A 57,671-nucleotide genomic window follows, 5' to 3' on the forward strand; every position below is an offset into this window, starting at 1 on the left:
GTCAGTTCTTCGATGGAGGAGCTGGCTAAGTCGCACAGCTACCGGGCACTGGCGCGTGCTGCGATCGACCATCTGAAACAGCAAATTGAGCGGCATGATATCGATTGCGACTGGCGGCAGGACGGAAAGTTTCACGCTGCTGTTTCCGATCAGGGTGTGCGTGAGGTTCTTGAACCAACAGTCAAAGAGCTCGAACGTCTCAAAGAGCCCTTCGACTGGCTTGAAGGCGATGCTCTGGCCAAAAGGCTTGGCACAAGCCATTTCAAGGCTGCTGTCTTCACCTATGGCACATCGCTGTTAAACCCGGCTGCACTTGTCCGCGGCCTTGCCGACAACCTGCCCGATAATGTCACGCTGTATGAAAACTCTGCCGTTATCAAAGTCGATTATGGCGACCGCATTCTCATCACCACGCCGAAGGGCAGCATTCAGGCACCTACCATGATCCTGACGGTCAACGGCTTTGGCGAACAGTTCGGTTTTTTCAGACGAAAGCTCCTGAACTTTGCGGCTCATGCAAGCCTTAGCCGTCAGCTGACCGACGATGAATACAAGGCAATTGGTGAAGTTGCACCATGGGGGCTTACGCCCGCAAACTCCTTTGCCGGGATTACGATGCGCTTGACGTCGGATCGGCGCATTCTGGTGAGGCAGAACGTGCATTTCTGCCCATCGCTCCGCCAGTCGGATGAGCAGCGCCAAACCGTCAAGTGCCAGCATAAGCAGCTGTTCGACGAGCGTTTCCCGATGTTACCCAATGTTGAGATGCAGCACACATGGACGGGCTTTATCTGCCTCTCGCGCAATGGCGCACCAGGCTTTGGCCAGATCGCCAGGAATGTTTTCACCTCGCTTTGCCAGAACGGTGTCGGCATAACCAAAGGAACCATCGGCGGTATTCTCGCGGCCGATATGGCCTGCGACATTGATAATCCGCTGATCGACGACATGCTGAAACTGGGCAGTCCGACTGAGCTTCCGCCACGCCCCTTCCTCGATATCGGCGTTCGCGCACGGTTTGCGTGGGAGCTGTGGCGTGCACGCGCTGAAGTCTGATCGGGAACAAGCAGACTGAATGTTGTAACAGGCGCACAGAATGGCGCTTTTTGGCGCATTTGCAGCGATAATGCTTGCGTGTTACCGCTTTTTGAGTTGTATCCCGAAAACGATATAGCCAGAACAACCGCAATCAATGCGGAAATGCATAATTCAATTGTCAGAGCGTGCATCGCGCAACCAGTCGGAAGCAACCCGCTCTGAGCATCAAACCGGGGAAATGTTTCAGGTGACGGAGATCACCGGAAGCCAACTCAGAACAAAACCGGTCGTGATTGAAGCAAGGTCTTTTGGATATGGAAGGACGGATTGTCCACATATCGCAAAAGCCAATGACTGATGTGTGTCGGAAAAAGACCCATCTTCATTTTCAGCCACGGCAAAGAACAAGGAATCTCAATGTGAGTCAGATCGCCTTCTGGGGTGCGGTCGAATTGGGCCTCGTCTTCTCTTTCGTCGCCATCGGCGTCTATCTGGCTTTCCGCGTGCTCGATTTCCCCGATCTGACCGTGGATGGCTCGTTTCCGCTTGGTGCAGCCGTAACCGGCGTTCTGATCATTGCTGGCTGGAATGCCTGGCTCGCAGCAGGTGTTGCCATGATAGCCGGTTCGCTTGCCGGTCTGGTGACAGCGACGCTGAATGTGCGCTTCAAGATTCTCAATCTTCTTGCATCCATTCTCACGATGATCGCGCTGTTTTCTGTCAATCTGCGCGTCATGGGCCGTCCGAATATCGCGCTGATCAATCAGGATACGATGCTGAGCCCGTTCTTCGGCCATGGCATTCCCGAATACTACGTGCGTCCGGCCTTTCTTTTCGTGCTCGTTGCTGTCACCGTTTTTCTCGTATGGCGTTTCCTTGAAAGCGACATGGGCCTTGCCATGCGCGCAACCGGCGCCAATCCGAAAATGGCCCGTGCGCAGGGCGTACGCACCGACCGCCAGATTTATCTGGGCATGGCCCTCTCCAACGCGCTCGTGGCGCTTGGCGGATCGTTATTTGCCCAGACAAACGGCTTTGCCGACGTAACCTCGGGCGTTGGCACCATCGTTGTCGGTCTGGCCGCTGTGATCATTGGTGAAACACTGCTGCGCACGCGTCTCATTCTGGTCATTCTCATTGGCTGTGTACTGGGTTCGATAATCTATCGTATCGCCATCCAGCTTGCGCTTTCCAATGGCAGTATCGTCGGACTTCAGGCTTCCGACCTCAATATCGCAACAGCGCTTCTCGTCACCTTCGCACTGATCTTGCCGCGCCTGCGCCGTGGAGGAGCGTCATCATGATCGAAGTTTCCAATCTCGAAGTCATTTTCGGTCGTGGAACACCGCTTGAAAAGCAGGTGCTCAACAAGATCAATCTGACCATGGAACGAGGCTCATTTGTCACTGTGATCGGCTCCAATGGAGCTGGTAAATCGACCATGCTTGGCGTTCTGGCAGGTGATGTCATACCAACTGCTGGCAAGGTTGAAATCAGTGGTCAGGATGTAACGCGCAAATCCACAGCGGAGCGCGCCGGTCTTGTGGCCCGCGTGTTTCAGGACCCGCTCGCAGGCAGTTGCGGCACGCTGACGATTGAGGAAAACCTCGCGCTGGCTGCTTCGCGTGGAACACGTCGGGGCCTCACCCATGCGCTCAATTCCAAGCGCCGCGAATGGTTCCGCGAACGTGTGGCAAGCCTCAATCTCGGTCTTGAAAGCCGTATGCAGGATCGTATGGAGCTTCTGTCCGGCGGCCAGCGTCAGGCGCTCTCGCTGATCATGGCGACACTCGCCGGTTCCGAAGTTCTGCTGCTCGATGAACATACCGCTGCCCTTGATCCGGGCATGGCTGAGTTCGTCATGGAACTCACCCGCACGCTGATCTCGGAGAACAAGCTCACAGCACTCATGGTCACCCATTCCATGCGTCAGGCGCTGGATTATGGCGACCGCACGATCATGCTGCATGGTGGCAAAATCCTGCTTGATGTTACCGGCGACAAGCGCAAGACGCTGGGCGTCGAAGACCTCATCGAAATGTTCCGCAAAGTGCGTGGTCAGACGCTCGATGATGATGCTTTGCTGATCGAATAACATTGCAAACAGCTTTGTTTCACAGCCGCCGTTCAGTTTGACCGGCGGCTGTTTTGTTTGAAAGCGAATTGCGCTACTTAATCCGGTATGGCGCAGAAAAAAGCACACGAAGTAGATCAGTTCATTGGCAGGCCGAGCAGCTCGTTTCCGGTTGTGCTACTTTATGGCCCCGACAAGGGCCTGGTAAGCGAACGCGCGCGCCGTTATGCAAAGGCAACCAAGCTGCCGCTGGACGATCCCTTTGCCGTGATCCGCATGGAAGCTGATGAGATTGATGCAGATCCCGCTAAGCTAGCCGATGAAGCACGCACAATCTCCATGTTCGGTGGCGAACGGCTTATCTGGATCAAGAACGCAGCCGGGCAGAAGAAGCTGGCCGACGCTGTGAAACTTTTGGCAAATGAGCCGCCGCATGAAACATATATTCTGGTCGAAGCTGGCGACCTCAAGAAAGGCGCAGGCCTGCGCAGCGCCGTCGAGAACGCGACCGCTGGCATGGCACTCCCTTGCTACAGCGACGACGCGCGCGGCATTGACGGCGTTATTGATGACGTGCTGGCCGAATGGAAGATGCAGATCACCATGGACGGGCGTCAGCTACTGCGTGCGAGCCTTGGCGGCGATCGGCTTGCTACACGCGGCGAACTCGAAAAGCTATGCCTCTATGCCCGCGGCAAAGAACGCATCGATATTGATGATGTGCGTGAAGCTGTCGGCGATGTAGCCAGCCTGTCTACTGACGAGGTGATTGATGCGGTGCTGACAGCCGATCTGCCTCGCTTTGAAATATCATTTGACCGGGTTGTGAAATCCGGCACAGCACCATTTCTCCTGCTCAACACTGCCATGAGACAGTTCCAGCAGATACAGACCTTGCGCCATATCGCGGATACTGAGCGCAAAAGTGCTTCCGTGGTCGTCGCTTCTGCTCGTCCGCCAATCTTTTTCAATCGCAAGAAGCTGATCGAGAACGCCGTTGACCGCTGGAAGGCGGAGAACCTCGTGCGCGTGCTTGAGCGCCTGCAACGCGCCGTGCTGGAAAGCCGTCAGAATGCGGCACTCTCCGTGCCTGTTATCCGCCAGTGCCTGCTTGCTATCGCTGTTGAAGCAGCCAAGCTGTCACGCAGGTAAGCTTGGTCTTTTAGCGACCAAAGCTTAGCGCAGGGCTGTCCCTATACTTCTGCCACAGTGACACGAGCCAGCCCGCGAAATAGCCCGCTGATGCGCCTGATACCACGCCCGTAATCAGCGTGAGTGTCGATTGGTCTTCCGGATAAATTGCGTTCAGAACAGCCAGAGCATACTGGGCGCTGAAGAAAATCAGATTGCGGATCAGCGGCAGTATCGACCCGGCCCGCTCAACGGTTTTGTTCTGACGATCAACTGCGAGAACACGCGGGTCTGTGAGATAACCAACAGGTGCCAGCACAAACAGCCCTGCAAACCACGCAATCAGAAACGAACTGAACTGCGTTGAACTGCTGTCAAAGTGCATGAAACTGACAGCAATGAAGATCACCGGGACGAATAGCATTCTCCAGAGTGAAACTGTGTTTGTTTCACTCCCTTTCACCCCCTGTATGACGAGATAAGCGAGCAGCCCCCAAACATAGATCGGCGTGTGAATTATGATTTGAGTGACCATTTCCATAAAGCAGTATCTCCCCAGCCTCGCGTTCCAAAAGCAATATCTCAATAATATAAGACTTATCGAAAGTCCGGCAGAAATATCGCTTAGCGTGAAACAGGCTAATAATTCAGCGATTGATCAATAGCGCTTGAATACCCTGGTGGATGGAATTTGACGTTTGAATCTCGACCAACACAAATGCTGTTTCAAACATCAAATTTGAAAAATCCACTCGATTCATAAAATTGCTAGTGGTCGTTTTGATTTCGACATTTGTCCAACGCCTGTAACCGGGGATGCAAATGTCGGAGTCAGACCATCAGATCAACCTTGAGCTTCTTGGCGCATTCAGTAATATTCCGTAGTGTTCAATTTCATAACTGAAATGAGAACCCCAGGTTTTCATAATCTCATTCTGCGTTAAATCATTGGAACTAAAGAATGATCGGCTGCATCCCCCCAATTCTTCTGCTCATGCTTGGTGCCTTTCTTGGTTGGCTGATCGGCGGCAATTACGGCGCTTTCTGGGGAAGCACGGTCGGCGTTGGCGTCGGCATCATTCTAATGATAATTATCGTCTTTTCGCTGATAAAAGCGCGCGGTCGATAAAACGAAAAAGCCGTGAAACAAATGTTCCACGGCTTCAAGTTCAGATTTATAAACAGATTTCGTTAGCTCTGGAGACGACGGCAGATTTCGTCGAGTTGCTCAAGCGAACTATAACGAACCTTAACCTCACCACCGCGCTCGCGGTGATTGATTTCCACTTTCATGCCGGTGACATCGGAAAGCAGCTTCTCAAGTGCCTTAGTATCGGCATCTTTCTCGATCGGCGCGCTCTTGCCTGGCTTTGGCTCAGCGCCATTGCGCGCTTGTGACAGCGCTTCAACCTGACGAACAGACAGACCTTCTTTAACCACGCGTTCAGCAAGCGCAGTTGGATCGTCCATAGTGATCAGGCTACGCGCATGACCGGCAGACAAAGCGCCATCCGAAATGAAATCCTGCACGCGCTGCGGCAGTTTCAACAGGCGCAGCGTATTCGCAACATGGCTTCGGCTTTTGCCGATCACCTGTGCCAGATCGTTCTGTGTATAGTCGTGATTATCGATAAGTTGTTGATATCCCATCGCTTCTTCGACCGAATTAAGGTCGGCGCGCTGAACATTTTCAACAATTGCTATCTCAAGTGCAACACGATCATCCACATCGCGAATGATAACCGGTATCGTATCAACGCCTGCACGCTGCGATGCGCGCCAGCGGCGCTCACCGGCGATCAGCTCGAAACGATCGGGTTCGCCCGGTGCCGGACGCACAACAATTGGCTGAACAACACCGTGTTCTTTGATCGACTGCGCCAGATCTTCCAGTTCAACTTCGGAGAACATGCGACGCGGGTTGCGTGGATTGCGCGTGACGAACTCAATCGGAACGTTACGCTCGCTGCTGATAGGCTGCTTGCGCTCTTCCACCGGGCGGTCGATTTCACCAATCAGAGCGGCCAGGCCGCGGCCAAGCCGCTTTTTTGAAGGATCATCGTTCATCGTCGGCAGTCCCTGCAATTGTTACGTAGTCGAATCGATAAAAGTATCGCAGATGCGATACTCGCTAATTATGCGGCTTTAAGCTGCCGCTCCCGCTGGATGACTTCCGATGCGAGCTGCAAATAAGCCTGACTCCCAGCGCACTTCAAATCATAAAGAATAGCTGGCTTGCCATGGGACGGTGCTTCCGACACCCGCACATTGCGCGGAATGACTGTACGATAGACCTTTTCGCCCATGAAGGCACGTACATCGTCCACCACCTGCGACGCCAGATTGTTACGGCTGTCGAACATGGTCAAAACAATACCCTGTATCGTCAGATCGGGATTGATGGTCGAACGCACCTGATCAACCGTCTGCAGAAGCTGGCTCAGTCCTTCCAGTGCGAAGAACTCGCACTGCAGGGGAACCATGACAGAATCTGCTGCTGCCATCGCGTTCAGGGTCAGCAAGTTCAATGACGGTGGGCAATCAACCAGTATATAGGAAAACTTGTCTGCAACAGCAGAATCAAAGCGCAGCGCATCCCGTAAGCGACGCGTCCGATCAGGCGCTTGCGCTATTTCCATCTCAATACCGAGAAGATCCAGCGTCGAAGGCACGATATAAAGGTTTGGAACATCGCTCTGCATGGCGGCATCATTGGCGGATGCTGCCTGTGTCAGCACGTCGTAAGACGAAAGCGGACGGTTGAGTCGATCAATTCCAAGGCCAGTACTGGCATTTCCCTGCGGGTCGAGGTCAACGATCAGCACAGTTTCACCAATAGCTGCGAGTGCTGTCGCAAGGTTGATGGCTGTCGTTGTCTTACCAACGCCACCCTTCTGATTTGCAATGGTTATGATCCTGGATCTTTTGCTCATTACCGTCGCCCTGCTGCTTTCTGTCATATCGATTCCGGAATAACTGGGCCGGCTTAACCGGAGATGCGTCGCAGATTGCTGATCTCAAGTATCACCGAACTATTATCGATAGCACTTTTGTGTTGTACCAGATCGAAACGCCAGCCGACACGGCTTTCATCAATTTCCCTCTGGTAATCCCGACCTTTTTGAAAAAGCGCCTTTGAACCACTGGTTAGCCAGGGTTCGGCCAGCTCAAAAAGGACGTTCAGCGAAGCAAGCGCGCGGGCTGTAATGACCTGCGGTGTCTCAATTTTATCCCACATCGCCTCAATGCGCGCCGCATGAACGCGCGCCGGCACACCAACATGACCTGCGGCAGTGCGCAGGAAAGCAGCTTTTTTTCCGGCACTTTCAACGAGATCAATAGAGGAGCCCGGAAGTTCTTTCAGAAAACAGGCTGTTACAATGCCAGGGAAACCACCACCCGATCCCAGATCGAGCCAGCGCGTGGCCTCCGGTGCAAGTGGAAATATCTGGGCACTGTCGAGAATGTGGCGATTCCAAAGATCAGCAAGTGTCGATGGGGAAGCGAGATTAATGGCCGATGACCACTTGCGAAACAGTTCTTCAAACGCAATCAGACGGTCCGTTGTTTCACGTGAAACATTAGGAACGATAGTTTTCAAGCTCGAATAACGTCTATCCACAGTCATGCTACGCCCTTCTCGGCGCCTAGTTCAACAGCCGCACGTTCGCGCGCGCCATGTTTCTTGATATGCGTAATAAGCAATGCAAGTGCCGCAGGTGTAATACCTTCAACGCGTTGCGCCTCTGCAATTGTTTCCGGCTTGCGTTGCTTAAGCTTAGCTTTCAGCTCGTTCGAGAGACCAGAAATTGCATCAAAATTCAATGTTACCGGAATGAAAAGTCGCTCCTCACGCTCCATCACAGCAATATCGCTCTGCTGACGGTCCATATAAACCGAATATTGTGCTTCAATTTCCAGCGCTTCTCTGGTGAATGAATCAACAGAATTTAGTTCTGGCCAGATGGCTTGAAGCTTCTGCAGATCAATATCCGGATAGGACAACAGATCATAGGCCGAACGACGGACGCCGTCCTGATTGAGATGAAGACCATATCGGCTGGCCTGATTTGGGGTAATGGTCAGCTCCCTGGCCATCGTGCGTGCAGCCGATAATGCGTCCTGACGCGCTGTAAACTTTGCGCGACGCTCACTGCCAAGGATGCCCAGCTGATCCGCCAAAGGCGTCAAGCGCTGATCGGCATTGTCAGCACGCAATGACAGACGGAACTCTGCCCGCGATGTAAACATGCGATAAGGTTCGCTGACACCGCGAGAAGTCAGATCATCGACCATCACGCCAATATAGGCTTCGGTACGCTGTATGATAATTGGATCGCTGCCCCCTGCCCGCTTGGCCGCATTGAGGCCCGCGAGAAGTCCTTGCGCTCCGGCTTCTTCATAACCGGTGGTGCCATTAATCTGGCCGGCAAGGAAAAGCCCGGCAACCCGTCGCGTCTCGAGGCTGCGCTTCAACTCGCGCGGATCAATGAAGTCGTATTCGATAGCGTATCCCGGCTGAAGCATGATAGCCTTCTCCAGACCTGGAATGGTCGCAAGATAAGCGAGCTGCACCTCTTCGGGCAATGAAGTGGAGATACCGTTTGGATAAACGGTGTGATCGTCCAGCCCTTCAGGCTCCAGAAAAATCTGATGTCCGTCACGGTCACCAAACTTGACGATCTTGTCTTCAACAGACGGGCAATAACGTGGACCTATTCCTTCGATCGAACCTGAATACATCGCCGAGCGATGAAGGTTGGCACGAATGATATCATGAGTTTCGGGTGTTGTGCGGGTAATGCCGCAATCAATCTGAGGCGTCGTGATCTTATCCGTCATCAGGGAAAACGGGATTGGGTCCTCGTCAGCAGACTGCATATCCAGGCTCTGCCAGTCGATCGTTCGGCCATCAAGACGTGGCGGAGTTCCAGTCTTCAGCCGACCAACAGCAAAGCCGAGACCGCGCAAAGTATCAGAAAGGCCGAGTGCTGGCTTCTCGCCCATGCGTCCGGCAGGGATTTTCTTCTCACCTATATGGATAAGACCGTTCAGGAAAGTACCAGTGGTCAGGACAACTGCGGCACAGGCAAGCTCACGCCCATCGCCAAGGGCCACACCGGAAATAGTTCCGTCGGTTATGCGGATGTCGGATGCGCCGCCTTCAACAACCGTGAGGTTCTCCTGTGCAGATATCAGTTCCTGCATAGCAAGCCGGTAGAGTTTTCGATCTGCCTGTGTACGAGGCCCGCGTACTGCCGGTCCCTTGCGGCGATTAAGCAGACGAAACTGAATGCCAGCCTTATCTGCGACACGCCCCATCAGTCCATCAAGTGCATCTATCTCGCGGACAAGATGACCTTTCCCCATACCACCAATCGCCGGGTTACAGGACATAACTCCAATCGTATCAAAACGATGTGTAACAAGCGCCGTGCGAGCACCCGCACGCGCAGAAGCAGCAGCCGCTTCGCACCCGGCATGTCCGCCGCCAATGACAATCACGTCATAGTCTGTTGCGTCTGCAGAAGTTGAAATGTCCATTCTGATGCATCCAAATCCGTCTGAAGCATATCCGGAAAAAGAGCGTGAGCCTTTTGCATCGGACAATGCGTAAATCACAAGCAGAGTGGCTCTGGTGATTCAGTTCCAATCCGAACCACTCTGGAAAGCAATCTCTTTGACATGTTTATGGTATCAACGAAAGGGATAAGTGGGGCAACTGCCGATCAACTCTTTGATAAAGCCGATACGAAACTCGACTCACGGATGAATCGGGGAGTCAATATGAACCTGCGGATTCCACAGATGTTTCACGTGAAACAATTTCCAGTTACTGGTTGTTTGAGTATGTCTCGATCCAACTAAGCATCCGTAGCGCTGTTTCACGTGAATCACTTATTTTCCGATGCAAAACTGCGAGAAAATAACGTCTAATATCTCTTCCACATCCACATCACCGGTAATGCGCCCGAGATACTGCGAAGCGCGGCGCATGTTCTCTGCGCGTAGTTCCAGTGGGAGATCATCCCGATCGGCAGCAACTTCGATTTCTGAAATTGTGGATCGAAGAAGATTGATGTGCCTCTGTCGGGTCGGAACCGCATCATTAATCTGCCCGATGCGGTCTTCTGCGAATGCTTGAAGCGCTGAGATCAGTTGATCGAGACCTGTATTGGTCCTGGTCGAAATGCGATACTGCCATTCATTCAACTTGGCTACATCGAGATCGGCTTTGGTGCCAACTTTCCAGATATCAGCGTTGCTCTCGTCAAGCGAAACAGCAATGGGGTTCTGCATATCCTCCAGCAATAAGACCAGATCGGCTTCCGCAGCGCGTTCGCGTGCGCGCGCTATACCAATTTTCTCGACCTGGCTGGTAGCTTCCCGCAAGCCGGCAGTATCAGTCACATAAACCGGAATACCACCAAGGTTGAGTTTGACTTCCAGAAGATCGCGCGTTGTGCCCGCCTCCTCCGAGATAATTGCAATCTCACGTCCTGCGAGAAAATTGAGAAGACTGGATTTTCCTGCATTGGGTGCGCCTGCGATTACAACATGTAATCCGTCACGCAACATAGCCGCGCGCTTGCCACTTTCGATATGCAGCACTATCTCGCTTTTAAGTGACTTGAGTTGTTCCCATACCTGCCCCGAAACGGAGCCCGGAACATCGCTTTCGTCTGCAAAGTCAAGTTCGGCTTCAATCAATGCACGGGCACGGACAAGCTGTTGCCGCCATTGCGTATAGAGTTCGCGCTGCGCACCTGATGCGACTTGCAACGCAAGACGACGCTGACCTTCAGTTTCTGCGGCGATCAGATCGGCCAACCCCTCAGCAATGGTGAGATCCATCTTGCCATTGGTGAAAGCCCGACGCGTAAACTCTCCGGCTTCAGCGATACGGCAATTTGGAAAGCTAGCCAGTTCTTCCAGAAGCTTTTCTACAACGGCAATGCCCCCATGAAGATGAAACTCAGCACAATCTTCACCGGTAAAACTACTTGGGTCTGGGAAAAATAGCACCAATCCACGATCAATCGCGTCACCATTACGCGCACGGAACGTCTTATAAGTGGCGTAACGCGGCTCAATCATCATTCCAATAATCGTTTCGATTACGAATCGAACTTGCGGACCGGATATCCTGACAACCGCAACACCTGATGGAAGCCGTCCACTGGACAGGGCAAAGATCGTGTCCTGAAGATGTTGTCGCTCGCTCATTTGATTTCCCGTTCTATATAGATAGGCGAGAGCGCCTTACCCATTTGTCTTAACGCGTGGCTTCGTCAGAACGAGGCACAATAAGAGTTTATTACAGTGAACTGATTTCTCTGTCGGAGCAGTTCCCACCTTCTGGGAGACATGTCCTGGTTGACTGAATCTGACGTTTGAATCCCGATCGACACAAATGCTGTTTCAAACGTCAGATTCGAAAAATCAACTGGATTCATAACCTTGCTGATGGTCGGAATCTGACCACTAGTGCATATTCATTCGCGTCAGGAAAGAAAAGGCTTATGACTGATATCAGCAGCAACAGGCTTAGCAATGCACCAAGTGCCTATCTGCGTCAGCACGCCGACAACCCGGTTCACTGGCAGCCATGGGGCAGAGAAGCGCTCGAAGCCGCTCAGAAGTTGGACCGTCCTATTCTGTTATCGGTCGGATATGCCGCTTGCCACTGGTGTCATGTCATGGCGCATGAGTCTTTTGAGGACGCCGACGTCGCAAGTGTCATGAATGCGCTTTTCGTCAATGTGAAGGTCGATCGTGAGGAGAGACCGGATATAGACCAGATTTATATGGCCGCTTTGGGCGCCATGGGACAACAAGGCGGGTGGCCGCTTACCATGTTCTTGCGGCCCGATGGAAAGCCATTCTGGGGAGGAACCTATTTTCCGCGCCAGCCACGTCATAACCTGCCTGGATTTATAGATGTACTGAATGCGATCAATAATCTCTGGCAGGGAGATAAAGAAAAAATTAACCATAATGCAGACGCTGTCTTTAGCCATCTGGAGACACGACTTGCAGCGCAGAGCGAAGCGAGCGTGAACGAGATCGCGCGCTTTGACGATGTAGCAGATCGTATACACGCTATGTTCGATCCTGTGCGCGGTGGCATAAATGGTGCACCAAAATTTCCAAACACGCCCTTCATGGATGCGCTGTGGTTATCCTGGCTCTATAATCGTGACACGGCCCATCGTGACATGTTCCTGCTTTCCCTGAAGACCATGCTCCAGGGCGGCATCTATGATCATCTGGCGGGTGGTCTTTGCCGCTACAGCGTCGATGCAGACTGGCTCGTGCCACACTTCGAGAAGATGCTTTACGACAATGCGCAAGTCATTAGACACGCCACCTATGCCTATGCGGAAACAAAAGACGAATTGTTCCGTATCCGAATCGAAGAGATAATCGATTGGCTGGTCCGGGAAATGCGTTTGCCGGACGGAAGCTTCGCATCCAGTCTCGACGCTGACAGTGAAGGCGAAGAAGGTAAGTTCTATACATTCTCAGATGCTGAAATTGACATTGTTCTGGGCGGGCAGTCCGATAGCTTCAAAAGCTATTATGGCGTGAAACCTCAGGGCAATTTTGAGGGCATGAACATTCTCAATCGTCTCCATGCCGTCAATGAAACTGATCACATGCCGTCTGATATAGCGGCAGCCAGGGACAAGCTGCTCCAGTATCGCAGTAACCGCATTCGGCCAGGCCGTGATGAGAAAGCTTTGACAGACTGGAACGCTCTTGTGATCCGAGCGCTGGCAGAAGCCGGGCGTAGCTTCAGGCGACCAGAATGGATTGAATATGCTGTCTCGGCCTATCGCTCGATAGGATCATCGTTTCAGGATGGGCGCATGGCACATTGTCGAATGGAGGATGTGCTGCTCTACCCTGCTCTCTCCACCGATTACGCAGCAATGATGAATGCAGCTCTTTCCCTGTCTGAAGCGACAGGAGATAACACTTTTATTCGCGATGCCATTGCGCTCAAAGAAGCGCTTGATGCAAACAATCGCGATGCGTCTGGCAATTACCGGCTTTCCGCACTCGATGCGGAAGATGTCATTCTTCACAGCTATGGTGATTATGACGAAGCGATCCCCAGCGCCACGAGCCAAATCCTTGAAGCGTTCACGCGGCTGTTTCTCGCAACAGGTGATATGCATCTTTATGTTCTGAATGAACGTCTGGTTGAACAGGCTATGGGGCGCGCTCTGGCTCAGCAATATGGACAGATCGGCATATTGAATGCGAGCCGTTCTGCCGCCGAACCACTGTCTCTGGTAATTGCGGATGAAAGTGCTGATGGCGAACTAGTTGCCATGGCGGAAAGCATTCCCGATCCACGGCGGCTTGATAAATTTGTTCAATTTGTAGCAGACAAAGAAATTGAACTTCCTACAGGCGGCATTGCACATGCCAATAAACCGTCAGCCTGGCTCTGCAAGGGGCAGGTCTGCCTTGCGCCTGTCGAGACATCTGCCGCACTCGAAATCCTGCTCAAGGGCCATTCCTGAACATAAAAAGCCGCGCTGATTGCTCAACGCGGCTTTTTGTTTGAATACGGATAAACCGGATTACGTGTTCATCGAATCGAAGAACTCGCCATTGCTCTTGGTCTGCTTGAGCTTGTCGATAAGGAACTCGATCGCATCGGTGGTTCCCATCGGCGCAAGAATACGACGAAGAACGAAAATCTTCTGAAGATCAGCGCGCGGTACCAGCAGGTCTTCCTTACGCGTACCGGACTTGAGAATGTCCATCGCAGGGAAGATACGCTTATCAGCAACCTTGCGGTCGAGAACGATTTCCGAATTACCTGTGCCCTTGAATTCTTCAAAGATCACTTCGTCCATACGCGAACCAGTATCGATCAGCGCGGTAGCGATGATGGTGAGCGAGCCACCTTCTTCGATATTACGGGCTGCACCGAAGAAGCGCTTTGGACGCTGGAGCGCGTTAGCATCAACACCACCGGTCAGAACCTTACCGGATGAAGGAACAACAGTGTTGTAAGCGCGTCCAAGGCGGGTGATGGAGTCCAAAAGGATCACAACGTCACGGCCATGTTCGACAAGACGCTTGGCCTTTTCAATGACCATTTCCGCAACCTGAACGTGACGCGATGCTGGTTCATCGAAGGTCGAAGAAACAACTTCGCCCTTTACCGAACGCTGCATGTCGGTCACTTCTTCCGGACGCTCGTCAATCAGAAGAACGATCAGATAGCATTCCGGATGGTTGGCGGTGATCGAATGCGCGATGTTCTGCAAGAGAACAGTCTTACCCGTACGCGGCGGAGCAACGATCAGACCGCGCTGGCCCTTACCGAGTGGAGCAACCAGATCGATAACGCGGGACGAAAGATCCTTCGAAGTTGGAAGTTCGAGTTCCATCTTGAAACGCTCATTTGGATAGAGCGGGGTCAGATTGTCAAAATGGACTTTGTGACGGATCTTTTCCGGATCTTCGAAATTGATCGTATTGACCTTGAGAAGTGCGAAATAACGTTCGCCTTCCTTAGGACCACGGATCGGACCTTCAACCGTGTCGCCGGTCTTCAACGAGAAGCGGCGAAGCTGGGAAGGAGAAATATAAATATCGTCCGGGCCGGGCAGATAATTGGCGTCGGCTGAGCGCAGGAAGCCAAATCCGTCCTGCAGCACTTCAACAACGCCCTCGCCGATAATTTCGACATCCTGAGCAGCAAGGCTCTTGAGAATCGCGAACATCAGTTCCTGCTTGCGCATAGCGCTCGCATTTTCGACCTCAAGCGTTTCGGCAAATGCCAGCAGCTCGACCGGGGTTTTATTCTTAAGTTCTTGTAGTTTCATTTCCTGCATGGGTGAGGAACTCTTTTGAAATATAAGGAGAAAATGCAGTTGTTCGGAAAGGTGGTCACTTGGATTGTGACCGGCATCGAAGGCCTGCTGTCATGGTGGGAAGAGGACTCACTCATACCGGTTTGCGGTATGAAGAGCAAGCCACAGTTAAGGATTGCAAGGAATTAGTTCAATAGGAAAAAAGTAGGAGCCCGAAAAAAAGCAAAAAAATATCGGACTCCTTTGAGAAATATAGAAAATCAGAATGGCTTCACGATCACCAGAATAACGATGAATATCATCAATACAGTCGGAACTTCATTGATGATTTTCCAGTGCTTGGCCGATTTGGTATTGCGATCTTCTGCAAAAAGCCGTGTCGCTTTGGACAAATAACCGTGCAGGCCAGACATCAACACGACGAGTAAGAGCTTTGCATGCAGCCAGCCACCCCGAAAACCGAAAATTTCCCAGGCCATCCACAGACCAGCGATCCATGTCACAACCATAGCGGGATTGATAATGAAGCGAAGCAACCGACGCTCCATTATCTTGAAGGTTTCTGAGGTTTCTGAGCCCGGTGTTGTGGCGCAATGATAGACGAAAAGCCGTGGCAGATAGAGCATTCCCGCCATCCAGGCGATCACGGCAATGACATGGATCGATTTGATCCAAAGATAAGCATCAGCTGGATTCACGTGAAACAATCCCCATAAGCCGAGTACCACAACAGCAAGACCGATGATGGTACGGATCAGAGCGGCCCTGCCGCCATTTACGTTATCAGAGGCGCTCATTTTCAGCCTCTACGAACTCGATCAATCATGCGCTGTACGTTTTCAATCGGTGCCTGTGGTGTAATTCCATGGCCCAGATTGAAGATCAGGGGACCCTGACCCAGATTTTTAAGAATTGCATCAACCCCTTCATCCAGCGCCTCGCCACCAGCGACAACCCGCAATGGATCGAGATTTCCCTGAATAGCGCCTTCCTTCTGCAATTCCTGTGCAAAGGAAAACGGCACTGACCAGTCAAGGCCGAGCACATCGACGCCGGTTTTTTCGCGGTAACCTGCGTAAAGCATTCCAGCCGCTTTCGGGAAACCTATAATCCGGGCATCAGGATAAACCGCCCTTACCTTCTGGACGATGCGAGCAACCGGACGGACACAGAAACGCTCGAAGCAATCTTCATCCAGAACGCCGGACCATGAATCGAAAATCTGAACGGCATCCGCGCCTGCATCGAGCTGTTCGATGAGATATTCCGCTGAAACATCCGCCAGATCATTCAAAAGCTTTTCGAACGCTTCCGGGAAGCGATAAGCAAACAAACGAGCAGGAGCCTGATCAGGTGTACCGTGACCGGCGATCATATAGGTCGCAACGGTCCAGGGAGCGCCACAGAAGCCCAACAGCGTCGTTTCGTCGGGGAGTTGCTCGCGGAGCAGCCGAACCGTCTCATAGACCGGCTCCAGCCGTTTGGCGACACCTTCAGTTTCAAGCCAGAAGATTTCATCCGCATCAATCGGTGTCATCAAAGGCCCCTTGCCTTCTTCAAAGCGAAGGTCTCGTCCAAGGGCGTGAGGGATAACCAGAATATCTGAAAACAGGATGGCTGCATCAAAGCCATAACGGCGGATTGGCTGAAGTGTCACTTCGACTGCCAGATCGGGTGAATAGCAAAGGTCGAGAAAGCTTCCGGCTTTTTTGCGCACTTCCCGATATTCGGGAAGATATCGTCCAGCCTGACGCATCATCCAGATTGGAGGTGGGAAGACTGTCTCACCGTCTATCACTTTCAGGACCTTGCGCTTCATTACATTTCACCCTGTCTGATCTGTTCTTGTGGCTCTGTGTGAAAGTTTTCCCGTCCGGCTCTCAATAAAGAAAGGATGATTCAGGAATCTTTTGATTCTTAGAGTCTGTTGGAATCGGGGATTAAGGTTTGTCCGTCTTTTCCCCACAGTTCCGCTCTGGCCATCTCTGCCTGTGCGATAATTCACCGATCGCTCTGACAAAAGCAATGAAAACTAAAATCTTTCATTGAATAGAAGGGGTTACCAATTGACGCAGTTTCGGTCTCTTTGTGGACAAGCTGGGCATATTGCTGTGATTTCCAAATGTTACGAGTCTTGTCCACAGTGGCTTTTTCAAGCTTCTCACATGTTGGCTCGCTGTGGATGACTTGCCAAGTTTCCCACCGCCTGCCATGGCTTGTGGATGAAGCCTGCGTTTTACGCACACTCGTCAACAGGGGCGGGAGAAAACTGTGACCAGACCGCTTTCTTACTTTCATCTTCATCTGATTTCTGATGCGACGGGAGAGACTCTCCTCGCGGCCGGCCGTGCTGCGGCCGCTCAATATGCCAATGCACGGGCGATTGAGCATATATATCCGCTCATCCGGACCGAGAAGCAGCTGAGAAAAGTGCTCGAGAATATCGACGCTGAACCCGGCATCGTTCTCTATACAATCGTTGATCAGAAGCTCGCTGCGATCATCGATGAATCCTGTGCAGAAATGGGTGTGCCGAGCGTTTCGGTGCTGGAGCCGGTGCTCAACACATTTCAATCCTATCTCGGAGCACCTGCGCATCGCCGCGCCAGCGCGCAACATGTGCTCAATGCCGATTATTTTCGGCGGATCGATGCGCTTAATTTCACCATGGAACATGATGACGGACAATTGCCGCTGGATATAGAAGAAGCGGACGTCATTCTGGTGGGGATTTCCCGTACTTCGAAAACGCCGACGAGCATTTATATGGCGAACCGCGGTATCAAGGCGACGAATGTGCCGATTGTATTGGGCATTCCCGTGCCGGAAGTTCTTTTTACCGCAAAGCGTCCCTTGATTGTCGGGCTTGTGGCGACAGCGGAGCGTATTTCACAGATCAGGCAGAACCGGCCGCTTGGCAATGCACCGTCGCTTGATACCGGACTTTATACAGATCGCGTTTCAATTTCCGAAGAACTGGCTTATGCCCGCAACCTGTGTAACCGGCATGGCTGGCCGCTGATTGATGTGTCGCGCAGATCTATTGAGGAAACTGCAGCCGCTATCATGGCTTTGCTGCGCAGTGGAAAAAAAGAGGACATCCTATGACAACTCCAATTATCCTCGCATCCCGGAGCCCGTTTCGTTCGGCAATTCTGAAGAACGCCGGCGTCGAGTTTTCAACTGAAAGTGCCGATATCGACGAGCGTGCTGTCGAGGCACCGCTTTATAAAAGTGGTGCGACGCCCCAGGATGTGGCGCAGGTTCTGGCCGAAGCGAAGGCGCTTTCGGTTAGTGAAAACAATCCCGATACAGTGGTGATTGGCTGTGATCAGACGCTTTCACTGGGCGATCAGATTTTCCACAAGCCTGTGGATATGGATGCAGCGCGTCGTCAGCTTTTGCTGTTTTCGGGCAAAACCCATCAGCTTAACAGTGCCGTGGTGCTGGTCAAAAATGGCGAGACATTGTGGCGGCATGTTTCGGTTGCCCGCATGACCATGCGCGATCTCGATCCCGGTTTCATCGGGCGCTATCTTGGTCGCGTTGGCGATATTGCCCTTTCAAGTGTTGGCGCTTATCAGGTCGAAGGTCCTGGCATTCAGCTTTTTGAGGAAATCGAAGGCGATTATTTCACCATCGTCGGATTGCCCCTGCTGCCGCTTCTTAATGAACTGAGGAAGGAAAATCTGATCGATGGCTAACAAGGCTTTTGTTACCGGATTTCCGATCAAGCATTCACGTTCGCCGCTTATTCACGGCTTCTGGCTTAAAGAACACGGCATCGAAGGTTCTTATGAAGCCATAGAAGTCACACCTGAAGATTTTGCGGAATTTGCTGGTTCTCTGGCAAAAAACGGCTTTGTCGGGGGGAATGTCACGATCCCGCATAAGGAAGTGGCCTTTGCTGAGGTGGAAACCCGCGACGAAGCGGCCGAGGCCATTGGTGCGGTCAACACGCTCTGGCTTGAAAATGGCAAACTCTGCGGCGGCAATACCGACGCTTATGGTTTTGCTGCCAATCTGGATGCACTCGCACCGGGTTGGGATGACGCGGACACAGCTCTGGTTCTGGGTGCAGGTGGTGCGGGCCGGGCCATTGTCCACGCTTTGCAAACACGCGGGTTTTCCCGCATCGCAATCGTCAACCGCACACTGAGCCGGGCGGAAGAACTGGCAGGCCATTTTGGCCACGGCGTTTCGGCGCATGGATGGGATGCAGCGCAGCGTCTTGTCAAAGAAGCGGGTCTGATCGTCAACACAACTTCACTCGGTATGAGCGGACATGGCGAAGTGGAAGAATTTCCGCTTGATCTCACCGAGGCTCAGAAGTCAGCTGTTGCGACAGATATTGTTTACGTGCCGCTGAAAACGCCGTTTCTGGCAAAGGCGGAAGCGGCTGGTTTGAAGACTGTGGATGGGCTTGGCATGTTGCTGCATCAGGCGGTTCCCGGTTTTGAACGCTGGTTTGGCAAACGCCCGCAAGTGACAGAGGCGCTTCGCGCGCATATTCTGGTGGATTTAATTTGACGTTTGAATTCGGTGTAATGGAAGCGCTGTTTCAAACGTCAAATTTGTAAAATCCACCAGGTAAATAAACTTGCTAGTGGTCTTTATAATTCCGACATTTGCTCAACGGCTATATTATGTGCTGGCAAATGTCGGAATTAGACCACTAGATGATATGAAAAAGGCTGGCGCTTTATGATTATCCTCGGACTGACCGGTTCTATTGGCATGGGAAAAACCACTGCGGCAAACATGTTTGCTGATGTGGGCGTGCCGGTCTATAGCGCCGATGATGCGGTGCACCAGCTTTATTCTGGCCGTGCCGCTCCGCTTATCGAAGCCGCCTTCCCCGGAACGGTTGTGGACGGTACTGTTGACCGGACCAAGCTTTCAGCAGCCGTGCTTGGCAAGCCGGACGCACTCAAAAAGCTTGAATCCATCATTCACCCACTGGTGCATGAAGAAGAAAAAGCCTTTCTCACGAATGCGCGTGCGAATGGTGCTGAGATTGTTCTCATCGATATTCCGTTGCTGTTTGAAACGGGTGGCGAAAGCCGCGTGGATAAAGTGGCTGTCGTCTCAGCCCCTGCGGAAATTCAACGGGAACGCGTTTTGTCCCGTCCCGGCATGACGGCTGAAAAATTCGAGGCCATTCTTGCCCGGCAGATGAAGGATGCGGAAAAGCGCAATCGCGCTGATTTCATCATCGATTCTTCTGGTAGTTTCGAGGAAACGCGCGAGCAGATTGAGGGCATCATTGCCGAATTGCGTGGAAAGCCTGCCGTTCAGTCCTGAGGGCCGGATCAACTGTGTTATAGAAGCATGAAACATTTGAGAGGTTGCCATGCGTGAGATCGTTTTCGATACCGAAACCACTGGCCTTGAAAGGCTTGAGGACCGGGTGATCGAAATCGGCGGTGTGGAAATGATCAACCGCTTTCCCACAGGTCGTACGTTTCACAAATTCATCAACCCACAGGGGCGCAAGGTTCATCCCGAGGCACTCGCAGTCCATGGTATCACTGATGAGCAATTGCTCGACAAGCCGAGCTTTGCGGATATTTTCGATGAATTCATGGAATTTTTCGATGGTGCAAAGCTCGTCGCTCACAATGCCATGTTCGATTTGGGGTTCATCAATGCGGAAATGAACCGTATGGGAAAGCCGGAAATTGCGGTTGACCGTATCGTCGATACACTCGCCCTGGCGCGTCGCCGAAATCCGATGGGCCCGAATTCGCTTGATGCGCTTTGCAAGCGTTATGGCATCGACAATTCGCACCGCACATTGCACGGCGCATTGCTCGATTCCGAAATTCTGGCTGAGGTCTATATTGAACTGATCGGCGGCAAGCAGACGGCGCTTGGCTTAAGCTCATCAGGAAATTCCGATGGCGATGGTCGTTCGGATAACAATAGCGGTGTTGTTATCCGGCAGCGCCCGGTGGCACTTTCACCCCGGATCAGCGCCGAAGAACGCGCCGCTCATGACACATTGGTCGCCAATATGGGTGAGAAGGCAATCTGGAAAAAATACGCACAAAAATAAACGAGAATGCGTCTCTGATCTGGAATAAAAAAACCCCGCAAAAGCGGGGTTTTCTTTTGATATCTACCGAGATTAGCTCTTTACAGCGTTCTTGGCTTCTTCTTCGGCCATACGGCTCTGGAACATCTGCGCAAAATCGATCGGGTCGATCATCAGTGGTGGGTAGCCACCATTGCGCGTTGCATCAGCGATGATCTGACGCGCGAACGGGAACAGCAAACGTGGGCATTCGATGAACAGCAGCGGAAGCATGTGCTCCTGCGCAATACCCTGAATGCGGAAAACGCCGCCATAGGTCAGTTCAGTGTTGAACAGAACATCCTTACCGTCGACAGCCTTGGCTTCAAGCGTCAGAACAACGTCGAAATCCGTTTCGGAAAGCGGATTGGCGTTGACGTTCACATTGATGTTGATCGAAGGAGCCTTTTCGCGTGGGCGCAGCGACAGAGGCGCGCCTGGGCTTTCAAAGGAAAGATCCTTGATATACTGGGCCAGAATGTTGAGGGACGGCTGGGCGGTTGCGCCATTGCCGTTCTTTACTTCGCCCGCAGCGGCCTTATCGCTCATTATAGGTATGCCTTCTCTTTAATGATTTATCTTGTTGCCCAAAAAGCAGTGATGCTTGGCTAGCATGTGTGCGTAGATGAGGCAAGAAACCGTTTTTATGTTAGTATTTGCGCGATTAACGATCCTTGTGATCGGGATTCCACGGCGAATTTTCATCCGGCTTTGCCGTATAATCTTCCGGGTTCAGATCGATCACGTTATTTTCTTTAGGCTCATACGGACGATAGGCTTCCGAATAGCGCGTCGATGCAGTCGCGACCACCAGACGATTGCGTACAAACCTGTTCCAGACGATATCGCGAATAAATGGAACAAAAAGCAGAAGCCCGATGGCGCTTGTGACAAAGCCGGGCACGATCAGCATGATGGCGGCGACAGCGATCATCGCTCCATGCATCATTTCGCGGTCCGGTACGCGTCCTGCGGCACTTTCAGTGCGGATGCGCTGCAACAGTCCAAAACCCTGAACGCGCAGCAGGAAAAAGCCGAGCATGGCGCTGAGGATAATGAGACCAAGCGTTGCAAACACACCGATTTCGCTGCCGACGATAACAAAACCTGCAATCTCGATGAATGGCATTGCCAGTATGGCAAGGGGTGCAAGGGAAGAGGACACGTCTGTTACGACCTTATGTTGATTTGCGTTTGTAATGAAGCAAACTTCATTCGCTTGTTCTATTCATGTCATACATGCAAAAATGCTTCACATTCTTACGAAATTAAAACTCTCTATCATACAATATCAGATAGGTATGCGTGATCGGGATTTGAATGATCAGTGAAGCCGATCTATATGTATATGTAACGAAATTGACGACGTGAGACGGATTCGCAATCCCGAAACGTCCATTGGTGGCAGGCGGTATGGAATTTTTTGATTTTGGCACGATATTTTTCTTCATCGCAGCGGTGGTAATCTTTCTTCAGTTGAGGAATGTTCTTGGCCGCCGTACGGGAAATGAAAAACCGCCAATAGATCCCTATACTTCTGCACGCAATACCGACGCACAGACGGCAGGCAGCGAGGCTGACAATGTCGTTTCCCTGCCACAGCGCCCCGGCGAAAAAGATTTCACGGCGGTTGACAAGATCGCACCCGCGGGAACGCCGGTTAATGACGGGCTTCGCGCAATTCAGGCAGCCGACCCTGCTTTTGATCCTGCAAGCTTCGTTGATGGCGTGAAGATCGCTTATGAAATGATCGTCATGTCTTTTGCCGATGGCGACCGCAAGGTTCTGAAAAACCTGCTGTCCAAGGAAGTCTATGAGGGCTTCGTGTCGGCAATAGATGAACGCGAAGCACGCGGTGAAAGCACACGTTCGACCTTTGTCGGTATTGATAAGGCGGAAATCGCCAATGCCGAAATGAAGGGCTCTGAAGCGCATGTCACGCTCAACATCGTGAGTCAGATGATTTCTTCCACACTCGACAAGGACGGCAATCTCGTCGAAGGCGATCAGGAAAACGTCGTCGAGATCCGCGATCTGTGGACTTTTGCGCGCGATACACGATCGCGCGATCCAAACTGGAAGCTTGTCGCGACCGAGGCAGAAGACTAAGAGAGATTTTAACAGGGCCGCTAAATTAGCGGCCCTTTCAATATTGCATTGTTACGGGTTAGGCTGTGAACGATTTGGCGAAACTATTCCACCCGCTGGGCTATTCCGATTGCCCGGGCTGGGATCAGGACGATCAGGCGCTGGCCTTTTCGGCCTTTCGTCGTTCAGCCGATTATGCGCAAACCAACCGTTATAACAGCGGCGATCTCGGCATCACCTTTGAGATGCTGCAACCGGCTTTTACTGCTGCACGTTCCCTTGAAAAACCTGATACCGCGCAGGCGCGGGCTTTCTTTGAAGAGTATTTTGTCCCCTGCCGCATTGCGGCTGATGGTTTTGTGACAGCCTTTTATGAGCCGGAAATAGAAGCTTCACGCACGCCAGATGCCCATTTCAGTGTGCCATTTCTAAAAAAGCCCGATGATCTGGTGAAAGTTACGGATGAGAACCGCCCTGCCGGGTTAAATGCATCCTTCGCTTTTGCGCGTAAAACGCCGCAAGGCATTGTGGAATATGATGATCGCCGGACAATCGAACAGGGCAGCCTCAACGACCATGGGCTTGAGCTTGCTTATGTGGCTGACCGCGTTGATGCCTTTTTCGCCCATGTGCAGGGGGCTGCGCGGCTGAAACTGACTGATGGCAGTTTTATGCGCATCACCTATGCCGCCAAAACTGGCCATCCTTTTACAGGAATCGGGCGTATTCTGGTGGCTGAAGGCGAGATTTCGGCGGATGAAATCTCCATGCAAACAATCCGACAATGGTTGAGAGATCACCCGGATAAGGCTGATAATCTCATCTGGCAGAACCGGTCCTATATTTTCTTCCGCGAAGCACCAGTGGACGACCCTGATGTTGGGCAGATTGCTGCCGCCAAAGTCCCGTTGACCGCTGGGCGTTCAATTGCTGTAGACAGACTTTTGCACACATTCGGGACGCCGTTTTATGTCGATGCACCAAGCGTTACAGCGTTCGATAATGCCCCCTTCTCCCGCCTCATGATTGCGCAGGATACCGGCACGGCAATTGTCGGTCCGGCGCGTGGCGATCTTTTTGCGGGATCGGGGGATGCGGCGGGTGACATTGCTGGTGGCATCAAGAGCAAGGCCGATTTCTACGTGCTTATTCCGCGCGCTGGCGCATTGGCCCTGAAATCGATTACGATATTAGGAAAGCACGCACGGCGCTCTAAGGTGCGGGACTGATCGATGGCACCGAAGACCGAGAAGCCCGCAAAAGATTATCTGAGGCCAGAAGATCGCATCCTCTGGGAAACCGTTGCCAAAACGGCAAAGCCACTGGCTGGCAAAAAGCCCGCTATAGAGGAACAATTTCCGGATTTCAAAGCCATTATGGCACAGGAGGCTGATAAAAAGCCTTCGCAAAAAGCGCCCTCGCCTTCCAGCGAGCCAGCGACGCCAAAAAAGAAGCTCACCTCTCTCAAGGAAATGCCGATCCATAGCTTTGATCGGCCAACGCACCGCAAAATTTCCAAGGGGCGTGTGGATATTGAAGCACGTATCGATCTGCATGGGCTTACGCAGAACGATGCCTATGAGCTGCTTTATGGCTTTTTGCTGAGCGCACATGCACGCGGGCTTAAGCATGTCATGGTCATTACTGGCAAAGGCCGCTCATTTGGCAGCGAAGGCGTGCTGAAACAGGCAGTACCGCACTGGTTCTCGACGCCGTTGTTCCGGCTTCTGGTGAGTGCTTATGAAGATGCAGCTCATCATCATGGTGGTCACGGCGCACTTTATGTTCGTCTGCGCAAGCAAACGCAAAATGGAGGTCTGATCCGATGACCCCTTTTGGCAAACGTCTGCGCGAATTGCGTGACGAGCGCAATGTGACGCAAAAGGAAATGGCGGCGGCCTTACGCGTTTCGCCTGCCTATCTTTCAGCGCTTGAACATGGACGGCGTGGACAGCCGACCTGGGATTTGCTGCAACGCATCATCACCTATTTCAATATCATTTGGGACGAGGCCGAGGAGCTGCAAAATCTTGCGGCGGTTTCGCATCCCCGCGTGGTGATCGACACGTCAGGTCTTTCCCCACAGGCCACTGAGCTTGCCAATCTGCTCGCCCGCAACATCCGCATCATTGATCGCGAGACGATCAGGCATCTGGCGGAAGAAATTGAAGCCGCCCGCAAACGTCGCCGTGGCTTTAAGCCACCAGCGCATCGGCCCTAAAATAGCGCTTTCAGTTCGTCGAGCTTGGTGTTGACCAGCCAGCCATAATAGTTTTCCTGCGGCATCAATGGTGCCTGACCAGACGCTTTGCGCTGGGCATTTTCATTGGCAAGCGCACGGGCGCGGGCTTCTGCACCGCCGGTATTGTAAAGGGTTGCGGTCAGGCCGGGATTCTTGGAAATGTCGAAATCGGCAATCTGGCGATAAGCGGTGATCGATTGCTTCAGCGTTGCCGCGATGTATGGCAGCGTGAGATCGGGGTCCATGATGGTCTTGTAAACCACATTTCCGTTCTCTGCGTTGAGCTTTGGCAGGCCGGATACACGATTGACCATGTCCGACATCTGCAGTGCAGTCAGCGGATTGATCTGGCCAAGGCCGAATGTCTGACCTGCATAGAAAGGCTGGAAGAAGACCGCACTGAAACGGTTGTTCGGATAGGCTTTGCCAGCCAGGGACTTTCCGCGGAACTGCTTGTTCCAGACCGTCTCACGGCAACCCCACAGCGAATAGCTGTCCTTGTACTTGAGACACTCCGAAAATTCCGGGCGCTTCACGAACTGGCCGATGCTTTCACCATTGTAACCAAAACTCACACCCTGGTTCACATAGGACATGGCCTTGACGTAATAGGTCTGGAGCCTGTCATAGACATCGACATTGTAGGTATGCTCGCCAACGATGGCACCGACGATATGGATAGGATCAATGCCATAGGCGGAAGCGGTCGATTTGATTTTCGAGCGCAGGGAAGCGTCTTTTTTCAGAAGATTATAAATCTTGCGATATTTCGCTTCATAGGTCGTGCTCAGTTCCTTGGTGCGCTTGGCTGATGCGCCAGGAATGGGCGGCTGGTCGGCATTGCGGTTTCCCGGCGGCACGCTAACGGCTGCGAAGGCGCTCTGGCAGGAGAAAGCGATGGCAAGGCAGATGCCTGCAATACGGTTCAATCGGCTGGTCATTGCGCGGAAACGGCCCCAATATGGTAAACGACATGTAAAAGTTGCCGCAAAATAAAAAACCCCCTCGATGAAGTCGAGGGGATTTTTGTGTTTCAGGATTATGGGACCGAAGCGTGGCTTTCTGGTCACGTTGTCTTTTAGAGGATGAAGCGCGACAAGTCCGTATTCTTGGCAAGATCGCCAACTGTTTTGCGGACATAATCGCCGTCCACCTTGAATGCAGAGCCGGATTTATCGGGCGCATTATAGGAAATATCGTCCAGAACCCGTTCCATGACAGTCTGCAAGCGACGCGCACCGATATTCTCGACCGTCGAATTGAGATCGACCGCTATATCAGCCAAAGCCTCAATCGCGTCATCGGTAATATCGAGCTCCACTTCTTCCGTCGCCATCAGGGCAATATACTGCTTGATCAGGCTGACTTCGGTTTCGGTGAGAATCCGGCGGAAATCTTCACGCGTCAGCGCGTTAAGCTCCACACGGATCGGCAAACGACCCTGAAGTTCCGGCAGAAGGTCCGAAGGTTTGGAAACGTGGAAAGCACCCGATGCGATGAACAGAATATGATCGGTTTTCACCGGGCCATACTTGGTCGCAACGGTTGTACCTTCAACGAGTGGCAGCAGATCGCGCTGCACGCCTTCGCGTGAGACGCCTGCTCCCATTCCGCCTTCGCGCGAAGCGATCTTGTCGATTTCGTCCAGGAAAACAATGCCGTCATTCTCAGTCGAGCGCAGGGCTTCCTGAACAAGCTGATCCTGATCGAGCAACTTATCGGACTCGTCATTGATCAGCAGCGCATAGGACTCCTTGACGGTGGTCTTGCGCGTCTTGGTGCGCCCGCCCATGGCCTTGCCGAAAATATCGCCGATATTGATCATGCCGATATTGGCACCTGGCATGCCCGGAATTTCAAAATTCTGGCCTGCACCCGTATCGGCAACCTCGATTTCGATTTCCTTGTCGTCCAGTTCGCCTTCGCGCAGTTTCTTGCGGAAACTGTCACGGGTGGCGGGGCTGGCCGTCTTACCGACAAGACCGTCAAGCACGCGCTCTTCGGCATTGATATGCGCCTTGGCCTTCACTTCCTCGCGCTTCTTTTCACGCACGAGACCGATGGCGGCTTCGACCAGATCACGAATGATCTGCTCAACATCGCGACCGACATAGCCGACTTCGGTAAACTTGGTGGCCTCGACCTTGATGAAAGGAGCGCCTGCAAGCTTGGCCAGACGACGGGAGATTTCCGTCTTGCCAACGCCAGTCGGTCCGATCATCAGGATGTTTTTTGGCATGACCTCTTCGCGCATCTGGCCTTCCAGCTGCTGGCGGCGCCAGCGGTTGCGGAGCGCAATAGCCACGGCGCGCTTGGCGTCGTTCTGGCCGATGATGAAGCGGTCAAGTTCGGAGACGATTTCACGGGGGGAAAAATTGCTCATGATTATAACCCGGTTTGCCACTGCTTGATGAACTCGAACGGATGCAGCAGCATGATCACGTTGAGCGTAAGGTTGTCGCGAATAATAATCAGCGCAAGAACTTCGAAGAACAGCGCTAAAGCGACAGTGATTTTCGTTGGCAGCTTTGCAGCAAGCAGAAAGCCGATCAGGGCAGCAATGGTATCGGAAACCGAATTCACGATGCTGTCGCCAAAATAGTCCACCGAGGACGTATTGGCGCGATAGCGCTCGATGATGAAATTCGAGTTTTCGACCAGTTCCCAGACGGCTTCAACGCCGACTGCCATGGCAAGTCTCAAGCCGAGTGGGGCTTTGGGTGCAATAACGGTCAGAAGCCAATAGAACAGAAAGCCGTGAATGATGTGCGAGAGCGTATACCAGTCGGCTATATGCTGCGAATTCTCAGACATCAGCGAACCGGACCATAATTTTATGGTGCCACATTCGCACATGGGTATCCGTCCATCGATATAGAGCCATGAGGCCTGTATCGTAAGAATGGCAAGGACGATCAGAGCACCTAAGCCCCAACGTTGTGTTTTAGAAGTTGAGGCTTGCACTGCTTCGGTCATTCGGCGTCGAGGCTTTCAACAAGAATGCTATGATTGGTGTAGATGCAGATATCGGCTGCAATCTCCATCGCCTTGCGGGCGATTTCCTCGGCATCCTTGTCTGTGTCGATCAGCGCGCGCGCTGCGGCAAGCGCATAATTACCGCCCGATCCGATGGCCATTACGCCATGTTCTGGTTCAAGCACGTCGCCTGTACCGGTCAAAGCCAGCGTAACCTTGCTGTCGGCAACCAGCATCATGGCTTCCAGCTTGCGCAAGTAGCGGTCGGTGCGCCAGTCCTTGGCAAGCTCGACGGAGGCGCGCATCAGCTGGTCTGGATATTGTTCGAGCTTGGCTTCAAGGCGCTCAAGCAGTGTGAAGGCATCAGCCGTGGCACCGGCGAATCCGGCAATGACATTGCCTTTGCCGATGCGGCGCACTTTGCGCGCATTGCCCTTCATCACCGTATTGCCGAGCGAGACCTGCCCGTCACCGGCGATCACCACCTTGCCGCCCTTGCGAACGGTAACGATGGTCGTGCCGTAAATTGTCGTGGGATTGTGTTCGATCATGGATTACTCCTTTGGCGGCCTATACGTTTCCATCTGGCAAACGCATAAGCCCCTGATATGGGCCCCTGGTATGGGCGAAGCCTCGGTCTGTTGGCCTTACAGCTAACTGAATCGGGTTTCGTTGTGAATATTTAAGAACGGGCTGGCAAAATGCAAATGGGTATCAGCGCATTCCAAAAAGTGTGAAGCGGTTTTTGGACAAAATGCGCGTCGGGGGATTAGGTGCATTCCGAAAAGTGGGAACTGATTTCGGGGAAAAATGCGCGCTGGACACCAAATTCAGAACGATGCGCCGGCTCAGGGAAACCGAAGCGCGCGCTAAAAGCATTGGCAAAAGCAACAAGCTGTTCTAGAACGCAAAAAGATTTCAATTGAGGAAATGCAATGACGGCTGAAAGCGCCCGCAAAGCAAGTATCGAACGTTCAACGAAAGAAACGAGCATTGCCGTTTCAGTCGATCTGGACGGCAACGGCAAGTTCGACATTACAACAGGTGTCGGCTTCTTCGATCATATGCTGGAGCAGCTTTCCCGACACTCGCTCATCGACATGCGTGTGATGGCCAAGGGCGATCTGCATATCGATGATCATCATACGGTGGAAGATACCGGCATTGCGCTCGGTCAGGCCGTGGCCAAGGCTTTGGGCGAACGTCGCGGTATCGTGCGTTATGCTTCGATGGATCTCGCTATGGACGATACGCTGACCGGTGCAGCAGTTGATGTGTCCGGTCGTGCATTTCTGGTCTGGAACGTGAATTTCACGACAGCCAAGATTGGAGCATTCGACACCGAGCTGGTGCGCGAGTTCTTCCAGGCGTTCGCGATTAATGCTGGCATCACGCTGCATATCAACAATCATTATGGTGCCAACAATCACCATATTGCAGAATCGATCTTCAAGGCGGTGGCCCGGGTTCTGCGCGTCGCGCTCGAAACCGATCCGCGCCAGAAGGATGCAATTCCCTCGACCAAGGGGTCGCTGAAGGGATAAGTCTTTCCCGAAAGGACACGTCATGGCGCAATTCGTCGTTCTTGAACCGGATGCAGGTGCTCAAAGCACTGAAAAAACGGTGTTCGTGCGCGACGGATTCCATACCTTGGCGCTTATCCTGCCGGTTGTCTGGCTATTGTTGCAGCGGCTGTGGTTTGAAGCCATTGCGGTTCTCGGTGTAACGATCCTGCTTGGATTTGCTGGCTCCATGCTCGGCATCTCCAATGCGGTCCCCCTGATCACTTTATTGTTTTCGCTCTTCGTGGCGCTGGAAGGCGTCAACTGGAAGATCGCAAAACTCAGGCGTCAGGGCTTTACCGAGAAAGCCGTCATCGACGCGGCTGATCCGGAAGAAGCGGAAATCCGCTATTTCTATGGCCGCGAAGAAGCGGCTCAGCCTGCAACATTCCCTGCCGAAGCACCAGCTCCTGAATGGGCGCAACAGGCCCCTCGTCCCACTTATTCCTCATTTGGCTCGACGATCGGATTTGTCGGTCATCGCGGAGAAAACTGAAAATGCGTGTTGCAATTATCGACTACGGTTCCGGCAATCTTCGCTCGGCCACCAAGGCCTTTGAGCGTGCCGCCCATGAGAGCGGTGTGAATGCGGAGATCGAACTGACAGCTGATGCTGATCGCGTGGCGACAGCCGATCGCATCGTGCTTCCGGGCGTTGGTGCCTATGCCGATTGTCGTCGCGGCCTTCATGCCGTTCCCGGCATGGTGGAAGCGCTGGAAGATGTGGTTCTGAAAAAGGCCCACCCTTTCCTTGGCATCTGCGTGGGTATGCAGCTGATGTCCGAGCGCGGACTTGAGAAGCAAGTGAGCGAAGGTCTCGGCTGGATTGCGGGCGACGTGCGTGAAATGACGCCGTCCGACCCATCGCTCAAGATTCCACAGATTGGCTGGAACAGGATTCACGTGAAACATTCGCATCCGGTCTTTAACGGTATTGCTACCGGTGAGAACGGCTTGCATGCCTATTTCGTGCATTCCTATATGTTTGATGCGAAGAACGAAGCCGAAGTGCTCGCTGTGACCGAATATGGCGGCGATGTCACGGCTACGGTTGGTCGCGATAATATGATCGGTACGCAGTTCCATCCTGAAAAGAGCCAGCTGCTTGGCCTTTCGCTCATTGCCAATTTCCTGAAATGGAAGCCTTGAAGATATGATCCTTTTTCCCGCCATCGATTTGAAAGACGGTCAATGCGTGCGCCTGAAGCTTGGCGACATGGATCAGGCCACCGTTTACAATGAAGACCCCGCAGCTCAGGCCAGGGCTTTTGAGGATCAGGGCTTTGAATGGCTGCATGTGGTTGATCTCAATGGTGCCTTTGCGGGAGAAAGCGTCAACGGCAAGGCTGTTGAAGCGATCCTGAAAGCCACCAAGAATCCGGTTCAGCTTGGCGGCGGTATTCGTACGCTCGCTCATATTGAAAGCTGGCTCTCCAAGGGGCTGCGCCGCGTCATCCTGGGCACAGTTGCCGTGCGTGATCCGGCGCTGGTGATTGAAGCCTGCAAGGAGTTTCCGGGACGGGTTGCGGTCGGCATCGATGCCAAGGGCGGCTATGTCGCTGTTGAAGGCTGGGCCGAAGCATCCGAACTTGGCGTGGTGGAACTTGCGAAAAAATTTGAAGGCGCAGGCGTTGCAGCCATCATCTATACCGATATCGACCGTGACGGTGTTCTGGCTGGCATCAACTGGGATTCAACACTTGGTCTCGCAGATAGCGTTTCCATTCCGGTGATCGCATCGGGCGGTCTTGCCTCGATGGATGACATCAAACGTCTTGCAGCACCTGATGCCCGCAAGCTGGAAGGCGCGATTTCCGGTCGCGCCCTTTACGATGGACGCATCGATCCGGCTGAAGCACTGGCTCTCCTGAGGACCCCCGCATGACTTTAAAAGCACGCGTAATCCCTTGTCTTGACGTCAAAGACGGCCGCGTCGTCAAGGGCGTGAACTTTGTCGATCTGATTGATGCCGGTGATCCGGTAGAGGCTGCCCGGGCTTATGATGCGGCGGGAGCAGACGAATTGTGCTTCCTCGACATCACGGCGTCCTCGGACAATCGTGAGACAATTTTTGACGTGATCGCCCGCACGGCAGAACAGTGCTTCATGCCGCTGACCGTTGGTGGCGGCGTGCGTCAGGTGGCTGACATCCGCAAGCTGCTTCTGGCCGGTGCGGACAAGGTTTCGATCAATACGGCTGCGGTAAAGAACCCCGAATTTGTTGCGGAAGCTGCCGATAAGTTCGGCGATCAGTGCATTGTGGTTGCCATCGATGCCAAGAAGGTTTCGGCCGAAGGCGAAGCCAATCGCTGGGAAATTTTCACCCATGGCGGTCGCCAGACCACTGGCATTGATGCGGTTGAGTTTGCGCAGAAGGTGGTGAGCCTTGGCGCGGGCGAAATCCTGCTGACTTCAATGGATCGTGATGGCACCAAAGCCGGTTACGACGTGGCGTTGACGCGAGCTGTGGCTGACAGCGTACGCGTACCGGTGATCGCATCGGGCGGCGTTGGCAATCTCGATCACATGGTTGCAGGCATCCGCGAAGGTCATGCGACAGCGGTTCTCGCGGCGTCGATTTTCCACTTCGGCACCTATTCGGTTGGCGAAGCCAAGCGCTATATGGCCGAGGCGGGTATTCCTATGCGGCTTGATCCGGTCCGTTGAAAACAAGATTTAAGGAAATTCGATGACTGAGTTCACACTTTCCGACCTTGAACGCATTGTCGCGGAGCGTGCGAGTTCGACGGACGGATCGTCTTATACCGCAAGCCTTGTCGCCAGGGGCCAGACACGGGCGGCAAAAAAGCTCGGTGAGGAAGCCGTGGAAGCGGTGATCGCCGCGGTAGAAGGCAACCGTGCAGAGATTGTCACGGAAAGCGCGGACCTGCTTTATCATTTGCTGGTGGTTCTCAAGATTGCCGACGTGCCGCTCGATGAAGTTCTTCTAGAATTGCAACGCCGCACGGCGCAGACAGGCCTTGAGGAAAAGGCCGGTCGTCCGAAAGCATAAATGCATGTCTCCCAAAAGTGGGTACCGGTTTTGGGGATAAGACATGCTTGGAAACAAATGATGAGAGCATTTTCTCTGCTACAAAAATTGGAAATGCTCTGAATGAAAAGTGAATTGAAAGCTGCTAGTGCAGAATTGGCGTTGAGGGAGAGCAGCGACAATATGTGGGAAAAAGTAGACCAGTTAACGCCGTCGCGTTACTCGCCTTATCGTTTTTTCTCGGCTGAGGAATGGGCAGGTTTTCGCGCCGATACGCCCCTCACCCTCACCTATGAAGAAGTTAAACGGCTGCGCTCGCTGGGCGATCCGATTGATCTGGATGAAGTGCGGCGCATTTATCTGTCGCTGTCCCGCCTGCTCTATGCGCATGTGGAAGCCAGCCAGCTTCTGTTTCGCCAGCGTCAGCAGTTCCTCAATATGGAGGAAAGCTTCAAGACGCCCTTCATTATCGGTGTTGCCGGATCGGTTGCCGTGGGTAAATCCACAACTGCCCGTATTCTGAAAGAGCTGCTCGCGCGCTGGCCTTCAAGCCCGAAGGTTGATCTGGTGACGACGGACGGCTTTCTCTATCCCAATGCGGCTTTGCGCGCCGATAACATGATGGAGCGCAAGGGCTTTCCGGAAAGCTACGATGTGGGCGCAGTCTTACGCTTTCTGTCGGCTATCAAGGCTGGCATGAGCCAGGTGCAGGCACCGCTTTATTCGCATTTGAGCTATGACGTGTTGCCGGGCGAATATCAGATTGTCGATAAGCCCGACATTCTGATCTTTGAAGGCATCAATGTGCTGCAAGTGCGCGATCTGCCCGAAGATGGCAAGATGGTGCCTTTCGTCTCCGACTTCTTCGACTTTTCGATCTATATCGATGCAGAGCCGGAGCTGATCCATAAATGGTATATTGACCGCTTCATGCGCCTGCGTGAGACGGCTTTCGTCAATCCGCAGTCGTTCTTCCATCGCTATTCGCAACTGTCCGAAGATGCGGCCCGTTCCATCGGCGAAGGCCTGTGGAACAACATCAATATGAGAAACCTGCTCGAAAACATTCTGCCCACGCGTCCGCGTGCTGATCTCATATTGCGAAAAGGCAGCGATCATCTGATCGAAGAAGTGGCGCTCAGAAAAATATAAAAGCGGAAGATATGAAAAAGGCCGGTTAAACCGGCCTTTTTGAGATTGGCTGTTAGCCTTCCAGCGGCGGAATGCGCAGGACCTGGCCCGGATAGATTTTGTCCGGATGGGTCAGCATCGGCTTGTTGGCTTCAAAGATAATATCGTTCTTTGCGCCCTTGCCCTTACCATACTGGGCTTCAGCGATTTTCCAGAGATTATCGCCCTTCTTGACCGTATAGAAGACGGGTTCAGCACCGGTTGTTCCAGCGCCTTCCACTTTCAGTTCCGAGGCTTCCACCTTTGAAACACCAAGCGAATTGCCGACTGCAATGATCGCCTTTTCAAAAGCAGACTGATCCTTCACGTTGCCGGTCAGAACAGCCTTGTCGCCCTGAACGCTAACCTGAACGCCATCGGTGCCGAGATTATGCGAATCGAGTTCCTTCTTAAGATCATCGGCTTTGGGCTCATTTTCACCGAAACCAAGCTTGGTTCCAACCGATTTCACGAAATCGAAAATTCCCATGGGGCAAGTCTCCCTGTTGTTGCTAACTTATTGATGCATGCAATCAAATATCAGAACCAGAGATGAGCCAGCGCTTCTTGCGGCCAATCAATGGGGTACAAAGTACAGTCCCTTTCAAAATGGTCAAGGCAGGAAATTCCGGAAATTGCTCAATAAGTTCTGGCACTTAATTAGAGTATCCATAGAAAAAGACCTGTCCTACCGCCCAAGATTGGTGCGGGCGAGATCGACGATTTCATCGCCGCGACCACTGATGATGGCTTTGAGCATGTAGAGACTGAAGCCTTTTGCCTGCTCGGCCTTGATTTTGGGCGGCATGACGAGCTCCTGTTTGGCGGTCACAACATCGACCAGAACCGGGCCGTTATGGGCGAAGGCCTGTTGCAGAGCATTTGGCAGATCAGCAGATTCCTCAACGCGAAAACCTTTAATGCCGATGGCTTCCGCCATGGCCGCGAAGTTCGGATTTTCGAGATCAGTCCCGGAGGTGAGATAACCACCGGCCTTCATCTCCATGGCAACAAAACCGAGAGAGCCGTTGTTATAGACGATGATCTTTGCCGGCAGATTAAGCTGCTTGAGCGAAAGAAAATCACCCATCATCATGGTGAAACCACCATCGCCCGAAAGCGAGACAACCTGTCGGTCAGGCGCTGCAGCCTTCGCCCCAAGCGCCTGAAGCATCGCATTGGCCATCGAACCATGATTGAACGAGCCAAGCAGGCGACGCTTACCATTCATGGTGAGATAGCGTGCGGCCCAGACAGTTGGCGTGCCGACATCGGCGGTGAAGATCGCATTCTCGTCTGCAATCTCGTCGATGAGACGCGTGAGATATTGCGGATGGATCGGCTGGCCAGGCTTTGATGGCGCTGCCAGATCATCCAGCGCCTCGCGCGCCTTGGTATAATGGGTCTTGGCGGCATCAAGAAATTTCGTGCTGCGACCCGATTTAAGCTTGGGCAGAAGGGCTGTGATCGTTTCAGAAACATCGCCCGTCGCGCCAAACGTCAGCGGTGCGCGGCGGCCAAGTTGCGAAGGATCATTATCGATCTGAACGATTTTGGCCTTGTCTGGATAGAAATTGCGATAAGGGAAACTGGTGCCGAGCATCAGCAGCGTGTCGCAGTTGAGCATGGCGTGATAGCCGGACGAAAAGCCGATCAGGCCAGTCATTCCGACATCGAAGGGATTGTCCCATTCGATATGTTCCTTGCCACGCAATGCATGAACGACAGGTGCTTCCAATTTTTCGGCCAATGAGACGACAGCGTCATGTGCGCCTGCACAGCCGCTGCCTGCAAGAATGGTGATTTTTTCTGAGCTATTGAGAATGTCTGCGAGTTTTGCAACATCCTGATCAGCAGGGATGACGCGTGGAAGCGAAACCGGTGTCCAGGTTTGCCTGGCGCCGTCCGGCGCTTGCCTGAGCGCCACATCGCCCGGAATGACGATCACAGCCACGCCACGCTTGCCGATGGCTGCACGCATGGCGCGGTTCAGCACTTCGGGCATCTGCGCAGGATTGGAAACCAGCTCGACGAAATGGCTGCATTCGCGAAACAGTTCCTGCGGATGGGTTTCCTGAAAATAATCGAGGCCGATTTCTGATGAAGGAATATGTGCTGCAATGGCCAGCACCGGCTCGTGATTGCGATGGCAATCAAACAGTCCATTGATAAGGTGAAGATTGCCGGGCCCGCAGCTTCCGGCACAGACAGCCAGTTCGCCGGTGATGGCCGCTTCGGCCCCTGCGGCAAAGGCTGCGGTTTCTTCATGCCGGACATGCATCCAGTCGATTTTACCGAGCCGTCTCAGGCTGTCATTCAATCCATTGAGGCTATCGCCCGTAACGCCCCAGATACGCTTAACACCCGCTTCGGCCAATGTTTGAGCCAGAAGATCCGCAACAGTCATGCCCATGATCAATTCACCCTTTTAGAGCGCATCCCGAAAAGTGGGAACCGGCTTTCGGAGCAAGATGCGCGTAAAAATAAACAGATATTCCAACAATCTCACAGAATTACCTAGGGCGCAGGCGGCAAGTTGGAAGCTTGCATACGGCATCAATTGATGCCGTATGTGTTTAGGCACTTATTTCGTGCAGTCGCTGACAAAGCGCGCGAGACAGGCATCAAATTCGGCAGACGCTTCGCGGAATGGTGCGTGACCTGCATTGTCGATAACGTGGGTTTTACCTTCCCATAGATTGCCGAATTTTACTTTCGACACAAAATCGAGTTCGACAAAGGGCTCATCACGGCCATTCACGACCGCGATGGGGAGTTTTGTATCCGCAACAATATCGCGCTGGTTGCCGCCGGTTCCGGCTGCAAATTTTTCAAACATGATGCGGCGTGCGCGTCCATCGGTCCGCGCAACGATATCGAGCAGTGATGCCTCAAAGGGCTCGCCGCAGGTGCTGCGGGCATAGGATTCCACGTCGCGTTCCGAAAAGATTTCCTGTCCGGCAAGTGCCATATCAGGCCCGCTCTTGAACCCTTGCCCCACTTCTTCACGCGCGACAGGTGGGGTTCCGGTAATCATAAGGCCGCGCATGGCCGGGTAGCGTGCAATCATCTCAATGCCGATATGGCCGCCGAGCGACCAGCCGAAAACCACCGCATCGGCAATTCCCAGTTTCCGCATCACCTCTGTCATCGCGTCCGCATAGCCTTCCATCGAATAGCTGCGGTCGGGGTCGATAGCGTCGGAAGACTTTCCGTGGCCTGGAAGATCGGGTGCGATCACTCGCCACTTTTTGCCGATCTCGCCTTCGAGCTGCGGTGCAAAAATGGCGCCCGAACTTGAATTGCCATGGATCATCAGAAGAGGTGCGCCCTCGCCCTCGCTTTCACGCACTGCAATGCGGCCATGGCTGGTTCAAGCTCGTGATAATTGATTGTCATGTCGTCGTTCCCAAATGCCACTATTCTAATCGTAAGAAACCTTGCCGCGGCCCTTTTTTATGTCCGATCGCCCGGACTTGGCCTTCAGGCGGCGTTCGACCGAGCCTTTGGTTGGCTTTGTCTTCCGGCGTGGTGGAGGCGGTGGTTCAGCCGCCTTGGCGATCAGCTCAATCATCCGCTCACGTGCGTCCTCGCGATTACGTTCCTGCGTACGGAAGCGATTGGCTTCAATCAGGATGTCGCCATCCTTGGTGCCCTTCTGACCGGCAAGTTTGAAAAGACGGGAAAGCACATCTTCCGGCAGGCCGGATTGGCTTGCGTGAAAACGCAGCTGAACGGCAGTTGAAACCTTATTGACGTTCTGACCGCCGGGACCGGATGAGCGAATAAAGCTCTCCTCCAGATCGTCCTCGTGGATCGTCAGGCGGTTCGTGATGCGGATGATGTTGCGGCTTTCTTCCATGATGCGAAGTGATACACCGCTTTTTATCGATTAGACAAAAGAAAAACCCGACCTTTCGGCCGGGCTTCTCCTCCTCCTCAGGATATCGGCATGTCTCCCAAAAGCGGGCACCGCCTTCGAGGGGAAAGACATGCGTAAGAGCGTACTACTCAGCAGCGATCTGGGTTGCCGGTGCTGCATCCCTCACATCGTGATCGACATGGCTTTCGAATTTCTCGAAATTGTTCACGAACATATCGACAAGCTTTTTGGCCTGTGCGTCATAAGCTGCCTTGTCGGCCCATGTCGAACGCGGATCGAGAATGGACGCATCCACGCCCGGCACTTCAACCGGAACGGCAAAGCCGAAATTCGGATCGGTGCGGAACTCCGCATTGTTGAGCGAGCCGTCGAGTGCTGCGGCCAGAAGCGCACGCGTTGCCTTGATCGGCATACGCTTGCCGGTGCCGTAAGCGCCGCCAGTCCAGCCGGTGTTGACCAGCCAGCAATCGACCTTGTGTTCAGCGATCAGCTTGCGCAGGAGATTGCCGTATTCAGATGGATGGCGCGGCATGAATGGCGCACCAAAGCAGGTCGAAAACGTTGCTTCCGGTTCAGTCACGCCTTTTTCCGTACCTGCGACCTTGGCGGTGTAACCCGACAGGAAGTGGTACATGGCCTGCGCAGGTGTCAGCTTGGCAATTGGAGGCATCACGCCGAAAGCGTCGGCGGTCAGCATGATGATGTTTTTAGGCTGGCCACCCTTCCCCGATGAGGAAGCATTGGGAATGAAGTCGAGCGGATAGGCACAACGGGTGTTTTCCGTGAGCGAGCCATCGTCGAAATCCGGCTGGCGGTTTTCGTCCAGCACGACATTTTCCAGAACAGTGCCAAAACGCTGCGTGGTCGCAAAGATTTCGGGTTCAGCTTCTGCCGAAAGACGGATGGTCTTAGCATAACAGCCACCTTCAAAATTGAAGATGCCGTCTTCGCCCCAGCCATGTTCATCGTCACCAATTAACGTGCGGCTTGGATCTGCCGAAAGCGTCGTCTTGCCGGTGCCCGAAAGACCGAAGAACACGGCGGTATCGCTGTTCGGACCTTCGTTGGCCGAGCAATGCATTGGCATAACGCCCTTGGCAGGCAGCAGATAGTTAAGCGCGGTGAAGACCGACTTCTTCATTTCACCGGCATAGGATGTGCCGCCGATCAGTACGATCTTGCGGGTAAGATCGACCGCGATCACCGTTTCGGTGCGCACACCATAGCGTGCCGGATCGGCCTTGAAGGATGGCAGATCGATGATCGTCATTTCAGGCACATAGGATGCAAGCGTTGCTTCTTCCGGGCGGATCAGCAGATTGCGGATGAACAGCGAGTGCCATGCATATTCGGTGACAACGCGCGCATTGATCTTATTGTCTTGGTCCGCGCCGCCGATCAGATCCTGCACGAAGAGCTCTTTGCCCTTCGCATGATCGATGAAATCGGCATAAAGCAGATCGAAAGCTTCCGGCGTCATGGGCTTGTTGTTGTCCCACCAGACCTGATCTTCCGTGCTTGCGTCGCGAACGACGAACTTGTCTTTTGGCGAACGGCCCGTGTGCTGACCGGTGCGCGCAACAAGCGCGCCCTGTGCGGAAAGCTCAGCTTCGCCACGACGAATTGTCTCTTCATAAAGCCGGGCCGGTCCAAAATTATAAAAGACTGCGGACAGTTCCTTCAATCCTGAAGTGGAAATGGAAGCGGCAGTATTGTGAATGCCGATCTCTTTCATGGTCTCTCCGCCATTGGTTCAAAACTTCGTTGGCCCCGGTCTCTTTTAAACGGGATGGCAGTCAGAAGCAGATTAATCAAATCAAATCAAATATTTAATCGATTTAAAAAAATTGAAACTTTTTTAAATCGTTTAATCTTTGCGTTATCATGTGCATTCCTGGTCTGACCTCCTGGGCTGGTCTCCGATATGGCCCACACTGGAACAATTCTTGATTGCATGAACCAGGGCAAAAGGATTCGCCATGGGTCGCTGAAGGCGAGTTGAGCGGCTGCCACATTTTGTACCTAATTTGTACTGCACAAGCGGGACGACTATTATACTATTGATTTGTCAGGACACCTGGGACCAAAGCGTCCCGTGAACTGACAGAGTGGATTTACAGACGAGACGCCAGAAGGCGTTCGGTAATTTCTGCCGCTGATGTGATCGGGGCGGTTTAAAAAGGAGAAGGTCCGCATGAAGGAAGCTTCGGCAACGCAGACAATTGCGCTGGTCGACGATGACCGCAACATTCTGACCTCCGTTTCCATTGCTCTGGAGTCGGAAGGCTATCGCGTGGAGACCTATACTGATGGGGCTTCCGCATTGGATGGTCTGTCGGCGCGCCCACCGAACCTTGCCATCTTCGATATCAAGATGCCGCGCATGGATGGTATGGAACTGCTGCGCCGCCTGCGCCAGAAATCCGATCTCCCGGTGATCTTTCTGACTTCCAAGGATGATGAGATCGACGAATTGTTCGGCCTGAAGATGGGTGCGGATGATTTCATCACCAAGCCGTTCTCCCAGCGCCTTCTTGTCGAGCGGGTGAAGGCTGTTCTGCGCCGCGTGGCAGCGCGCGATGGCACTGCAAAACCGACAGGCCAACAGGCAAAGTCGCTGGAGCGTGGTCAGCTGGTTATGGATCAGGAACGTCATACCTGCACCTGGAAGGGTGAACCGGTAACGCTGACTGTAACCGAATTTCTCATACTGCATTCGCTGGCACAGCGCCCCGGCGTTGTTAAAAGCCGTGACGCATTGATGGATGCGGCCTATGATGAGCAGGTCTATGTGGATGATCGGACGATCGACAGCCACATCAAGCGTCTGCGCAAGAAGTTCAAGTCGGTCGATGACGACTTTGAGATGATCGAAACGCTCTACGGCGTCGGTTATCGCTTCCGCGAAGCATAATATAGAGCTATTACATCGCCGGGCTTTCACAGGCCCGGTGGTATTCCAGAGCATTTCCGGCAAAGTGCGGAGCGGCTTTGGGATTAAGGTATGCGTAAGAACGAAGTAATGGAGCGCCGGTCTGATATGATCAGATCGGATTTTGCTTAAGAACTAAGAAGGCAGGATTGAAGCGACATGGTCGCCGATACCCGGAAAGACAATGCAATTACCATGAGAGAGCGTAGGGCGCGGCGGCAACGCTCGCTTTTCCTGCGCCGGCTTTTTGCGCCTTTCAGTCGATTTCTTGGTCAGTTTCTGTTTTCAAGCCTCACGCGCCGCATTCTGTTTCTTAATCTGGCGGCGCTTGCCGTTCTGGTTTCCGGCATCCTCTATATGAACCAGTTCCGCGAGGGGCTGATTGATGCCAAGATCGAAAGCTTGCTGACACAGGGCAAGATTATTGCTGCGGCAATTTCCTCATCGGCAACTGTCGACACGAATTCGCTGATGATCGATCCGGAAAAGCTTCTGGAGCTTCAGGCGGGGCAGAGCATCACCCCATCACCCGATTCGCCCGATAATTGGGAATTCCCGATCAATCCGGAAAAAGTATCCCCGCTCCTGCGTCAGTTGATTTCGCCAACCAGCACGCGCGCCCGCATTTACGATCATTACGCAAACCTCCTGCTCGATTCCCGCTCGCTTTACGCTCCGGCTTTTGCCTCCGGCGGTCCGGTTTTCCGCTATGATCTGCCGGCAATCGAAGAAGATGCGCCAAGTGCATGGGAGCGTTTCACAGGCTGGTTCTCGCGTCTGTTCTATGGCGGCGGTCTGCCGCTTTATCAGGAGCAGCCCGGCGGCAATGGTTTGGCCTATCAGGAAATCGTTCGCGCACTGACCGGCTCGCCGCAGACAGCGCAGCGGCGTAACCAGCAAGGTGAACTGGTGGTGTCGGTTGCGGTACCAATCCAGCAGTCGCGTGCCATCCTGGGCGTTCTCCTGCTTTCGACTGAAGGCGACGATATCGACAAGATCGTGCAGGGCGAGCGTATGGCCGTGTTCCGCGTGTTCGGTGTTGTTGCTGCTGTTATGGTGATCCTGTCGCTGTTCCTCGCTTCGACGATTGCAAGTCCACTGAGAAAACTGGCTGCTGCTGCCGACCGCGTACGTCTCGGTGTAAAAAGCCGTGAGGAAATCCCGGACTTCTCCGAACGTCAGGACGAAGTTGGCCATTTGTCGACATCTATCCGTGCGATGACCGATGCGCTTTACACTCGCATCGAAGCGATTGAGAGTTTTGCGGCTGACGTGAGTCATGAGCTGAAAAACCCCCTCACCTCGCTGCGCAGCGCGGTCGAAACCCTGCCACTCGCCAAGAATGATGATTCGCGCAAACGTCTTCTCGACGTCATTCAGCACGATGTTCGCCGCCTCGACCGCCTGATTACCGATATTTCGGATGCTTCGCGTCTCGACGCTGAACTTGCGCGCGAACATTCTGACCGTGTTGATATGAAAACGCTGCTGAACAGTCTGGTGGCTGCTGCGCGTGAAGTGCGCCGCAACAAGACAGGTACCGAGATTGTGTTCAACGCTGGCAAGTTGCCATCAGGCAAAAAAGGCTTCTTCGTTGCCGGTCATGACTTGCGTCTTGGACAGGTGATCAGCAATCTTATCGAAAACGCCCGCTCCTTTGTTCCTGACGATACAGGGCGTATCGTTGTCACGCTGAGCGGCGAAGGCGGGCGGTTGCGGGTTCTTGTCGAAGATAATGGACCCGGTATTCCGATTGAAAATATCGAGCGCATCTTTGAGCGTTTCTATACGGATCGCCCAGCTTCTGAGGCATTTGGACAAAATTCCGGCCTTGGCCTTTCGATCAGCCGTCAGATTATCGAGGCGCATGGCGGGACGCTGACTGCCGAAAATATCATCGATCCGGCCGATCCCGATCAGATGAAAGGCGCACGCTTCATCGTCGATCTTCCGGCCAGCGTGTGATCGCGACATGACGCCCGAACAGGAAAAAAGCGGCCTTCACGCAACGACTGTACAGTTGCAGGGGCGTGGCGTGATGCTGATGGGCAAGTCTGGCGCGGGAAAAACGGAATTGGCCCTCACCCTTGTGGAGCGTGCGATTGGTCGTGGTGAGCAGGCTGCTCTCGTTGCTGACGACCGCACTTTGCTGCATGTGGAAAAGGAAAAACTGATTGCGAGCGTCCCGGAAGCATTGGCTGGGGGCGTCGAGATTCGCGGTGCCGGGCTTTTCACTGTTGCTTATGTGAAACAGACGCCGCTCGATCTCGTGGTCCTGTTAGTCGCCCGTGAAGAGGCCGAACGCTATCCGAGCGATGAAAACTGGCAATTTGAAGGTATAGAACTGCGTCGCCTGCTGCTCCCTGCCCTTTCATCGAATGGCGATTCTAACGCGCTTTCGCGGGCGATAGAGGCAACTTTGTTTTCAAAACCCTGGCCGTGAAGGTCAGATCCGGTGTTTTTTACAAGCCGGGTCCAAAAACCATGCTCAACGCTGCGGCATTTTGCTTTTTTCAAGGCAATGCTGAAATTTTTCACTTGCTATCAAGATTTGCCCTGCCAAGATGCACAACTCGTCGGCTAAGGTCCGGCAGGGTTTTAGTGCCATCTGCGCCTTTGGCGGGTTAAAGCGGCGGGCACGCGACAGGAGCTTTTAAAGTATGATCGGACTCGTGCTTGTTACGCACGGAAGGCTGGCCGAGGAGTTTCTCCATGCTGTTGAGCATGTAGTTGGCCCGCAAGACAATTTCGAGACCGTATGTATCGGTGCGGAAGATGACATGGAACAGCGTCGTCGGGATATCGTCGATGCTGTTGGGCGCGCCGATAGTGGCAGAGGTGTCATCGTTCTGACGGATATGTTTGGCGGCACGCCGTCCAATCTGGCGATTTCAGTGATGGAGGAAGGCAAGATCGAAGTCATTGCAGGTGTTAACCTGCCAATGCTCATCAAGCTTTCGAGCGTTCGCATCGCTGGCGATATAAAGACGGCCTTGCGTGAAGCGCAGGATGCCGGGCGCAAATATATCAACGTCGCAAGCCAGGTCCTCACAGGAAAATAATCATGCATCCCACCGTGGCCGTTACTGGCGAGTACGATGCCGATAGCGCTCTGTCCCGGTCTTTTGAGATCGTCAACAAGCGCGGGCTTCATGCTCGCGCTTCGGCGAAGTTCGTTCAGCTTGTGGATAGCTATAATGCGCATGTTCGGGTGAGCAAGGATGGAATGACGGTGGGCGGCACATCCATCATGGGCTTGATGATGCTTGCAGCCTCGCCCGGCTGTTGCATCGATGTCCGTGCATCAGGTGAGCAAGCCGATGCCGTTCTTGATGCGCTTCAGACACTTATCGCCGATAAATTCGGCGAGGAGTGCTGACAAAAGCACAAGCGAGTATCAATTGACCCAATCAAATTTGAAGTCGTTTTGATTTCTCTGGGTCAATTATTGTCATTATATATTTACTGGATTTTCTTTATCCGACATAAGCTCTTCGTTTTCGACGGATATAAGCGGATAGAAAATCGTGTATTCGGGTAGAAATGCTATGAAATCAAGCATTATCCCTTCGTATACGCGCTCACGATCTTCGTTACTTATCGTTTCATCATCTAGTTTTCGCAAACATATTTTGATGTAAATTACAGATAAATATGAAAAAGAGGCGCACGTAACTATTATCATAAGTGCCGCAACATATATGTTTATCGGATCGATCATGATCTTTTACTTTTAAAATTAAAACTTATACAGCGTTTAAGTTCTGTTTGTTATAACAACAATAAACCCGCAATTTATTTCAGGATATCTCGTCTGCCGCTTCTGAACGGGGGTATGCAGATGCAAGCGCTGCTCAATATGCACGTATAAAGATTTCTTTATGTTGCGTTGTGCTGACCGTGCCGATCTGCTAATCAGAACGCCAGCCGAAGCCCAATTCCCTTTTCTGTTTTTATTACGGGCTTCAGAATTAATTTGATTGGAGCAGATGATGACCGCAAGTCAGGATTTTGTCGTCAAGGATATGAGCCTCGCTGACTGGGGCCGCAAAGAACTCGATATTGCTGAAACCGAAATGCCGGGCCTGATGGCTGCGCGCGAGGAATTCGGCAAATCAAAGCCGCTCAAGGGCGCACGCATTTCCGGCTCGCTGCACATGACGATCCAGACGGCTGTCTTGATCGAGACGCTGAAGGCTCTTGGCGCAGATGTACGCTGGGCATCGTGCAATATTTTCTCGACGCAGGACCATGCCGCAGCAGCAATTGCTGCAACCGGCACGCCGGTTTTCGCCATCAAGGGCGAAACGCTTGAAGAATATTGGACCTACACCGACAAGATCTTCCAATGGACGGACGGTCAGCTATCCAACATGATTCTGGACGATGGTGGCGACGCTACCATGTATATCCTGATCGGTGCCCGCGCTGAGGCCGGCGAAGACGTTCTGTCCAAGCCTGAAAGCGAAGAAGAAGAAGTGCTGTTTGCACAGATCAAGAAGCGTATGGCTGAAACGCCGGGCTTCTTCACTAAGCAGCGCGATGCGATCAAGGGTGTTACGGAAGAAACCACTACTGGCGTCAACCGTCTTTACCAGCTGCAAAAGAAGGGCCTCCTGCCCTTCCCGGCAATCAACGTCAATGACAGCGTGACCAAGTCGAAGTTCGACAACAAGTACGGCTGCAAGGAATCGCTGGTTGACGGTATCCGTCGCGGTACGGACGTCATGATGGCCGGCAAGGTTGCCGTCGTTTGCGGTTATGGCGATGTTGGCAAAGGCTCGGCAGCTTCACTCGCTGGCGCTGGTGCCCGCGTAAAGGTGACCGAAGTCGATCCGATCTGCGCCCTTCAGGCCGCTATGGACGGCTTTGAGGTCGTAACGCTCGACGACGCAGCTCCGACTGCTGATATCGTGATCTCGACGACCGGCAATAAGGACGTCATCACGCTTGATCATATGCGCAAGCTGAAGGATATGGCCATTGTTGGCAATATCGGTCACTTCGACAATGAAATTCAGGTTGCAGGTCTTCGTAATCTCAAGTGGACCAACGTAAAGCCACAGGTTGATCTGGTTGAGTTCCCGGACGGCAAGCGCATCATCCTGCTTTCGGAAGGTCGCCTGCTCAATCTTGGCAACGCAACAGGTCACCCAAGCTTTGTCATGTCAGCTTCCTTCACCAATCAGGTGCTGGGCCAGATCGAACTCTTCACGCGTACTGATCAGTACAAGAATGAGGTCTATGTTCTGCCGAAGCACCTCGACGAAAAGGTTGCTCGCCTGCATCTCGACAAGCTTGGCGCGAAGCTGACTGTGCTTTCTGAGGAACAGGCCGCTTATATCGGCGTCACTCCACAGGGCCCGTTCAAGTCGGAACACTACAGGTATTAAGTATCCGTTAACCATACTGCTACATGTTGTAGGCCGGGCAGCATCAGGTTGCCCGGTCTTTATTTTTACACGTAACACGCTTCACGTGGATTCGCGGGAAGGGTATTGTGAAGACGAATCAATGTGTTTTGACGGGTGTTTGCGTTGGGCGTGTTTTGCCGGTTTAGGGCAAAAGACGGGCGACTTATTCATCCACGAAACATGTATGGCCTCGTTGATCTGAGCTTTCTGTATTGTGGCGATGCGGGAGAGCTGAGGCTGTAGTTGCACTGTTTGAAATATGGCGGCCTCGCTTTTGAGGGGCTGCCGGTGGCGGAGACAAGGGAAATATGCCAGTGGTCGGCTCATCGGGGAGCTTGCGGAGCAAATCCGCATTCAGCGCAGGCAGACACCTGAAAGGTTCGCTTTCGCTTGGCTTTAGCCCTCTCAGACGGGTCATCCTCAAGGCAACAGTTTCCTTTGCCGCACTCGTTGCGGCGGCTCCGGCATTTGCACAATTTGCGCAAGGCGCTGAAAACTCCACGCGCATAGACCTGCCATTTGGTGGCAGCGTCGGTGCTTTTGAAGTCATCCAGTTTTCGATTTTTCTGGGCGCTATGGGTGCAGCTCTTCTGTCGGCTGGCTGGCTCATTCGTGACCGTTCCAAGATCGCCCATGAAAACAATGAGTTGCGTTCGCGCCTGTCCGATATGGGATTGGCTGCGCAACGCAATGATGCACTGCTTAACCTCAAAGATCAGCGGATCGTCGTCTGGGACGCACACGGCGCTCGTGCCGATCTTGTTGGACAATTGCCGTTTGATTGCGGTGCGCCGCAGGACCGTTCGCATTTTCTGGCCTTTGGCCGTTGGCTTCGTCCGCAATCGGTAACCGAGCTTGAACGCGCCGTTTCAGCCCTGCGTGAGCAGGCTCATGCCTTTGATCTGACGGTTGAAACCGTCAATGGCACGCTTTTGGACGTTTACGGGCGTACTTCAGGCAGTTTTGCCGTCGTGCGTTTCCTGAGCCTTCAGGGTGTGCAGGCGGAGCGTGCAGCACTTCAGTCGCAGAACCGCGAACTCTCCGAAAAACTTGCGCTCTTACGCCATCTGCTTGACCGGATCGAGCAACCGGTCTGGGTACGGGGATCTGATGGGCGTATTGAATGGGTCAATGGTGCCTATGCACGCGCGGTGGATGCGGCAGACGGCACGCAGGCAAGCTCGGAAGGCCGGGAACTGTTTGGCGCGCAGGCTCGTCAGCGTCTGGAACGCGACCGCTTTGCCGAGCCGGATATGCGCGAGCAAATGCCTGCTGTAGTGCGCGGCGATCGGCGTATCTATGATGTTACCGATGTGAGCGCCGAGGCAGGCTCTGCTGGTCTTGGTTTTGATTTGAGTGAAGTGGAACAGGTGCGCGAGGAACTGAGCCGCACCTTGAAGAGCCATGCCGAGACGCTCGATCAGCTTTCAACCGCTGTGGCCATTTTCGATCCGGATATGAAGCTGCAATTCTTCAATCAGGCTTTCGTTTCGCTTTGGTCGCTCGACACGGCCTGGCTCGAAACACATCCGAGCAACACGTTGCTCTTTGATCGGCTTCGTTCCGAAGGAAAACTGCCCGAGCAGCCTGAATGGCGCAAGTGGAAGGATTCGCTTCTTTCCGCATACCGTTCGGTTGAGCCGGAAGAACATATGTGGCATCTGCCCGACACGCGTATCATGCGTGTTGTGGCCAATCCGCATCCGCAAGGCGGCGTGACATGGTTCTTCGAGAATATGACGGAGAAGTTTGAGCTTGAAGGCCGTTACAACACGCTGATCAAGGTACAGGGCGAAACGCTCGACCATCTGGCGGAAGCGGTTGCCGTGTTTGGCTCTGATGGCCGCTTGCGTCTTTCCAATCCATCCTTTGCTGACCTCTGGTCGCTGCCTGCAGCCATTACCGTTGAAGGCACGCATATCTCGACGATCTCCAAGCTCTGTGGTCAGCGTGGCGGCGATGGGCTCTGGGAGGATTTTGTCTCATCGGTTGCCGGCTTCCTCGACGAGCGCAACGGACGCATGGGGCAGGTGGAACTTGATGACGGTATCATTCTTTCCTATGCCGTAGTGCCACTGCCCAAGGGGCAGACCATGCTCACCTTCATCGATGTCACCGATACGGTGCGCGTGGAACGGGCATTGAAGGAAAAGAACGAAGCGCTTTCGCTTGCTGATCAGATCAAGAACGACTTCGTTCAGCATGTTTCCTATGAGCTGCGCTCGCCTTTGACCAATATCATCGGCTTTACCGAATTGCTGCAAACACCAACATTCGGCACGCTTAACGAACGCCAGCTGGAATATCTCGATCATATTGGCACGTCGTCAGCAGTCCTTCTAACCATCGTCAACGACATTCTTGATCTTGCAACGGTCGATGCGGGCATTATGCAGCTCGATATTGATGACGTATCGGTGACCGACGAGATTTCTGCTGCAGCAAAGCGTGTCAGCGAGCGTCTGCAAGAGCATGATATCGGGCTTGATATCGATATTGCCGATGACGTCGAGAACTTCAGAGCCGACGCCAACCGTGTGCGGCAGGTTCTGTTCAATCTTTTGTCCAATGCATCCAATTACGCGCCGGAAGGTTCGACCGTCGCGCTTCAAGTGGCTCGCGATGGCACGGATATCGTGTTTGCCGTGCATGATGATGGTCCGGGCATGCCGGGCGATGTTCTTGATACGGTTTTCAAGCGCTTTCAGGCCTATCAGAATGGCGGGCGCAAGCGCGGCGTCGGCTTGGGACTTTCCATCGTTAAAAGCTTTGTCGAGCTGCATGGTGGTCGAGTCGAGATTGAAACAGGTGCGGATATTGGAACGACTGTTATTTGTCGCTTCCCATCGGAGGCGCGCAGCTTCCGTGTGGCTGCCGAATAAGGTAAATGGTGCTTCATGAGCACCTCACAGATTAGCCCGATCAATAGTCCCAGTACCAGCTCAAGCAGCAATCTTGAGCTTTTCCTGCCTGATGAAACCGCTACGCAGCGCTTTGGGGAAGACTTCGCCCTTGCGCTTGTGAAAGGTGATCTTGTCACCTTGTCCGGTGATCTTGGCGCAGGTAAATCCTCGCTTGCCCGCGCGATCATACGCGCGATAGCTGACGACGAGGCGTTGGAAGTTCCGAGTCCGACTTTCACACTGGTGCAAAGCTATGAGGCTTTGCGCATCCCCGTCGCCCATGCTGATCTCTATCGGCTTTCGCATGGCGAAGAGCTGGATGAACTGGGGCTTGTCGAGTTTCTCGAAGATGGTGTGGTGTTGTCTGAATGGCCCGAACAGGCTGAAGGTTTTCTGCCAGAACCGACTTTTGCCGTAACTCTCACCCACGAAGGGGCAGGACGGCGCATTGCCGTCGCGGGTCCTGAGGCTGCGATTGCGCGCCTTGTGCGGTCGCTTGAAATTCGCAGTTTTCTTGAAAAGAATGATCGGCAAGGGGCTAAGCGCCGCTACTTGCAGGGTGATGCATCTCCACGCAAATACGAGATCATTTCAGGCAGCCATGGCCGGGATCAGAGCGTCGAAATCCTGATGAACGCGCCTGCGATGCCCTATGATCCACCGCTGCGCAACGGAAAATCCTATCGCCAGCTCGCGCATATAGCTGAGAATATTCAGGCTTTTGTAGCCATTGATGGTTTGCTGGCAGCGCATGGTTTGCGGGTGCCGCAGATGCGCGTCATGGATATTGATGCTGGCATTTTGATCCTTGAAGATCTGGGGACAGAAGGCATTCGTACGCCATCAGGTGAACCTGTCGCCGAACGCTATGAGGCGGCGGGTCGGTTTTTGGCTCATCTTCATGGCGTTCAGTGGCCTGATCACGCGCCGGTTCCGGGTCATCTCGATCACATCATCGCACCATTTGATCGCGATGCGATGATCATGGAAGTGAGCCTCGTGGGACAATGGTATGCACCCCGCATCATGGGGCGCAAGCTGACTGAAGCCGAAGCGCAAGCCTATGAGACGGCATGGGACAAGGTGCTGGACGATATTGCCGATTGCGAGAAGAGCCTGCTTCTGCGCGATTATCACTCACCGAACCTGTTCTGGTTTGAGGAGGCTCAAGGCGCTGATAAAATTGGCACCATAGATTTTCAGGATGCGATGATCGGGCCTGCTGCCTACGATGTGGCCTCGTTGGCGCTCGATGCCCGTGTGACGATCACGCCTGATCTCGAAAAAGCAGTGGTGGAAGCTTATTGCGACGAACGTCGCAAGCTGGGCCATGCCTTTGATGAAGAGGCTTTCCACAAAGCCTATGCCGCAATGGGCGCGCAGCGCAACGCGAAGCTTCTGGGCCTGTTCGTGCGGCTCGATGAGCGGGACGGCAAGCCGCATTATCTCGCACATCTGCCACGCATTCACGACTATCTCAGCCGTGTCCTAAAGCATCCTGTGATGGCGCCTGTAGCTCGCTGGTTTGATGATCTCGCTTTGCTGGAGAAACAATGACACTTCCTGATACGGCAATCATGCTTGCAGCTGGCCTTGGCAAGCGCATGCGTCCGATCACAGAAACCATGCCCAAGCCGCTGGTTCCTGTTGCCGGTAAGCCGCTGATTGATTGGGGGCTGGATGCACTGGCAAATGCAGGTGTTGAAAAGACGATTGTCAATGTTCATTACTTAGCCGACCAACTGATTGATTATCTGAGAGGCCGTGCAGCGCCAAAAATCACGATTTCCGATGAACGCAATCTGCTGCTCGATTCCGCTGGCGGTATCATCAATGTACTACCGCAACTTGGCGGCGATGCCTTCTATGTACTCAATGCAGATACGTTCTGGGTGGGCGACGAAGCAAAGCCGAATATCGCGGCTCTTCGTGATGCATGGGATGATACCCGCATGGATATCCTCCTGATGACGGCAAAGCCAGATCAGGCGACGGGATACGATGGTAAGGGCGACTTCGTTGCAGACAATGAGGGGCGTTTACGCCGTCTGCGCGATGTCGCAGGCGAGCCGATTATCTATGCAGGTGCCGCAATCATTCATCCACGTATTTTTGCGGAGAGCGAGCCGGGCGTTTCCTCGCTTAATCGCTATTTCGATGCAGCGATTGCATCAGGCCGTTTGTATGGTATGCCAATGACTGGCCATTGGCTGACAGTGGGAACACCGGAGGCAATCGGCGAGGCGGAGGCTGTGTTATCGGCTCAAAGCGTTTTTTGAAGCGCATCTTATCCGAAAACTGCTTCACATTTTTCGGGATCCGCTTTGGCTTGAAGAAGGAATCGACATGAGAACGCCAAAACTGTTTTCCATTCCTTCCGGCACACCCTTTTTGCCAGCATTTGCAAAAGCGCTTCTGGAAGGCCGTTTGGTTCAAGGCTTTCCGGGCAATGCGGCTGATCCGCTGGCACTTGCGAATGCCACCATCTATGTGCCGACACGCCGTGCGGCGCGTGCGCTTCGGTCTGTTCTGGTGGATATGAAACCGGCTAAGAGTGCAATTCTGCCGACCATTCGCCCGCTGGGCGATGTGGACGAAGATGCTGCCTTCTTCAATGCAAGTTCAACAGGTGTTTTCGATCTCAATCCGCCCATTGGCAAGGCTGAGCGCCTGTTGTTGCTGGCGCGGCTTATTCGCCCATGGCGTGAAACCTTGCCTGCGCATGTGCGCGCATTGTTCGGCGTCGAAGACGTGTCAGTTCCAGCCACAACCTCTGATGCGATCTGGCTTGCGCGCGATCTCGCGGGTCTCATGGATCAGGTTGAAACCGATAATGCCAAGTGGAGTGAGCTTGCGAGCATCGCCCCTGATGATCTTGCTGACTGGTGGCAGGTTACGCTTGGTTTCCTCGATATCGTTACGAAACTCTGGCCGGAAATTCTCGAAGAACGCCAGCTTTCCAATCCGGCTGCGCACCGCAATGAGCTGATCTGGGGCGAGGTGCGGCGGCTGCGCGAACACCCGCCTCAGGGCCCTGTGATTGCTGCCGGTTCCACAGGCTCTATTCCTGCGACAGCAGAGCTTGTTTCGGTGATCGCCAATCTGCCCAATGGTGCGGTCGTTCTGCCCGGTTTGGACCGCGATCTCGATGAAGGTGCGTGGAACCTGCTGGGGGCTTCGGATGACAATCCGTCGACTTTCGGACACCCTCAATATGGTCTTCACAAGTTGCTGCAGGCCATTGGCATTCTGCGCGAGGATGTCGAACATATCGAAAATATGCCGACGAAGAAGCGTGTGCTTGAGCGCGTGGTGAGCGAAGCATTGAGGCCAGCAGAAACAACGGATGCATGGAGCCTGCTCAATCGCGACCCGGATATGCAACCTCAGGCGTTACGGGCATCAGCGCATAAGATCGATCTGATTGAAACCGCCAATGAGCGTGAGGAAGCGCTGGCTGTTGCGCTGGCATTGCGTGATGCGATCAGCGATGAAAACAAGACAGCGGCGCTGGTAACGGCGGATCGCAATCTGGCACGTCGCGTGGTGGGTGAACTTGCCCGCTTTGGAATTGATGCCGATGATTCCGGTGGTCGTCATTTGCGCGATATTGAGACCGCAACGCTGATGCGCCTGATGGTCGAAACTGTGTTTAATCCGGGCGACCCTGTTGCATTACTGGCTCTGGTGAAGCACCCGATGCTGCGGCTTGGCGGCAAACGTATCGAGCGGCGACTGGCGGCTGAAACGCTCGAACTGGTCGCTTTCCGCGGTGGCACAGGGCGTGCCTCAATTATTGATCTGCCAGCATTTTTTGACCGACGCATGGAAGAAAGCGCCAACCAGCCCTGGCAACCCGCATGGCATTCAACAGTGACGCGGGACATGATCGATGCCGCACGCGCACTCTGTGTCAGCCTGTCTGAAGCCGTCGCACCACTGGCACCTTTTGCGGTCGTTAACCGGCGAACAGAAATAGGCGAGATCAGCCACGCAACGGTTGAGGCGCTGGAAAATCTGGCGCGCGACGAAAGCGACAGCGTCACGCGTTACTATTCCGGCGAGCATGGCGAGAAGCTCGCTTCTTTCCTGCGACAGCTTGTATCGAGCGAGGCTGAACTTGATTTCGAGGCGATTGAATGGCCCGCCATTCTCGAGGCGTTGATGTCGGGCGAAACCGTCAAGCCGCATCCGGGTGGTCATCCGCGCGTGTTCATCTGGGGTGCGCTGGAAGCGCGTTTGCAGACCATGGATACGTTGGTGATTGGCGGTCTGAATGAAGGAACATGGCCCGCCAAGACGCGTAACGATCCGTTCATGTCACGCCCGATGAAGGCGATGATCGCGCTCGATCCACCGGAGCGTCGTACTGGCCTCGCAGCACATGATTTCCAGATGGCGCTCGGCATGGACCATGTGGTGCTGTCGCGTTCGCAACGTTCGGATAATGCGCCGACCATTCCGTCGCGCTGGTTGCAGAGGCTTGAAACTGTGCTGGGTGCCGATGTAACCAGGGATATGCGTTCGCGAGGGCAACGCTTCATCCATTGGGCGCGTGAGATTGATCAGGCACCGGATGTCCCGTTTGTCAAACGACCGGAACCGGCACCGCCGGTCAGCGCACGACCCAGGCATTTCTCGGTCACAGAAATTGAAACATTGCGTCGCGATCCCTATGCGATCTTTGCTAAGAAAATTCTCAAACTGCGTCCGCTGGAACCGCTGATCCGCGATCCGGCGGCGGCAGAACGCGGCACGTTGTTTCACGATATTCTGGGGCATTTCACCGAAGAGGGTATCGATCCTCTCGCACCAGACGCGGCCCAACAGCTGGAAGAATTTGGACGGCACTTCTTTGGCGACATGGACCTGCCCATCGAAATTGAAGCAGTCTGGTGGCCGCGCTTCACTGCGCTCATTCCGCAGTTCCTCGAATGGGAGCGTGAACGCGCTTATAATGTTCAGACCCGTTTTGCAGAAATTGCATCGGACAAGCGTGAGGTCGAAAGCCTTGGCATCACCTTGTCAGGTCGCGCCGACCGTATTGATCTGATGCGCGATGGAACAGCCGAAGTGATCGATTACAAGACCGGTTCCACGCCTTCGCCAAAGCAGGCGCATGTGCTTTTGTCGCCGCAATTGGCACTGGAAGCAGCGCTTCTGGCGCGTGGTGCGTTCCGTGAACTGGGTGTCGTCAAGGCATCTGATCTGACTTATGTGCGATTGCGGGCGGGCGGGGAGGTCAAACCTGAATCGATCCTGAAAATCGGCAGGCCGCCATCTGAAAAGACGGCGCCCGCACTTGGCGAGGAAGCCTGGCAACGATTGGCGCAGCTGCTTACTGAATATCAGAAGCCGGATAAGGGTTATCTTTCGCGCGCGCTTCCATTCCGCGAAACAGATCTGACGGGCGATTATGATCATCTGGCGCGTGTGCTGGAATGGTCCGCCGGTGGCGATGCTGGCGGGGAGGGCGGCGAATGAAAAAGCAACGCATCATTCCGAAGGAAACTATCGATGCACAGGCAAGTGCTGCCAATCCACTGGCGTCTGTCTGGGTTTCGGCCAATGCAGGATCTGGCAAGACACACGTATTGACCGAGCGCGTCATCCGTCTGCTTCTTGAAGGCACCGATCCATCGAAGATTCTTTGCCTCACCTATACCAAGGCGGCTGCGGCCGTCATGCAGAACCGCGTCTTTACCCGTCTTTCAGAATGGGCGATGCTGCCGGATGAGGATTTGGCTGATCGTCTATGGAAGCTCGAAGGGCGTCGCGCCGGAGAGCATCGCCTGAAAGTCGCACGACGGCTTTTTGCGCGTGCGCTTGAAACGCCGGGCGGGCTTAAAATCCAGACCATTCACGCATTTTGCGAAGCGATCCTGCATCAGTTCCCGCTTGAGGCGAATATCGCCGGCCATTTTGAGATGATGGACGATCTCATGCAGGTGGCACTCGTGGGTGAGGCGCGCCGCACTTTGCTTGAGACTGCGCATGGCGGTGGCGACGAGGCACTTGCCAGCGCTTTTGCGGATATCATGCAGGCCGCTGGCGAAATGGGACTGCAATCGCTTCTCGATGAAGCCGTGAGCCGCCGCAATGGGTTGCAACAATATGTTGCGGCGCTTGGAAATGCTGATGAGCGCAGTGAAACGCTGCATCGGCATTTCAGTTTCAGGCCCGATACGCGCGAAGCCGATCTGCTAGCCGATATGTGGCCGGTGCCGGAATTTTCCGACGATGCGCTCGATCTCATTTTGTCGATCCAGAAGGGGGCGGCGCGTGCACATGATTTTGCGTTGCAGCTCAAGCAATATGAGAAGGTAAAAAGCAGTTTTGATAAGGAAGCCGTTTTGCGTGCGGCTTTTCTGAAGGCAACCGGTGAAGCAAAATCCGGCTCTTATGTCGGTTCTGCTGCGGTCAAAAAGCTGCTGCCGGATTTTGAAGAAGATTTCAACGCCGCCGCTGCTCGTGTGGAACTCGGTCTGGATAAGATCAAGGAGTTGCGCCTTATAAGGCTCAATCTCAGCGCACTCACGCTCATCGATAATCTCCTGCAGCGCTATCATGACTTAAAGCGCAAGCGCGGACTGCTCGACTTTGAAGACCTGATCACCCGCACGGTTGCGCTTCTGGCCCGCAACGGGGCAGGGCAGTGGGTGCAATATAAGCTTGATCGCGGTATCGATCATATTCTGGTCGATGAGGCACAGGATACCAGCCCCGACCAGTGGCAGGTGATCCGAATGTTGTCGGAAGAGTTTTTCTCAGGCCTTGGCCAGCGCGATGTGCAGCGCACGCTGTTTGCCGTAGGCGATGAAAAGCAGTCGATCTATTCGTTCCAGGGTGCGGTGCCGGAAGATTTTGCGGCACAGGGCAGGGCGGTTAGTCTCCGCGCCGAAGATGCAGAGCTTAAATTCGAACGTGTAAGCCTCAATTTTTCGTTCCGTTCGGCACCCGATGTGTTGCAGGCCGTAGACGAGGTCTTTGCGCGACCGGAAGCCAACCGCGGTCTTTCTGGAGCGACCGTTCACTCGGCCATCCGCGATAATGAGCCGGGCGAGGTGGAAATCTGGGATATGCTCACGCCGGAAGTGGTGGAGGAGCCGGACGACTGGCGCATTCCGGTCGATCATTTGCAGGCACCTGCCATCAAGCTTGCCGAACAAATGGCAGCCACCATCCGCTATTGGCTTGATCGTGGTGAAACCATTCCGGGCCAGAACCGCAAGCTTGCGCCAAAAGACATCATGGTGCTGGTGCGCAAGCGCGATCAGTTCATGCCAGCTCTTTCGCGCGCCCTTAAAAATCTCTCCGTGCCGGTAGCCGGTGCCGACCGTCTGAAACTCACAAGCCATATCGCTATTCAGGATTTGATGGCGCTGGGGCGTTTCGTGTTGCAGCCATCCGATGATTTATCGTTGGCATCACTTCTCAAAAGCCCGCTTTTCGGCTGGGATGATGATCGGTTGTTTGCATTAGCGCACCCTCGCAAGAGCGGAGAAACGCTGTTTGAGCGGCTTTATCATGCTTCGCTGGAAGAACCGGCATTGATCCCTGTTCACAAGACATTGAGCCGCTGGCGCAACATGGCCGATACCATGCCGATCTTCGAGTTCTATGCTCGAATTTTAAGTGCTGACGGCGCACGGCGTAAGCTGCTGGCGCGGCTTGGACCGGAAGCAGGCGATATTATCGACGAATTCCAGAACTATGCACTGTCAGCGGAACGCGCTGGTCTGCCAGGAATGCAGGCGTTTCTCGAAACACTCGATGCAGCCTCGCCGCAAATCAAGCGCGAGCTGGATCAGGGCCGCAACGAAGTGCGCATTATGACGGTGCATGCCGCCAAGGGACTGGAAGGCGCTGTGGTGTTTCTGGTTGATCCGGGCAATGCTGTGTGGAGCGGAACCCGCGCGCCAAAACTCATTCCGTTTGATTTTTCCAATGATGGACCGCAGGTGAAGGGCTATCTCTGGCAGCCCAATGCTGGTTATCAAACCGGCTTTCTGGCTGCGCAGATCGAAGGCTTGAAGACGCGCGCCGAGGAAGAATATCGTCGCCTGCTCTATGTCGGCATGACACGTGCGGAAGACCGGCTGATTGTCTGTGGCTATCGTGGGTCGCGTGAAAGCGGCGAGACATGGCACAGGCTGGTTGAGGATGCGCTCACGACAAAGGCTGAGACATTCGTACATCCGGTTTCAGGCGTTGCAGCGCGCCGATATCGCAACACGCCGCGCGGGTCGACGGAAATTGCCGAGCCGGAAGTCGCTCAAGCGCAAGAGTTTGCGCCGTTGCCGCTTGAATATTTGCAGCCAATAAAGCCCGAACCTGGTCTGCCGCGTC

The 57,671-nt window shown here is 53.6% G+C and carries 53 protein-coding genes (2 of these 53 running past the window's edge); 33 read left to right on the forward strand and 20 right to left on the reverse strand.

The window, feature by feature from the left end:
• From CEV32_RS17915 to holA, 4 genes are all read left to right on the forward strand, one after another.
• On the forward strand, positions 1 to 1,056 hold the 3' portion of the coding sequence (locus CEV32_RS17915) for an NAD(P)/FAD-dependent oxidoreductase (protein ID WP_094578479.1). 264 nt of this gene lie to the left of the window's left edge; 1,056 of the gene's 1,320 nt are visible here — the last part of the coding sequence; the start codon falls outside the window, past its left edge; it ends in the stop codon at positions 1,054 to 1,056.
• A 401-nt stretch (positions 1,057 to 1,457) separates the two neighbouring features.
• Positions 1,458 to 2,342: an ABC transporter permease gene (locus CEV32_RS17920; RefSeq protein ID WP_094578480.1), complete on the forward strand. Its 885-nt coding sequence runs from the start codon at positions 1,458 to 1,460 to the stop codon at positions 2,340 to 2,342.
• Complete coding sequence (locus tag CEV32_RS17925) at positions 2,339 to 3,133, forward strand: ABC transporter ATP-binding protein (RefSeq protein ID WP_094578481.1); 795 nt, start codon at positions 2,339 to 2,341, stop codon at positions 3,131 to 3,133. The genes CEV32_RS17920 and CEV32_RS17925 overlap by 4 nt, the downstream gene beginning before the upstream one ends.
• A gap of 87 nt (positions 3,134 to 3,220) precedes the next feature.
• Positions 3,221 to 4,264, forward strand: a complete 1,044-nt coding sequence (holA, locus tag CEV32_RS17930; protein WP_094578482.1) for a DNA polymerase III subunit delta — start codon at positions 3,221 to 3,223, stop codon at positions 4,262 to 4,264.
• Between the two features lie 10 nt (positions 4,265 to 4,274).
• Here the strand turns inward: holA and CEV32_RS17935 are convergent, their stop codons facing one another.
• The gene (locus CEV32_RS17935) at positions 4,275 to 4,784 is read right to left on the reverse strand and encodes a DUF6622 family protein (protein ID WP_094578483.1); all 510 of its coding nucleotides are present in this window, start codon (positions 4,782 to 4,784) and stop codon (positions 4,275 to 4,277) included.
• Between the two features lie 420 nt (positions 4,785 to 5,204).
• On the opposite strand from CEV32_RS17935, the gene CEV32_RS23755 reads away from it, so the two are divergent.
• Complete coding sequence (locus tag CEV32_RS23755) at positions 5,205 to 5,372, forward strand: hypothetical protein (protein WP_167382824.1); 168 nt, start codon at positions 5,205 to 5,207, stop codon at positions 5,370 to 5,372.
• Positions 5,373 to 5,434: 62 nt separating this feature from the next.
• On the opposite strand, the gene CEV32_RS17940 is transcribed toward CEV32_RS23755, so the two are convergent.
• The 5 genes from CEV32_RS17940 to mnmE all read right to left on the reverse strand — a co-directional run bounded on the left by CEV32_RS17940 (position 5,435) and on the right by mnmE (position 11,470).
• On the reverse strand, positions 5,435 to 6,310 hold the full coding sequence (locus CEV32_RS17940; protein ID WP_094578484.1) for a ParB/RepB/Spo0J family partition protein: 876 nt from the start codon (positions 6,308 to 6,310) through the stop codon (positions 5,435 to 5,437).
• 68 nt (positions 6,311 to 6,378) lie between these two features.
• Positions 6,379 to 7,176: a ParA family protein gene (locus CEV32_RS17945; protein ID WP_094578485.1), complete on the reverse strand. Its 798-nt coding sequence runs from the start codon at positions 7,174 to 7,176 to the stop codon at positions 6,379 to 6,381.
• Positions 7,177 to 7,229: 53 nt separating this feature from the next.
• Positions 7,230 to 7,871: a 16S rRNA (guanine(527)-N(7))-methyltransferase RsmG gene (gene rsmG / locus CEV32_RS17950; RefSeq protein WP_094578486.1), complete on the reverse strand. Its 642-nt coding sequence runs from the start codon at positions 7,869 to 7,871 to the stop codon at positions 7,230 to 7,232.
• Positions 7,868 to 9,787 carry a tRNA uridine-5-carboxymethylaminomethyl(34) synthesis enzyme MnmG gene (gene mnmG, locus CEV32_RS17955; protein ID WP_094578487.1) on the reverse strand — a complete coding sequence of 640 codons (1,920 nt, stop codon included), beginning with the start codon at positions 9,785 to 9,787 and terminating at the stop codon, positions 7,868 to 7,870. The genes rsmG and mnmG overlap by 4 nt, the downstream gene beginning before the upstream one ends.
• A gap of 354 nt (positions 9,788 to 10,141) precedes the next feature.
• Positions 10,142 to 11,470 (reverse strand): tRNA uridine-5-carboxymethylaminomethyl(34) synthesis GTPase MnmE, encoded by a 1,329-nt coding sequence (gene mnmE, locus CEV32_RS17960; protein ID WP_094578488.1) that lies wholly within the window; start codon positions 11,468 to 11,470, stop codon positions 10,142 to 10,144.
• A 296-nt stretch (positions 11,471 to 11,766) separates the two neighbouring features.
• On the opposite strand from mnmE, the gene CEV32_RS17965 reads away from it, so the two are divergent.
• Complete coding sequence (locus tag CEV32_RS17965) at positions 11,767 to 13,779, forward strand: thioredoxin domain-containing protein (protein ID WP_094578489.1); 2,013 nt, start codon at positions 11,767 to 11,769, stop codon at positions 13,777 to 13,779.
• A gap of 60 nt (positions 13,780 to 13,839) precedes the next feature.
• On the opposite strand, the gene rho is transcribed toward CEV32_RS17965, so the two are convergent.
• From rho to hemE, 3 genes are all read right to left on the reverse strand, one after another.
• Positions 13,840 to 15,105: a transcription termination factor Rho gene (gene rho, locus CEV32_RS17970; RefSeq protein WP_094578490.1), complete on the reverse strand. Its 1,266-nt coding sequence runs from the start codon at positions 15,103 to 15,105 to the stop codon at positions 13,840 to 13,842.
• 239 nt (positions 15,106 to 15,344) lie between these two features.
• Complete coding sequence (gene hemJ, locus CEV32_RS17975; RefSeq protein ID WP_094578491.1) at positions 15,345 to 15,881, reverse strand: protoporphyrinogen oxidase HemJ; 537 nt, start codon at positions 15,879 to 15,881, stop codon at positions 15,345 to 15,347.
• A gap of 2 nt (positions 15,882 to 15,883) precedes the next feature.
• Positions 15,884 to 16,903 (reverse strand): uroporphyrinogen decarboxylase, encoded by a 1,020-nt coding sequence (gene hemE / locus CEV32_RS17980; protein ID WP_094578492.1) that lies wholly within the window; start codon positions 16,901 to 16,903, stop codon positions 15,884 to 15,886.
• A 452-nt stretch (positions 16,904 to 17,355) separates the two neighbouring features.
• Between hemE and CEV32_RS17990 the strand changes: the two genes are divergently transcribed.
• From CEV32_RS17990 to dnaQ, 5 genes are all read left to right on the forward strand, one after another.
• The gene (locus CEV32_RS17990) at positions 17,356 to 18,192 is read left to right on the forward strand and encodes a pyruvate, water dikinase regulatory protein (RefSeq protein ID WP_094578493.1); all 837 of its coding nucleotides are present in this window, start codon (positions 17,356 to 17,358) and stop codon (positions 18,190 to 18,192) included.
• A complete protein-coding gene (locus CEV32_RS17995; RefSeq protein WP_094578494.1) occupies positions 18,189 to 18,788 on the forward strand; it encodes a Maf-like protein in 600 nt (199 codons plus the stop codon). Before CEV32_RS17990 ends, CEV32_RS17995 begins: the two co-directional genes overlap by 4 nt.
• On the forward strand, positions 18,781 to 19,614 hold the full coding sequence (locus tag CEV32_RS18000; RefSeq protein WP_094578495.1) for a shikimate dehydrogenase: 834 nt from the start codon (positions 18,781 to 18,783) through the stop codon (positions 19,612 to 19,614). Before CEV32_RS17995 ends, CEV32_RS18000 begins: the two co-directional genes overlap by 8 nt.
• A 174-nt stretch (positions 19,615 to 19,788) precedes the next feature.
• Complete coding sequence (coaE, locus tag CEV32_RS18005) at positions 19,789 to 20,388, forward strand: dephospho-CoA kinase (RefSeq protein ID WP_094578496.1); 600 nt, start codon at positions 19,789 to 19,791, stop codon at positions 20,386 to 20,388.
• 49 nt (positions 20,389 to 20,437) lie between these two features.
• Positions 20,438 to 21,142, forward strand: a complete 705-nt coding sequence (dnaQ, locus tag CEV32_RS18010) for a DNA polymerase III subunit epsilon (RefSeq protein WP_094578497.1) — start codon at positions 20,438 to 20,440, stop codon at positions 21,140 to 21,142.
• Between the two features lie 72 nt (positions 21,143 to 21,214).
• Here the strand turns inward: dnaQ and secB are convergent, their stop codons facing one another.
• Both secB and CEV32_RS18020 read right to left on the reverse strand, forming a co-directional pair.
• Positions 21,215 to 21,709 carry a protein-export chaperone SecB gene (gene secB, locus CEV32_RS18015; protein WP_094578498.1) on the reverse strand — a complete coding sequence of 165 codons (495 nt, stop codon included), beginning with the start codon at positions 21,707 to 21,709 and terminating at the stop codon, positions 21,215 to 21,217.
• A 115-nt stretch (positions 21,710 to 21,824) separates the two neighbouring features.
• Positions 21,825 to 22,325, reverse strand: a complete 501-nt coding sequence (locus CEV32_RS18020; protein WP_094578499.1) for an FxsA family protein — start codon at positions 22,323 to 22,325, stop codon at positions 21,825 to 21,827.
• 248 nt (positions 22,326 to 22,573) lie between these two features.
• Between CEV32_RS18020 and CEV32_RS18025 the strand changes: the two genes are divergently transcribed.
• The 4 genes from CEV32_RS18025 (at position 22,574) to CEV32_RS18040 (ending at position 25,469) form a co-directional block, all read left to right on the forward strand.
• On the forward strand, positions 22,574 to 23,269 hold the full coding sequence (locus CEV32_RS18025) for a Tim44/TimA family putative adaptor protein (protein WP_094578500.1): 696 nt from the start codon (positions 22,574 to 22,576) through the stop codon (positions 23,267 to 23,269).
• 65 nt (positions 23,270 to 23,334) lie between these two features.
• A complete protein-coding gene (gene mltA / locus CEV32_RS18030) occupies positions 23,335 to 24,477 on the forward strand; it encodes a murein transglycosylase A (RefSeq protein WP_094578501.1) in 1,143 nt (380 codons plus the stop codon).
• A 3-nt stretch (positions 24,478 to 24,480) separates the two neighbouring features.
• Positions 24,481 to 25,077, forward strand: coding sequence for a Smr/MutS family protein (locus CEV32_RS18035; protein ID WP_094578502.1), 597 nt, complete (start codon positions 24,481 to 24,483; stop codon positions 25,075 to 25,077).
• A complete protein-coding gene (locus tag CEV32_RS18040) occupies positions 25,074 to 25,469 on the forward strand; it encodes a helix-turn-helix domain-containing protein (RefSeq protein ID WP_094578503.1) in 396 nt (131 codons plus the stop codon). Before CEV32_RS18035 ends, CEV32_RS18040 begins: the two co-directional genes overlap by 4 nt.
• Here CEV32_RS18040 and CEV32_RS18045 read toward each other — a convergent pair.
• The 4 genes from CEV32_RS18045 to hslV form a co-directional block, all read right to left on the reverse strand.
• Entirely contained in the window at positions 25,466 to 26,431 is a 966-nt protein-coding gene (locus tag CEV32_RS18045) for a DUF1402 family protein (RefSeq protein WP_094578504.1), read from the reverse strand. The genes CEV32_RS18040 and CEV32_RS18045 overlap by 4 nt on opposite strands.
• A gap of 137 nt (positions 26,432 to 26,568) precedes the next feature.
• On the reverse strand, positions 26,569 to 27,873 hold the full coding sequence (gene hslU / locus CEV32_RS18050; protein ID WP_094578505.1) for an ATP-dependent protease ATPase subunit HslU: 1,305 nt from the start codon (positions 27,871 to 27,873) through the stop codon (positions 26,569 to 26,571).
• Between the two features lie 2 nt (positions 27,874 to 27,875).
• Positions 27,876 to 28,466, reverse strand: a complete 591-nt coding sequence (locus CEV32_RS18055) for a DUF2585 domain-containing protein (protein WP_094578506.1) — start codon at positions 28,464 to 28,466, stop codon at positions 27,876 to 27,878.
• Positions 28,463 to 29,017, reverse strand: coding sequence for an ATP-dependent protease subunit HslV (gene hslV, locus CEV32_RS18060; RefSeq protein ID WP_024898440.1), 555 nt, complete (start codon positions 29,015 to 29,017; stop codon positions 28,463 to 28,465). The genes CEV32_RS18055 and hslV overlap by 4 nt, the downstream gene beginning before the upstream one ends.
• Positions 29,018 to 29,401: 384 nt before the next feature.
• On the opposite strand from hslV, the gene hisB reads away from it, so the two are divergent.
• The 7 genes from hisB (at position 29,402) to coaA (ending at position 34,172) form a co-directional block, all read left to right on the forward strand.
• On the forward strand, positions 29,402 to 30,010 hold the full coding sequence (gene hisB, locus CEV32_RS18065; RefSeq protein WP_094578507.1) for an imidazoleglycerol-phosphate dehydratase HisB: 609 nt from the start codon (positions 29,402 to 29,404) through the stop codon (positions 30,008 to 30,010).
• A gap of 22 nt (positions 30,011 to 30,032) precedes the next feature.
• The gene (locus CEV32_RS18070; RefSeq protein WP_094578508.1) at positions 30,033 to 30,524 is read left to right on the forward strand and encodes a DUF2628 domain-containing protein; all 492 of its coding nucleotides are present in this window, start codon (positions 30,033 to 30,035) and stop codon (positions 30,522 to 30,524) included.
• Between the two features lie 2 nt (positions 30,525 to 30,526).
• Positions 30,527 to 31,177: an imidazole glycerol phosphate synthase subunit HisH gene (hisH, locus tag CEV32_RS18075; RefSeq protein WP_094578509.1), complete on the forward strand. Its 651-nt coding sequence runs from the start codon at positions 30,527 to 30,529 to the stop codon at positions 31,175 to 31,177.
• A 4-nt stretch (positions 31,178 to 31,181) separates the two neighbouring features.
• Positions 31,182 to 31,913 carry a 1-(5-phosphoribosyl)-5-[(5-phosphoribosylamino)methylideneamino]imidazole-4-carboxamide isomerase gene (hisA, locus tag CEV32_RS18080; RefSeq protein WP_094578510.1) on the forward strand — a complete coding sequence of 244 codons (732 nt, stop codon included), beginning with the start codon at positions 31,182 to 31,184 and terminating at the stop codon, positions 31,911 to 31,913.
• Entirely contained in the window at positions 31,910 to 32,695 is a 786-nt protein-coding gene (gene hisF / locus CEV32_RS18085) for an imidazole glycerol phosphate synthase subunit HisF (RefSeq protein WP_094578511.1), read from the forward strand. Before hisA ends, hisF begins: the two co-directional genes overlap by 4 nt.
• A 22-nt stretch (positions 32,696 to 32,717) precedes the next feature.
• Positions 32,718 to 33,041, forward strand: coding sequence for a phosphoribosyl-ATP diphosphatase (locus tag CEV32_RS18090; RefSeq protein WP_094578512.1), 324 nt, complete (start codon positions 32,718 to 32,720; stop codon positions 33,039 to 33,041).
• A gap of 162 nt (positions 33,042 to 33,203) precedes the next feature.
• Positions 33,204 to 34,172, forward strand: a complete 969-nt coding sequence (coaA, locus tag CEV32_RS18095) for a type I pantothenate kinase (protein WP_094579154.1) — start codon at positions 33,204 to 33,206, stop codon at positions 34,170 to 34,172.
• Between the two features lie 52 nt (positions 34,173 to 34,224).
• On the opposite strand, the gene lysM is transcribed toward coaA, so the two are convergent.
• The 5 genes from lysM to CEV32_RS18120 all read right to left on the reverse strand — a co-directional run bounded on the left by lysM (position 34,225) and on the right by CEV32_RS18120 (position 39,808).
• On the reverse strand, positions 34,225 to 34,680 hold the full coding sequence (gene lysM / locus CEV32_RS18100) for a peptidoglycan-binding protein LysM (protein ID WP_094578513.1): 456 nt from the start codon (positions 34,678 to 34,680) through the stop codon (positions 34,225 to 34,227).
• A 198-nt stretch (positions 34,681 to 34,878) separates the two neighbouring features.
• Positions 34,879 to 36,603, reverse strand: a complete 1,725-nt coding sequence (gene poxB, locus CEV32_RS18105) for a ubiquinone-dependent pyruvate dehydrogenase (RefSeq protein WP_208620869.1) — start codon at positions 36,601 to 36,603, stop codon at positions 34,879 to 34,881.
• A gap of 171 nt (positions 36,604 to 36,774) precedes the next feature.
• Positions 36,775 to 37,542: an alpha/beta fold hydrolase gene (locus CEV32_RS18110; protein WP_328587924.1), complete on the reverse strand. Its 768-nt coding sequence runs from the start codon at positions 37,540 to 37,542 to the stop codon at positions 36,775 to 36,777.
• A 72-nt stretch (positions 37,543 to 37,614) separates the two neighbouring features.
• Complete coding sequence (arfB, locus tag CEV32_RS18115) at positions 37,615 to 38,052, reverse strand: alternative ribosome rescue aminoacyl-tRNA hydrolase ArfB (RefSeq protein WP_094578514.1); 438 nt, start codon at positions 38,050 to 38,052, stop codon at positions 37,615 to 37,617.
• A gap of 145 nt (positions 38,053 to 38,197) precedes the next feature.
• Entirely contained in the window at positions 38,198 to 39,808 is a 1,611-nt protein-coding gene (locus CEV32_RS18120; RefSeq protein ID WP_094578515.1) for a phosphoenolpyruvate carboxykinase, read from the reverse strand.
• Between the two features lie 459 nt (positions 39,809 to 40,267).
• Here CEV32_RS18120 and CEV32_RS18125 point away from each other — a divergent pair, with 459 nt between their 5' ends.
• The 11 genes from CEV32_RS18125 to addA form a co-directional block, all read left to right on the forward strand.
• Complete coding sequence (locus CEV32_RS18125; RefSeq protein ID WP_094578516.1) at positions 40,268 to 40,987, forward strand: response regulator transcription factor; 720 nt, start codon at positions 40,268 to 40,270, stop codon at positions 40,985 to 40,987.
• A gap of 177 nt (positions 40,988 to 41,164) precedes the next feature.
• Positions 41,165 to 42,970 carry a stimulus-sensing domain-containing protein gene (locus tag CEV32_RS18130; RefSeq protein WP_094578517.1) on the forward strand — a complete coding sequence of 602 codons (1,806 nt, stop codon included), beginning with the start codon at positions 41,165 to 41,167 and terminating at the stop codon, positions 42,968 to 42,970.
• A 7-nt stretch (positions 42,971 to 42,977) separates the two neighbouring features.
• Positions 42,978 to 43,448: an HPr kinase/phosphorylase gene (locus CEV32_RS18135; protein ID WP_094578518.1), complete on the forward strand. Its 471-nt coding sequence runs from the start codon at positions 42,978 to 42,980 to the stop codon at positions 43,446 to 43,448.
• Positions 43,449 to 43,665: 217 nt separating this feature from the next.
• Entirely contained in the window at positions 43,666 to 44,067 is a 402-nt protein-coding gene (locus CEV32_RS18140) for a PTS sugar transporter subunit IIA (protein ID WP_094578519.1), read from the forward strand.
• Positions 44,068 to 44,069: 2 nt separating this feature from the next.
• Entirely contained in the window at positions 44,070 to 44,384 is a 315-nt protein-coding gene (locus CEV32_RS18145; protein WP_094578520.1) for an HPr family phosphocarrier protein, read from the forward strand.
• Positions 44,385 to 44,997: 613 nt separating this feature from the next.
• Positions 44,998 to 46,398, forward strand: coding sequence for an adenosylhomocysteinase (gene ahcY / locus CEV32_RS18155; RefSeq protein WP_094578522.1), 1,401 nt, complete (start codon positions 44,998 to 45,000; stop codon positions 46,396 to 46,398).
• A gap of 329 nt (positions 46,399 to 46,727) precedes the next feature.
• A complete protein-coding gene (locus CEV32_RS18160) occupies positions 46,728 to 49,301 on the forward strand; it encodes a sensor histidine kinase (RefSeq protein WP_094578523.1) in 2,574 nt (857 codons plus the stop codon).
• A 15-nt stretch (positions 49,302 to 49,316) separates the two neighbouring features.
• Complete coding sequence (gene tsaE, locus CEV32_RS18165; RefSeq protein ID WP_094578524.1) at positions 49,317 to 50,879, forward strand: tRNA (adenosine(37)-N6)-threonylcarbamoyltransferase complex ATPase subunit type 1 TsaE; 1,563 nt, start codon at positions 49,317 to 49,319, stop codon at positions 50,877 to 50,879.
• Positions 50,876 to 51,601, forward strand: a complete 726-nt coding sequence (locus CEV32_RS18170) for a nucleotidyltransferase family protein (RefSeq protein ID WP_094578525.1) — start codon at positions 50,876 to 50,878, stop codon at positions 51,599 to 51,601. The genes tsaE and CEV32_RS18170 overlap by 4 nt, the downstream gene beginning before the upstream one ends.
• 67 nt (positions 51,602 to 51,668) lie before the next feature.
• The gene (addB, locus tag CEV32_RS18175; protein WP_094578526.1) at positions 51,669 to 54,806 is read left to right on the forward strand and encodes a double-strand break repair protein AddB; all 3,138 of its coding nucleotides are present in this window, start codon (positions 51,669 to 51,671) and stop codon (positions 54,804 to 54,806) included.
• Positions 54,803 to 57,671, forward strand: the 5' portion of a protein-coding gene (gene addA / locus CEV32_RS18180) for a double-strand break repair helicase AddA (protein WP_094578527.1). Its footprint extends 674 nt past the window's final position; the window shows 2,869 of its 3,543 coding nt (coding positions 1–2,869); its start codon is at positions 54,803 to 54,805; the stop codon falls past the right edge of the window. Before addB ends, addA begins: the two co-directional genes overlap by 4 nt.

Origin of the sequence: Brucella rhizosphaerae (assembly GCF_002252475.1) — a bacterium.
Classification (GTDB): Bacteria; Pseudomonadota; Alphaproteobacteria; order Rhizobiales; family Rhizobiaceae; genus Brucella; species Brucella rhizosphaerae.

Bases quoted from the DNA above. Each gene is read 5' to 3' on its own strand.
- CEV32_RS17925 (WP_094578481.1), top strand. From the start codon at position 2,339: ATGATCGAAGTTTCCAATCTCGAAGTCATTTTCGGTCGTGGAACACCG.
- holA (WP_094578482.1), top strand. From the start codon at position 3,221: ATGGCGCAGAAAAAAGCACACGAAGTAGATCAGTTCATTGGCAGGCCG.
- CEV32_RS17935 (WP_094578483.1), bottom strand. From the start codon at position 4,784: ATGGAAATGGTCACTCAAATCATAATTCACACGCCGATCTATGTTTGG.
- CEV32_RS23755 (WP_167382824.1), top strand. From the start codon at position 5,205: ATGATCGGCTGCATCCCCCCAATTCTTCTGCTCATGCTTGGTGCCTTT.
- CEV32_RS17940 (WP_094578484.1), bottom strand. From the start codon at position 6,310: ATGAACGATGATCCTTCAAAAAAGCGGCTTGGCCGCGGCCTGGCCGCT.
- CEV32_RS17945 (WP_094578485.1), bottom strand. From the start codon at position 7,176: ATGAGCAAAAGATCCAGGATCATAACCATTGCAAATCAGAAGGGTGGC.
- rsmG (WP_094578486.1), bottom strand. From the start codon at position 7,871: ATGACTGTGGATAGACGTTATTCGAGCTTGAAAACTATCGTTCCTAAT.
- mnmG (WP_094578487.1), bottom strand. From the start codon at position 9,787: ATGGACATTTCAACTTCTGCAGACGCAACAGACTATGACGTGATTGTC.
- mnmE (WP_094578488.1), bottom strand. From the start codon at position 11,470: ATGAGCGAGCGACAACATCTTCAGGACACGATCTTTGCCCTGTCCAGT.
- CEV32_RS17965 (WP_094578489.1), top strand. From the start codon at position 11,767: ATGACTGATATCAGCAGCAACAGGCTTAGCAATGCACCAAGTGCCTAT.
- rho (WP_094578490.1), bottom strand. From the start codon at position 15,105: ATGCAGGAAATGAAACTACAAGAACTTAAGAATAAAACCCCGGTCGAG.
- hemJ (WP_094578491.1), bottom strand. From the start codon at position 15,881: ATGAGCGCCTCTGATAACGTAAATGGCGGCAGGGCCGCTCTGATCCGT.
- hemE (WP_094578492.1), bottom strand. From the start codon at position 16,903: ATGAAGCGCAAGGTCCTGAAAGTGATAGACGGTGAGACAGTCTTCCCA.
- CEV32_RS17995 (WP_094578494.1), top strand. From the start codon at position 18,189: ATGACAACTCCAATTATCCTCGCATCCCGGAGCCCGTTTCGTTCGGCA.
- CEV32_RS18000 (WP_094578495.1), top strand. From the start codon at position 18,781: ATGGCTAACAAGGCTTTTGTTACCGGATTTCCGATCAAGCATTCACGT.
- coaE (WP_094578496.1), top strand. From the start codon at position 19,789: ATGATTATCCTCGGACTGACCGGTTCTATTGGCATGGGAAAAACCACT.
- dnaQ (WP_094578497.1), top strand. From the start codon at position 20,438: ATGCGTGAGATCGTTTTCGATACCGAAACCACTGGCCTTGAAAGGCTT.
- secB (WP_094578498.1), bottom strand. From the start codon at position 21,709: ATGAGCGATAAGGCCGCTGCGGGCGAAGTAAAGAACGGCAATGGCGCA.
- CEV32_RS18025 (WP_094578500.1), top strand. From the start codon at position 22,574: ATGGAATTTTTTGATTTTGGCACGATATTTTTCTTCATCGCAGCGGTG.
- CEV32_RS18035 (WP_094578502.1), top strand. From the start codon at position 24,481: ATGGCACCGAAGACCGAGAAGCCCGCAAAAGATTATCTGAGGCCAGAA.
- CEV32_RS18040 (WP_094578503.1), top strand. From the start codon at position 25,074: ATGACCCCTTTTGGCAAACGTCTGCGCGAATTGCGTGACGAGCGCAAT.
- CEV32_RS18045 (WP_094578504.1), bottom strand. From the start codon at position 26,431: ATGACCAGCCGATTGAACCGTATTGCAGGCATCTGCCTTGCCATCGCT.
- hslU (WP_094578505.1), bottom strand. From the start codon at position 27,873: ATGAGCAATTTTTCCCCCCGTGAAATCGTCTCCGAACTTGACCGCTTC.
- CEV32_RS18055 (WP_094578506.1), bottom strand. From the start codon at position 28,466: ATGACCGAAGCAGTGCAAGCCTCAACTTCTAAAACACAACGTTGGGGC.
- hslV (WP_024898440.1), bottom strand. From the start codon at position 29,017: ATGATCGAACACAATCCCACGACAATTTACGGCACGACCATCGTTACC.
- hisB (WP_094578507.1), top strand. From the start codon at position 29,402: ATGACGGCTGAAAGCGCCCGCAAAGCAAGTATCGAACGTTCAACGAAA.
- CEV32_RS18070 (WP_094578508.1), top strand. From the start codon at position 30,033: ATGGCGCAATTCGTCGTTCTTGAACCGGATGCAGGTGCTCAAAGCACT.
- hisH (WP_094578509.1), top strand. From the start codon at position 30,527: ATGCGTGTTGCAATTATCGACTACGGTTCCGGCAATCTTCGCTCGGCC.
- hisA (WP_094578510.1), top strand. From the start codon at position 31,182: ATGATCCTTTTTCCCGCCATCGATTTGAAAGACGGTCAATGCGTGCGC.
- hisF (WP_094578511.1), top strand. From the start codon at position 31,910: ATGACTTTAAAAGCACGCGTAATCCCTTGTCTTGACGTCAAAGACGGC.
- CEV32_RS18090 (WP_094578512.1), top strand. From the start codon at position 32,718: ATGACTGAGTTCACACTTTCCGACCTTGAACGCATTGTCGCGGAGCGT.
- coaA (WP_094579154.1), top strand. From the start codon at position 33,204: ATGTGGGAAAAAGTAGACCAGTTAACGCCGTCGCGTTACTCGCCTTAT.
- lysM (WP_094578513.1), bottom strand. From the start codon at position 34,680: ATGGGAATTTTCGATTTCGTGAAATCGGTTGGAACCAAGCTTGGTTTC.
- poxB (WP_208620869.1), bottom strand. From the start codon at position 36,603: ATGGGCATGACTGTTGCGGATCTTCTGGCTCAAACATTGGCCGAAGCG.
- arfB (WP_094578514.1), bottom strand. From the start codon at position 38,052: ATGGAAGAAAGCCGCAACATCATCCGCATCACGAACCGCCTGACGATC.
- CEV32_RS18120 (WP_094578515.1), bottom strand. From the start codon at position 39,808: ATGAAAGAGATCGGCATTCACAATACTGCCGCTTCCATTTCCACTTCA.
- CEV32_RS18125 (WP_094578516.1), top strand. From the start codon at position 40,268: ATGAAGGAAGCTTCGGCAACGCAGACAATTGCGCTGGTCGACGATGAC.
- CEV32_RS18130 (WP_094578517.1), top strand. From the start codon at position 41,165: ATGGTCGCCGATACCCGGAAAGACAATGCAATTACCATGAGAGAGCGT.
- CEV32_RS18135 (WP_094578518.1), top strand. From the start codon at position 42,978: ATGACGCCCGAACAGGAAAAAAGCGGCCTTCACGCAACGACTGTACAG.
- CEV32_RS18140 (WP_094578519.1), top strand. From the start codon at position 43,666: ATGATCGGACTCGTGCTTGTTACGCACGGAAGGCTGGCCGAGGAGTTT.
- CEV32_RS18145 (WP_094578520.1), top strand. From the start codon at position 44,070: ATGCATCCCACCGTGGCCGTTACTGGCGAGTACGATGCCGATAGCGCT.
- ahcY (WP_094578522.1), top strand. From the start codon at position 44,998: ATGACCGCAAGTCAGGATTTTGTCGTCAAGGATATGAGCCTCGCTGAC.
- CEV32_RS18160 (WP_094578523.1), top strand. From the start codon at position 46,728: ATGCCAGTGGTCGGCTCATCGGGGAGCTTGCGGAGCAAATCCGCATTC.
- tsaE (WP_094578524.1), top strand. From the start codon at position 49,317: ATGAGCACCTCACAGATTAGCCCGATCAATAGTCCCAGTACCAGCTCA.
- CEV32_RS18170 (WP_094578525.1), top strand. From the start codon at position 50,876: ATGACACTTCCTGATACGGCAATCATGCTTGCAGCTGGCCTTGGCAAG.
- addB (WP_094578526.1), top strand. From the start codon at position 51,669: ATGAGAACGCCAAAACTGTTTTCCATTCCTTCCGGCACACCCTTTTTG.